58 protein-coding genes and 1 other RNA gene (2 of these 59 running past the window's edge) are annotated in these 56177 nt (G+C 58.7%); 27 read left to right on the forward strand and 32 right to left on the reverse strand.

Annotated elements, in window-relative coordinates:
• Both rfaD and waaF read left to right on the forward strand, forming a co-directional pair.
• Positions 1 to 489, forward strand: the 3' portion of a protein-coding gene (rfaD, locus tag FVV99_RS02305) for an ADP-glyceromanno-heptose 6-epimerase (protein ID WP_148252401.1). It extends 468 nt beyond the left edge of the window; 489 of the gene's 957 nt are visible here — the last part of the coding sequence; its start codon lies beyond the left edge, outside the window; the stop codon is at positions 487 to 489.
• The gene (gene waaF / locus FVV99_RS02310; RefSeq protein ID WP_148252402.1) at positions 482 to 1525 is read left to right on the forward strand and encodes a lipopolysaccharide heptosyltransferase II; all 1044 of its coding nucleotides are present in this window, start codon (positions 482 to 484) and stop codon (positions 1523 to 1525) included. The genes rfaD and waaF overlap by 8 nt, the downstream gene beginning before the upstream one ends.
• Here the strand turns inward: waaF and FVV99_RS02315 are convergent.
• The 4 genes from FVV99_RS02315 to FVV99_RS02330 form a co-directional block, all read right to left on the reverse strand.
• The gene (locus FVV99_RS02315; RefSeq protein WP_330859328.1) at positions 1519 to 3132 is read right to left on the reverse strand and encodes a sulfatase-like hydrolase/transferase; all 1614 of its coding nucleotides are present in this window, start codon (positions 3130 to 3132) and stop codon (positions 1519 to 1521) included. The genes waaF and FVV99_RS02315 overlap by 7 nt on opposite strands.
• Before the next feature lie 84 nt (positions 3133 to 3216).
• Entirely contained in the window at positions 3217 to 4281 is a 1065-nt protein-coding gene (locus tag FVV99_RS02320) for a glycosyltransferase family 4 protein (RefSeq protein ID WP_148252403.1), read from the reverse strand.
• A 7-nt stretch (positions 4282 to 4288) separates the two neighbouring features.
• On the reverse strand, positions 4289 to 5074 hold the full coding sequence (locus FVV99_RS02325; RefSeq protein ID WP_201745010.1) for a glycosyltransferase family 2 protein: 786 nt from the start codon (positions 5072 to 5074) through the stop codon (positions 4289 to 4291).
• A gap of 10 nt (positions 5075 to 5084) precedes the next feature.
• Positions 5085 to 5795 (reverse strand): 3-deoxy-D-manno-octulosonic acid kinase, encoded by a 711-nt coding sequence (locus tag FVV99_RS02330; RefSeq protein ID WP_148252405.1) that lies wholly within the window; start codon positions 5793 to 5795, stop codon positions 5085 to 5087.
• On the opposite strand from FVV99_RS02330, the gene FVV99_RS02335 reads away from it, so the two are divergent.
• Genes FVV99_RS02335 through waaA form a run of 3 tightly spaced genes read left to right on the forward strand, consistent with a single transcriptional unit; the run spans position 5794 to position 9627 of the window.
• The gene (locus tag FVV99_RS02335; protein ID WP_148252406.1) at positions 5794 to 6891 is read left to right on the forward strand and encodes a glycosyltransferase family 9 protein; all 1098 of its coding nucleotides are present in this window, start codon (positions 5794 to 5796) and stop codon (positions 6889 to 6891) included. The genes FVV99_RS02330 and FVV99_RS02335 overlap by 2 nt on opposite strands.
• Positions 6881 to 8311, forward strand: a complete 1431-nt coding sequence (hldE, locus tag FVV99_RS02340) for a bifunctional D-glycero-beta-D-manno-heptose-7-phosphate kinase/D-glycero-beta-D-manno-heptose 1-phosphate adenylyltransferase HldE (protein WP_148252407.1) — start codon at positions 6881 to 6883, stop codon at positions 8309 to 8311. The genes FVV99_RS02335 and hldE overlap by 11 nt, the downstream gene beginning before the upstream one ends.
• A 5-nt stretch (positions 8312 to 8316) precedes the next feature.
• Positions 8317 to 9627 (forward strand): lipid IV(A) 3-deoxy-D-manno-octulosonic acid transferase, encoded by a 1311-nt coding sequence (waaA, locus tag FVV99_RS02345; protein WP_148252408.1) that lies wholly within the window; start codon positions 8317 to 8319, stop codon positions 9625 to 9627.
• A 49-nt stretch (positions 9628 to 9676) separates the two neighbouring features.
• On the opposite strand, the gene rpiA is transcribed toward waaA, so the two are convergent.
• Positions 9677 to 10351 (reverse strand): ribose-5-phosphate isomerase RpiA, encoded by a 675-nt coding sequence (gene rpiA / locus FVV99_RS02350; protein WP_148252409.1) that lies wholly within the window; start codon positions 10349 to 10351, stop codon positions 9677 to 9679.
• Between the two features lie 150 nt (positions 10352 to 10501).
• Here rpiA and ilvA point away from each other — a divergent pair, with 150 nt between their 5' ends.
• Positions 10502 to 12016 (forward strand): threonine ammonia-lyase, biosynthetic, encoded by a 1515-nt coding sequence (gene ilvA / locus FVV99_RS02355; protein ID WP_148252410.1) that lies wholly within the window; start codon positions 10502 to 10504, stop codon positions 12014 to 12016.
• A gap of 276 nt (positions 12017 to 12292) precedes the next feature.
• On the opposite strand, the gene FVV99_RS02360 is transcribed toward ilvA, so the two are convergent.
• From FVV99_RS02360 to FVV99_RS02370, 3 genes are all read right to left on the reverse strand, one after another.
• Positions 12293 to 12913: a 5-formyltetrahydrofolate cyclo-ligase gene (locus FVV99_RS02360; RefSeq protein WP_236645269.1), complete on the reverse strand. Its 621-nt coding sequence runs from the start codon at positions 12911 to 12913 to the stop codon at positions 12293 to 12295.
• Positions 12914 to 12950: 37 nt separating this feature from the next.
• Positions 12951 to 13135, reverse strand: a non-coding RNA gene (ssrS, locus tag FVV99_RS02365) — 6S RNA.
• Positions 13136 to 13181: 46 nt separating this feature from the next.
• Positions 13182 to 13478, reverse strand: a complete 297-nt coding sequence (locus tag FVV99_RS02370) for a cell division protein ZapA (protein ID WP_148252412.1) — start codon at positions 13476 to 13478, stop codon at positions 13182 to 13184.
• Positions 13479 to 13609: 131 nt separating this feature from the next.
• On the opposite strand from FVV99_RS02370, the gene FVV99_RS02375 reads away from it, so the two are divergent.
• The 4 genes from FVV99_RS02375 to FVV99_RS02390 are packed head-to-tail and all read left to right on the forward strand — an operon-like array spanning position 13610 to position 17993.
• Positions 13610 to 14203 (forward strand): UPF0149 family protein, encoded by a 594-nt coding sequence (locus tag FVV99_RS02375; RefSeq protein ID WP_148252413.1) that lies wholly within the window; start codon positions 13610 to 13612, stop codon positions 14201 to 14203.
• On the forward strand, positions 14203 to 15540 hold the full coding sequence (gene pepP / locus FVV99_RS02380) for a Xaa-Pro aminopeptidase (protein WP_148252414.1): 1338 nt from the start codon (positions 14203 to 14205) through the stop codon (positions 15538 to 15540). Before FVV99_RS02375 ends, pepP begins: the two co-directional genes overlap by 1 nt.
• Entirely contained in the window at positions 15533 to 16744 is a 1212-nt protein-coding gene (ubiH, locus tag FVV99_RS02385; protein ID WP_148252415.1) for a 2-octaprenyl-6-methoxyphenyl hydroxylase, read from the forward strand. Before pepP ends, ubiH begins: the two co-directional genes overlap by 8 nt.
• A 10-nt stretch (positions 16745 to 16754) precedes the next feature.
• Positions 16755 to 17993: a UbiH/UbiF/VisC/COQ6 family ubiquinone biosynthesis hydroxylase gene (locus tag FVV99_RS02390; RefSeq protein WP_148252416.1), complete on the forward strand. Its 1239-nt coding sequence runs from the start codon at positions 16755 to 16757 to the stop codon at positions 17991 to 17993.
• Here the strand turns inward: FVV99_RS02390 and FVV99_RS02395 are convergent.
• From FVV99_RS02395 to gpmI, 3 genes are all read right to left on the reverse strand, one after another.
• Positions 17990 to 19285 (reverse strand): S41 family peptidase, encoded by a 1296-nt coding sequence (locus FVV99_RS02395; RefSeq protein ID WP_148252417.1) that lies wholly within the window; start codon positions 19283 to 19285, stop codon positions 17990 to 17992. The two genes, FVV99_RS02390 and FVV99_RS02395, sit on opposite strands and share 4 nt — an antisense overlap.
• A 105-nt stretch (positions 19286 to 19390) precedes the next feature.
• Complete coding sequence (locus FVV99_RS02400; RefSeq protein WP_148252418.1) at positions 19391 to 20500, reverse strand: murein hydrolase activator EnvC family protein; 1110 nt, start codon at positions 20498 to 20500, stop codon at positions 19391 to 19393.
• Between the two features lie 51 nt (positions 20501 to 20551).
• On the reverse strand, positions 20552 to 22132 hold the full coding sequence (gene gpmI, locus FVV99_RS02405) for a 2,3-bisphosphoglycerate-independent phosphoglycerate mutase (protein ID WP_148252419.1): 1581 nt from the start codon (positions 22130 to 22132) through the stop codon (positions 20552 to 20554).
• Positions 22133 to 22350: 218 nt separating this feature from the next.
• Here gpmI and FVV99_RS02410 point away from each other — a divergent pair, with 218 nt between their 5' ends.
• From FVV99_RS02410 to FVV99_RS02420, 3 genes are all read left to right on the forward strand, one after another.
• Positions 22351 to 22773 carry a rhodanese-like domain-containing protein gene (locus FVV99_RS02410; RefSeq protein WP_148252420.1) on the forward strand — a complete coding sequence of 141 codons (423 nt, stop codon included), beginning with the start codon at positions 22351 to 22353 and terminating at the stop codon, positions 22771 to 22773.
• A 62-nt stretch (positions 22774 to 22835) separates the two neighbouring features.
• Positions 22836 to 23351, forward strand: coding sequence for a protein-export chaperone SecB (gene secB / locus FVV99_RS02415; protein WP_148252421.1), 516 nt, complete (start codon positions 22836 to 22838; stop codon positions 23349 to 23351).
• Positions 23352 to 23363: 12 nt separating this feature from the next.
• Entirely contained in the window at positions 23364 to 24092 is a 729-nt protein-coding gene (locus FVV99_RS02420) for a 16S rRNA (uracil(1498)-N(3))-methyltransferase (RefSeq protein ID WP_148252422.1), read from the forward strand.
• 38 nt (positions 24093 to 24130) lie between these two features.
• Here the strand turns inward: FVV99_RS02420 and FVV99_RS02425 are convergent, their stop codons facing one another.
• From FVV99_RS02425 to FVV99_RS02455, 7 genes are all read right to left on the reverse strand, one after another.
• Positions 24131 to 25171 (reverse strand): zinc-binding alcohol dehydrogenase family protein, encoded by a 1041-nt coding sequence (locus FVV99_RS02425; RefSeq protein WP_148252423.1) that lies wholly within the window; start codon positions 25169 to 25171, stop codon positions 24131 to 24133.
• A gap of 94 nt (positions 25172 to 25265) precedes the next feature.
• The gene (locus tag FVV99_RS02430) at positions 25266 to 26276 is read right to left on the reverse strand and encodes an ABC transporter substrate-binding protein (RefSeq protein WP_148252424.1); all 1011 of its coding nucleotides are present in this window, start codon (positions 26274 to 26276) and stop codon (positions 25266 to 25268) included.
• 35 nt (positions 26277 to 26311) lie between these two features.
• The gene (locus FVV99_RS02435; RefSeq protein WP_148252425.1) at positions 26312 to 27067 is read right to left on the reverse strand and encodes an ATP-binding cassette domain-containing protein; all 756 of its coding nucleotides are present in this window, start codon (positions 27065 to 27067) and stop codon (positions 26312 to 26314) included.
• Between the two features lie 14 nt (positions 27068 to 27081).
• Positions 27082 to 28095 (reverse strand): ABC transporter permease, encoded by a 1014-nt coding sequence (locus FVV99_RS02440; RefSeq protein ID WP_201745011.1) that lies wholly within the window; start codon positions 28093 to 28095, stop codon positions 27082 to 27084.
• Positions 28053 to 28391: an L-rhamnose mutarotase gene (locus FVV99_RS02445; protein ID WP_148252426.1), complete on the reverse strand. Its 339-nt coding sequence runs from the start codon at positions 28389 to 28391 to the stop codon at positions 28053 to 28055. Before FVV99_RS02445 ends, FVV99_RS02440 begins: the two co-directional genes overlap by 43 nt.
• 11 nt (positions 28392 to 28402) lie before the next feature.
• The gene (locus FVV99_RS02450; RefSeq protein ID WP_148252427.1) at positions 28403 to 29185 is read right to left on the reverse strand and encodes an SDR family oxidoreductase; all 783 of its coding nucleotides are present in this window, start codon (positions 29183 to 29185) and stop codon (positions 28403 to 28405) included.
• Complete coding sequence (locus FVV99_RS02455) at positions 29175 to 30047, reverse strand: amidohydrolase family protein (protein WP_148252428.1); 873 nt, start codon at positions 30045 to 30047, stop codon at positions 29175 to 29177. Before FVV99_RS02455 ends, FVV99_RS02450 begins: the two co-directional genes overlap by 11 nt.
• Before the next feature lie 211 nt (positions 30048 to 30258).
• On the opposite strand from FVV99_RS02455, the gene FVV99_RS02460 reads away from it, so the two are divergent.
• From FVV99_RS02460 to ruvX, 4 genes are all read left to right on the forward strand, one after another.
• Positions 30259 to 31014 carry a FadR/GntR family transcriptional regulator gene (locus FVV99_RS02460; protein WP_148252429.1) on the forward strand — a complete coding sequence of 252 codons (756 nt, stop codon included), beginning with the start codon at positions 30259 to 30261 and terminating at the stop codon, positions 31012 to 31014.
• An 87-nt stretch (positions 31015 to 31101) separates the two neighbouring features.
• Positions 31102 to 32079, forward strand: coding sequence for a glutathione synthase (gene gshB, locus FVV99_RS02465; RefSeq protein WP_148252430.1), 978 nt, complete (start codon positions 31102 to 31104; stop codon positions 32077 to 32079).
• A gap of 85 nt (positions 32080 to 32164) precedes the next feature.
• Complete coding sequence (locus FVV99_RS02470) at positions 32165 to 32722, forward strand: YqgE/AlgH family protein (RefSeq protein ID WP_148252431.1); 558 nt, start codon at positions 32165 to 32167, stop codon at positions 32720 to 32722.
• A 3-nt stretch (positions 32723 to 32725) separates the two neighbouring features.
• A complete protein-coding gene (ruvX, locus tag FVV99_RS02475; protein WP_148252432.1) occupies positions 32726 to 33181 on the forward strand; it encodes a Holliday junction resolvase RuvX in 456 nt (151 codons plus the stop codon).
• A gap of 13 nt (positions 33182 to 33194) precedes the next feature.
• On the opposite strand, the gene FVV99_RS02480 is transcribed toward ruvX, so the two are convergent.
• The 4 genes from FVV99_RS02480 to uraD form a co-directional block, all read right to left on the reverse strand.
• On the reverse strand, positions 33195 to 33839 hold the full coding sequence (locus tag FVV99_RS02480; RefSeq protein ID WP_148252433.1) for a sulfite exporter TauE/SafE family protein: 645 nt from the start codon (positions 33837 to 33839) through the stop codon (positions 33195 to 33197).
• A gap of 125 nt (positions 33840 to 33964) precedes the next feature.
• The gene (locus tag FVV99_RS02485) at positions 33965 to 34996 is read right to left on the reverse strand and encodes an aspartate carbamoyltransferase (protein WP_148252434.1); all 1032 of its coding nucleotides are present in this window, start codon (positions 34994 to 34996) and stop codon (positions 33965 to 33967) included.
• A 95-nt stretch (positions 34997 to 35091) separates the two neighbouring features.
• Positions 35092 to 35931 (reverse strand): IclR family transcriptional regulator, encoded by an 840-nt coding sequence (locus tag FVV99_RS02490; protein WP_148252435.1) that lies wholly within the window; start codon positions 35929 to 35931, stop codon positions 35092 to 35094.
• A gap of 93 nt (positions 35932 to 36024) precedes the next feature.
• Positions 36025 to 36552, reverse strand: coding sequence for a 2-oxo-4-hydroxy-4-carboxy-5-ureidoimidazoline decarboxylase (gene uraD / locus FVV99_RS02495; RefSeq protein ID WP_148252436.1), 528 nt, complete (start codon positions 36550 to 36552; stop codon positions 36025 to 36027).
• Positions 36553 to 36750: 198 nt separating this feature from the next.
• Between uraD and uraH the strand changes: the two genes are divergently transcribed.
• The 3 genes from uraH to FVV99_RS02510 all read left to right on the forward strand — a co-directional run bounded on the left by uraH (position 36751) and on the right by FVV99_RS02510 (position 39186).
• Complete coding sequence (gene uraH / locus FVV99_RS02500) at positions 36751 to 37104, forward strand: hydroxyisourate hydrolase (RefSeq protein ID WP_148252437.1); 354 nt, start codon at positions 36751 to 36753, stop codon at positions 37102 to 37104.
• 54 nt (positions 37105 to 37158) lie between these two features.
• Positions 37159 to 38361 carry a urate hydroxylase PuuD gene (locus tag FVV99_RS02505; RefSeq protein ID WP_148252438.1) on the forward strand — a complete coding sequence of 401 codons (1203 nt, stop codon included), beginning with the start codon at positions 37159 to 37161 and terminating at the stop codon, positions 38359 to 38361.
• Positions 38362 to 38445: 84 nt separating this feature from the next.
• Positions 38446 to 39186 carry a GntR family transcriptional regulator gene (locus FVV99_RS02510; RefSeq protein ID WP_148252439.1) on the forward strand — a complete coding sequence of 247 codons (741 nt, stop codon included), beginning with the start codon at positions 38446 to 38448 and terminating at the stop codon, positions 39184 to 39186.
• A 52-nt stretch (positions 39187 to 39238) separates the two neighbouring features.
• On the opposite strand, the gene FVV99_RS02515 is transcribed toward FVV99_RS02510, so the two are convergent.
• From FVV99_RS02515 to FVV99_RS02525, 3 genes are all read right to left on the reverse strand, one after another.
• Entirely contained in the window at positions 39239 to 40696 is a 1458-nt protein-coding gene (locus tag FVV99_RS02515) for an NCS1 family nucleobase:cation symporter-1 (RefSeq protein WP_148252440.1), read from the reverse strand.
• Positions 40697 to 40772: 76 nt separating this feature from the next.
• Positions 40773 to 42137, reverse strand: coding sequence for an NCS1 family transporter (locus FVV99_RS02520; protein ID WP_148252441.1), 1365 nt, complete (start codon positions 42135 to 42137; stop codon positions 40773 to 40775).
• A gap of 105 nt (positions 42138 to 42242) precedes the next feature.
• Positions 42243 to 42983: an aspartate/glutamate racemase family protein gene (locus FVV99_RS02525; protein ID WP_148252442.1), complete on the reverse strand. Its 741-nt coding sequence runs from the start codon at positions 42981 to 42983 to the stop codon at positions 42243 to 42245.
• A 273-nt stretch (positions 42984 to 43256) separates the two neighbouring features.
• On the opposite strand from FVV99_RS02525, the gene puuE reads away from it, so the two are divergent.
• The 6 genes from puuE to FVV99_RS02555 all read left to right on the forward strand — a co-directional run bounded on the left by puuE (position 43257) and on the right by FVV99_RS02555 (position 49437).
• The gene (gene puuE, locus FVV99_RS02530; protein ID WP_148252443.1) at positions 43257 to 44195 is read left to right on the forward strand and encodes an allantoinase PuuE; all 939 of its coding nucleotides are present in this window, start codon (positions 43257 to 43259) and stop codon (positions 44193 to 44195) included.
• A 47-nt stretch (positions 44196 to 44242) separates the two neighbouring features.
• Positions 44243 to 45076, forward strand: a complete 834-nt coding sequence (locus FVV99_RS02535) for a bifunctional allantoicase/(S)-ureidoglycine aminohydrolase (protein ID WP_148252444.1) — start codon at positions 44243 to 44245, stop codon at positions 45074 to 45076.
• Positions 45077 to 45090: 14 nt separating this feature from the next.
• On the forward strand, positions 45091 to 45576 hold the full coding sequence (locus FVV99_RS02540) for an ureidoglycolate lyase (RefSeq protein ID WP_148252445.1): 486 nt from the start codon (positions 45091 to 45093) through the stop codon (positions 45574 to 45576).
• A gap of 188 nt (positions 45577 to 45764) precedes the next feature.
• A complete protein-coding gene (gene gcl / locus FVV99_RS02545) occupies positions 45765 to 47540 on the forward strand; it encodes a glyoxylate carboligase (RefSeq protein ID WP_148252446.1) in 1776 nt (591 codons plus the stop codon).
• 56 nt (positions 47541 to 47596) lie between these two features.
• Entirely contained in the window at positions 47597 to 48367 is a 771-nt protein-coding gene (hyi, locus tag FVV99_RS02550) for a hydroxypyruvate isomerase (protein WP_148252447.1), read from the forward strand.
• 182 nt (positions 48368 to 48549) lie between these two features.
• Positions 48550 to 49437, forward strand: a complete 888-nt coding sequence (locus FVV99_RS02555) for a 2-hydroxy-3-oxopropionate reductase (RefSeq protein WP_148252448.1) — start codon at positions 48550 to 48552, stop codon at positions 49435 to 49437.
• Here FVV99_RS02555 and FVV99_RS02560 read toward each other — a convergent pair.
• The 7 genes from FVV99_RS02560 to FVV99_RS02590 all read right to left on the reverse strand — a co-directional run bounded on the left by FVV99_RS02560 (position 49419) and on the right by FVV99_RS02590 (position 55768).
• Positions 49419 to 49739 (reverse strand): hypothetical protein, encoded by a 321-nt coding sequence (locus FVV99_RS02560; protein ID WP_148252449.1) that lies wholly within the window; start codon positions 49737 to 49739, stop codon positions 49419 to 49421. The genes FVV99_RS02555 and FVV99_RS02560 overlap by 19 nt on opposite strands.
• Positions 49740 to 49825: 86 nt before the next feature.
• Positions 49826 to 50053: a hypothetical protein gene (locus FVV99_RS02565; protein ID WP_148252450.1), complete on the reverse strand. Its 228-nt coding sequence runs from the start codon at positions 50051 to 50053 to the stop codon at positions 49826 to 49828.
• A 127-nt stretch (positions 50054 to 50180) separates the two neighbouring features.
• The gene (gene trhO, locus FVV99_RS02570; RefSeq protein WP_148252451.1) at positions 50181 to 51137 is read right to left on the reverse strand and encodes an oxygen-dependent tRNA uridine(34) hydroxylase TrhO; all 957 of its coding nucleotides are present in this window, start codon (positions 51135 to 51137) and stop codon (positions 50181 to 50183) included.
• Between the two features lie 157 nt (positions 51138 to 51294).
• Positions 51295 to 52788 (reverse strand): sodium:solute symporter family protein, encoded by a 1494-nt coding sequence (locus FVV99_RS02575; RefSeq protein ID WP_148252452.1) that lies wholly within the window; start codon positions 52786 to 52788, stop codon positions 51295 to 51297.
• 155 nt (positions 52789 to 52943) lie between these two features.
• On the reverse strand, positions 52944 to 53336 hold the full coding sequence (locus FVV99_RS02580; RefSeq protein WP_148252453.1) for a RidA family protein: 393 nt from the start codon (positions 53334 to 53336) through the stop codon (positions 52944 to 52946).
• A gap of 45 nt (positions 53337 to 53381) precedes the next feature.
• A complete protein-coding gene (locus FVV99_RS02585) occupies positions 53382 to 54881 on the reverse strand; it encodes an N-acyl-D-amino-acid deacylase family protein (RefSeq protein WP_148252454.1) in 1500 nt (499 codons plus the stop codon).
• 23 nt (positions 54882 to 54904) lie between these two features.
• A complete protein-coding gene (locus FVV99_RS02590) occupies positions 54905 to 55768 on the reverse strand; it encodes a MurR/RpiR family transcriptional regulator (RefSeq protein ID WP_148252455.1) in 864 nt (287 codons plus the stop codon).
• Between the two features lie 103 nt (positions 55769 to 55871).
• Here FVV99_RS02590 and FVV99_RS02595 point away from each other — a divergent pair, with 103 nt between their 5' ends.
• Positions 55872 to 56177 carry the 5' end (the start) of an amino acid deaminase gene (locus FVV99_RS02595; RefSeq protein WP_148252456.1) on the forward strand. The gene runs 909 nt beyond the window's last position, so only the first 306 of its 1215 coding nucleotides appear in the window; it begins with the start codon at positions 55872 to 55874; its stop codon lies beyond the right edge, outside the window.

The following is a 56177-nucleotide window of genomic DNA, read 5'->3' on the forward strand; positions in this document are numbered from 1 at the left end:
GCGAGGTGGCATGAATTCACCAGCCAGGTGGTCGGTTTTCGGTATTTCAATGTCTATGGACCACGTGAGCAGCACAAGGGCAAGATGGCGAGCGTCGCCTATCATCACCACACCCAGGTGAACGCGGGTGAGAATCCTCAGTTGTTCGGGGCCTGGGAGGGTTACGAGGCCGGTATGCAGAGCCGGGATTTCATCTATGTCGGTGATGTCGTGGATGTGAATCTCTGGTTCCTCGACCATCCCGAGTGTTCGGGTGTCTTTAACCTGGGCACCGGGCGTGCTGAACCATTCAAGACGATTGCCGAAAGCGTGATCCATTTCTATGGCAAAGGGGAAATTCACTATATCCCGTTTCCCGATGAACTCAAGGGGCGCTATCAGAGCTATACTCGAGCGGATATGACACGACTGCGCGAGGCTGGTTACACGGCGGATTTTCGCACCGTGGCCGAAGGGGTGCAGGAGTATCTGGAGTGGTTGAATGGCTGATCGCCATACCGCTGTGGGCGAGCGGATTCTCGTCATAGGGCCGTCATGGGTCGGTGACATGGTCATGGCGCAGAGCGTTCTGATGACGCTCAAGGCGAGAGATCCTCGCTGTCGCCTTGCGATGGTTGCTCCTCCCTGGTCGCGCCCGATTCTCGAACGCATGGCTGAAATCGATGAAGTGGTGCCGCTGGATGTCGGCCATGGCGACGTGGGATGGCGAGAACGTTACCGAGTCGCGTCATTGCTGAAAGGACGTTTCGATCGTGCCGTTGTGTTGCCACGCTCTTGGAAAGCGGCCCTGGTTCCTTTCCTGGCAAGGATTCCCAAACGAGTGGGGTTCCTTGGTGAGCAGCGTTTCATACTGCTCAACGAGCGCCGGCATCTGGACAAGTCATCTCTTGATCAGACGGTCAAGCGGTTTGTCTCCCTGGCATTGCCCGAGACAGAGGGGCAACATGGGGATTTCGAGATTCCCAGTCCTCGTCTGGCTCTCGATGCTGACAATCTTATCCAGTTACGTCTTGCTCATGAGTTATCGTCGCGTCCTGCGATCGGCATGATGCCAGGGGCGGAGTACGGTCCGGCCAAGCAGTGGCCGCTAAAGTACTTTCGTGAATTGGCGTTTCGGTTAGTGAATGCGGGCCATGAAATTCGGGTACTTGGTGGCCCCAAGGATGTCGATGCAGGAGAAGACATATGTCGAAACATTCCGCATGCCCACAACCTGTGCGGCAAGACACGCCTGGCCGATGCCGTCGACCTGCTTGCGGACTGTCATCAGGTGGTGACCAATGATTCCGGCTTGATGCATGTGGCTGCTGCCGTGGGCAGTCGGATTCATGCCATTTACGGCTCGTCGTCACCGCTGTATACGCCACCATTGACGGAACACGCGACGATTCACTATCTAGGACTATCCTGTTCCCCCTGTTTCCAGAGGACGTGTCCGTTGGGACATACCAATTGCCTCAACAAGCTGGCACCTGATCGCCTGTTCGAGGCGATGACGGGACAACCACTCTCGCTGTCTCAGTGAGTGGGGCTGGTGCGGTCGACACCTTCCCACAATCGCTCCTGCAGGGCGCTTTCTTCGGTAAGGCGCTCATTGAGATAGCCAATACCATGGCGTTCAACCAGGTTCTGGGGGTCGGCCAGCAACGATACACCCAGACCTGCCCGATGGGACTCCGTGGCGTATCCCATCAATGCCAGAATGGTAGGTAAGATATCGAGCGTCGTGCTCTCACGTCGCATGCGAGCCGGCTCCACTCCGTTGCCAAGGAACATCAAAGTGTTCTCGCGATCACTACCGACCAGCTTATCCCAGGCCGATACCTTCATGCTCAGGTGGTCGCTGGCGATCACGACCAGCGTATTGTCGAGCAGACCAGCCTGCTCGAGTCGGTCGAGCAACCGGCGGGTCAGCCAACCGGTGCACTCTACCGAGTAGAGGATATCTTCACCGTCGAATTCGCCCTGTCGTTCCTTGCAACTGTCAGCAGGGAAACCGAAGGGAGGGTGCGCTCCCAGGGTGAGAGCGACCACTCCCCAAGGCGCGTCGCCGCTATCCAGATCACGGATTTCCTCGACCAGCATGTTGTAAAGAGAGTCATCATACAGTCCCCAACTGTTGACGTAATCGGGGTCCTCCAGACGTGGCTCCAGTTCATCGCGGCCGAGCACGTTATCGAAGCCATGATCGTTGTAGAAAAGCCCTTTCCCGGCAAAATCCTTGCTGGCGCCACCCATGTACGTCAATTGATAACCGCGCTTGTCGAGCAGGTCACCGAGACAGTCAACGCCAGGAACAACATGATCCAATGGCTCGAACTGCTTGTCATGAAGCAAGCCGGCGGGCATCAGTGGGGCGCCACATTGGCTGGCAATCATGCCGGCCATGGTCCAGCCGGTATTGTCGAGTTGTCGTACTCCTTCGAAAACAAGAGCGTCTTCGCCAATGGCGTTGAAATCATCGTATGCGTCACCGAAGCGCTCCTTGTCATCGTATGTCCGTTCGATACTTTCGAGATAGATGTACAAGAGGTTCGGCGGGTCATCGGGGGTCTGAACGATGTTGGGTTCGATATAGCGACGATCCAGCCAAGCGCCGTCTTCGGTCACCATGGTGGAGCTACGCTGAGTGATACCGAACAGTAGCGGATTGGTGGCGAGCAGAAAAAGTACCAGGATTCGCTCCCACAAACGCCAACGATGATCGTGGCGTACCAGCCAGACGAAGGCGACGAGACTGATGAAGGCCGCTAACGTATAGGTTATGGCAGTGAGGAAGCGTTTGCCGCCGCCATGACCCTCCATACCTGCCTGGAGATGGAAAAAGATGGCGGCGATATCCACATCGCCATAAGTGTCGGCCATGTAGACGTAGAACCACCACATGATCAAGGGAATCAGTGACCAGGGCCAGATCCGTTTAGGGGGTCGAGGATGACGGGGATTGCCCCAACGGAACAGCCACGCCATGGCAAGCCAACACAGTGTAACCACCAGCATCCAGAGGAACGACAATGTCAGAGGCGTGACGACAGCGTGGCCCAGGCACAAGCCGATAAAGCCCAGTGCCCACCAACGAGGCTGGTGCACAATGTGTCTGACCAGCGGTAGCTTCGACAACAGGTGTAACAAGGCCGGTCTCCCTCGACGCTGAATGGATAGCTTAGCAAGCACCAGCAAAAGCGGGAATCATCCTGAGCCGCTTATATTCGCGATTTACCGCGTATTGCGGTGGTCATGAGTGAGTATCCGATGATATAGGCTCAGATAGGCATCGGCCATCGCCTCCGGGGTGAATAGCGAAAGTCGTTGGCGTGCCGTTTCGGCCAACCGTGAACCGTATCCTGGTTGATCGAGCAAGCTGCCTATGGCGTTTGTCAGGGCCGTCACATCATTTGGCGGAATCAATATCCCGGTCTCGTCGTCAATGACGATATCCGGAATGCCATCGACGTGACTGGCAATGATCGGCACGTCGTAATCCATGACGTCAAGGAGTGTCGATCCGAGTCCTTCGTTACGCGAAGGAAAAACGAACAGATCCATGATGGCCAGGTAGTCGCCGATATTGTGACGGAATCCTTCCCATACGATATTGTCCAGGTCGGCGCTTTCACGTTTGAGCGCAACCTCATCATCACCCTGCCCCAGCAGTAGAAACACGACGTCGGGATAGTCTGCGCGTAATCGCCTGGCGGCTTCGATAAGTAGCCGTTGGCCCTTGTGCCGATCGACCAGTGCACCGATATGACCGATGACGCGTCTGCCGGCAAAACGCCCGCGTAGTGCGTCGATACCTTGTGGATCGTGGGGTAAGTGCGACAGGGCGCTTGGGATACGTTCGACATGGCTCCAGCGACGGGCACGCAAGTGCTGCTCGATGACCGATGAAATAGCCACCCCGCACGCTGCTCGGCGGTAGGTCCAACGATTGAATACGGTCTCTTTGACCGGCTGTGGTACGCGTCTCGTCAGTAGATAGGGTGCATCATGCAAGAGTGAATGCACGAATGCCCAGTGGACCGCCTTGGCTTCATGGGCATGAACCACGTTGGTACGCGGTCCAGAAAAATGGCCGGCGAGTTGATGGCCAGCATCGATAAAGTCGATGCCATCGTCGGATAATTCATCGCGCATGGGAGAATCACGGCGACAGACAAGACTTTGTGTCACATCGCTATGTTCTGCCAAGGCCTTCATCAGCAATACGGTCTGGCGTTCACCGCCACGAAATTGCCGGGCAAGATTGACATGGCGGATATGCAGAGAGGACGTCGCCATTGCTGACCTACCAGATTTGATCGAAATCTTCGTTATCTCTTATGCGGGCATCACGCTGAAACTCGAGGAGTTTGGCGTATTTGAGATAGGAATTGACCGCGGCGGATAGCGATATCGACAAGCCGTCGACACCGGCAGTGAAGCCTTTCTGAAAAAGGAACTTGCGTATGAATGCACTGGTGCCATGCAGGAACGGTGACCAGCTGGTGGCCCGCTTCCCTCGGCGGTACATGATTTTGGCGGCACGTTTGGAGAAGCGCCCGCCTGCCTTGGTGAACAATTCCCCCAGATCGGAAAACGAGTAATGTACCAGGTCGGCTTCGAGCCGGCCTGGTTGACGTGCTTGTACGGATGCATGTTGTTGAGAATCGGAAAAGCCGGTGCGGTCTCGATCAAACAGGCGGATACAGTAGTCGGGATACCAGCCGCATGCCTTGATCCAACGTGATCCGAGATGGTTGCGACGCCGGAGGGCGAAGCCGTCATGTCGTGTGTTGTCCAGGTCCAGCGTCTGGATAGCGGCGATGGCACTGTCAGTGAGGCGCTCATCGGCATCGAGGGACAGCACCCAGCGATTGGTGGCATGGTTCGGGCCGACATTCTTCTGCGGCCCATCGCCTAGATAGGGCTGGTGTATGACGCGTGCGTCGGCCTTCTCGGCCAATTCGCAGGTCGCGTCGCTGGAACCGGAGTCGACGACCACCAGTTCGTCACAAACCTTCGCGAGCGAATGCAAACAAGCGATGATATTGTCGGCTTCGTTGAGCGTGATAACCACACCGGTAATGTTCACAAGTCGATCCTCAATGCGAGTGATATCCGTTCTCTATCTTTTCCATGACCGATCTGACATCGTCATTCACGAAACGTGTCAATGATCGCTCCAGGCGCTTCAGGTTGGCTTGTTGCCAGCGGCCGGGCCGGCGCAAACGGCAGCGATCAAGATCGATGAGCCATACGCCACCGGTATCGTCGATCAACAGGTTGCGGGCATTCAAGTCGACATGGTCGAGGCCGGCAACATGGAAACGACGCAAGGTGACGCCGATGTTCTGCAGCATGGCATCGTCCAGAGCCGGCAGGGAGTCAGCGAGTGATCTGACGCCGTTCAGACGCTCGGTGATCAAGGTTGCCTCGTAGGTGAGACCGTGTCGCCATACGCAACCCGCTATCGGTCTAGGCACCGGTAAGCCGTGCCGATAGAGCCGCTCGGTGAGGCGTAACTCACGGAAAGCACGTGTTCGCTCTCGCCCCGTCCAGATATATCGACACTCACTGATACGAGCCACCATGCCGCCGCGACGATAAGGTCGAATGACCCACTCCTGCTGGCCGGCCAGTACGAACAGGCTGGTGCCGCGCCCGGTGGCCTGACCCAGGATAGCGCCAGCTTCCTGCCACTGATTCACGGTGAACCAGGATGGTGCGATTTGTGGCGTTAGGCCTGCGTCACATAAACTATCGGCATCGTATAAAATGAATGCCTTCTCCATCGGGAATGTTGCCAACCGCATGAAGCATCCTCTGCCTGCCCGTCCAGAACACCTCTGCGTGCTGCGGCTTTCCGCACTGGGCGATGTCTGCAATCTCGTGCCCACCATTCGCGCACTGCAACGTCAGTGGCCTGATGTCCGTATTACCTGGATCATCGGCAAGGGCGAATACAGTCTACTTTCCGGCCTTAGCGGGGTCGAGTTCCTTGTGTATGACAAAGCGACGGGACTGGCCGGAATGCGTGAGATCTGGCATACCTTGGCGGATACCCGCTTCGATGCCTTGTTACATATGCAACAAGCGCTACGCGCCAGTGCCTTATCGCTGGGACTCAAGGCGAATGTCCGTATTGGCTACGACAAGGCACGGACCAAGGATTGGCAACACTGGTTCACCCATCGCCAGCTGGCGCCTCATCCGCGCGCTCATGTGCTGGACTCCTTCATGGACTTCGCTCGCCTCATGGGCGTTGATGACACGCGGCTTGAATGGAACCTGCCGATTCCCGAGACGGCGATCGAGGAAGCTCAGCAACTCACTGGCGAACACCCGTATTTGCTGATGAGCCCCTGCGCCAATCCACGACTACGCAATTTCCGCAATTGGTCGGCAGAAGGATATGCTGCCGTGATCGAACATGCGTGGACTCAGCACGGGTTACGTACCGTGTTGAGTGGTGGGAACAGCCCCCAGGAGCGTGAAATGGGAACACGCATCCTATCCCTGGCGGCCTCGGGAGCGGTGGTCGATGCTATCGGGGCGACGTCGCTGAAAGGCTTGCTGGCGCTGATCGATCGCGCTCGTGCCGTAGTCGCTCCGGATTCGGGCCCGGTTCATATGGCCAATGCCCTGCATACGCCGACGGTGGGTTTGTTTGCGACAACCAACCCGGAACGCGCTGCTCCATACTGCTGGCGCGATTACGTGGTGAACCGCTATCCGCAGGCCGTCCGCTCGTATATGCATAAATCACTGGATGGCATTACCTGGGGCCAGCGTGTGCGTCATCCGGATGCGATGTCACTGATAGGTGCTGATGATGTCATCGAACGGCTCGATGCCCTATTGACCGATTATCCCGCCCCTTCTGCCATGGAGCCGAGCAATGAAGCTTGATCTGACCGCTCTGGAACAGGCCAGTCTGCTGGTTGTGGGTGACGTCATGCTGGACCGGTATTGGCAGGGCGGCACTTGGCGTATTTCCCCGGAAGCACCGGTCCCTGTCGTCAAAGTCAACGATGCTGAGGATCGCCCTGGTGGCGCTGCCAATGTGGCGTTGAACATCGCTTCGCTTGGCGCCCATGCCGCTCTGGCGGGTCTCGTCGGCGATGACAGCAATGCCGATTTGTTGGAAGCGTGCCTCAAGGATTCTGAAGTGAGTACTCACTTTCAACGGAGCGCCGAAATTCCGACGATTACCAAGCTACGGGTCATGAGTCGTAACCAACAACTGATCCGGCTCGATTTCGAACAAGGCTTGACTGATGTCGATACCTCACCCTTGTTGGCACAGGTCGATCGGGCGATGGCAACGGCGGATCTGGTGATTCTGTCGGATTATGGCAAGGGAACCCTGAATCGTGTCGAGACGCTGATCGATCGAGTCCGCCGTGCCGGCAAGCGAGTACTGGTCGACCCCAAGGGAGGGGATTTTCGCAAGTATCGCGGTGCCAGTGTCATTACGCCTAACCTTACCGAGTTCGAAGCCATTGCCGGCCCTTGTCCGGATGATGAGACTCTGGCCGCCAAGGGCGAAGCCATGCGTGCCGAACTAGCACTCGAAGCGCTACTGATCACGCGTAGCGAAAAAGGCATGACGTTGATTCGCCAGGATCATGCACCATTGCACCTGCCGACCCGGGCTCGCGAAGTGTTCGATGTCACCGGTGCCGGTGACACCGTGATCGGGGTCCTGGGTCTGGCGCTGGCGGCGGGTCACGGTTTCCCCGAGGCAATGATGCTGGCCAATCTGGCTGCTGGACTGGTGGTTGCCAAGCCGGGTACTGCCACCTTATCGATCGCTGAGCTCTATACGGCCCTGCATGGCGACAAGCTGGCCGAATTCGGGGTCATAGAAGAAGCCCCCTTGATTGACGCCGTACACGCCGCACAAGCGCGCGGTGAACGTGTGGTCATGACGAATGGATGCTTCGATATCCTCCATGCCGGCCATGTGGCCTATCTCGAACACGCCCATCAACTCGGGGATCGCCTGATCGTCGCCGTCAATGACGATGCGTCTATTGCGCGTCTCAAAGGGTCCTCGCGGCCGATCAATCCGTTGGCCAGGCGTATGCAGGTTCTCTCCGGACTGGGGTCGGTGGATTGGGTGGTTCCGTTTGCCGAGGATACGCCGCAACGATTGATTGAGGCCATTCTGCCCGATGTATTGGTCAAGGGCGGTGACTATCGAACTGACGAGATCGCCGGCGCTGACGCTGTTCTGGCCAATGGTGGCGATGTCCGCGTACTGGAGTTCGAGGACGGCGTTTCGACGACGGCCATGATCGCCACGATTCTTGACCGCGAGCGCTGATGGGGATGCATACCATTTTGCAAGCTGGTGCACGCCGCTTATATAGCCTGGCTTTGTACTGTCTATCCCCATGGATATGGCGACGGATATGGCGTGAGCACTCCCCTGGTGTATCTCGTCGTCAGCGCCTGGGGAGGTCGCCACTTCCGGCGACCGACAAGGCAACCCTGTGGCTGCATTGTGCATCCGTGGGGGAAATCCTGGCTGCCAGGCCGCTGATCGAAGCCCTCGTCGTACACTATCCTCACTATCGGCTGGTCGTGACTACCATGACAGCCACGGGAAGCGAGCGTGCACGCTCGTTGCTTGCCACACTCTCGGCACTTGATGAAACCCGGGATTTACACCACGCCTTTCTACCACTGGACTTTCCTGGTGCCGCCCGCCGATTCGTGTCGCACGTGAACCCCGCCCTGGCGATATTTTTCGAAACCGAGCTGTGGCCCAACCTGTTCCATGCATGCGCCTGCCGGAATGTTCCGGTGTCCGTGGTCAATGCGCGGTTGTCACCGCGTGCTTTCGGTCGCTATTGGCGCATTCGCCCGTTATTGAATGGTGCGCTGGCTCATGTCGATTGGTTGGCGGCCAAGTCCGAGGTCGATGCCGAGCGCTTTGCGCAACTTGGCATGCGCCGTGATCGCATCACCATAGTGGGAAGTCTCAAGTACGACATCTCCATCGATGACAGCATATGGGGTGAAAGTAAGCGCTTACGTACCGAGCTGGGGGATCGTCCGGTATGGCTGGCTGGCTCGACGCACCCGGGCGAAGAGGCGCAACTGCTCGACGCCCATCGTCGGTTATTGATACATCGGCCTGATGCGTTGTTGGTACTCGTGCCTCGTCATCCACAGCGTTTCGATGATGTCGCAGCGCTTTGTCGTGACCAGGGTACGTCGATGGTGCGACGCTCATTGGGTGAATGGCCGAGCAGCGACACCCGTGTCTACCTTGCGGATACCATGGGGGAGCTGTCGACCTTGTATGCGGCTGCCGACATCGCCTTCGTTGGTGGTAGCCTGGTACCGATCGGGGGGCATAACCTGCTCGAACCTGCGGCGCTGGGCGTACCGGTAATTACTGGGCCTTATCTGGATAATTTCAGTGACGTGGCGTCGGCATTGCGTGACGCGGGTGCCCTGATCGATGTCGACAATACCGAGTCACTGTCCAGCAGCCTGTTACGTCTATTCGACGATACTGCGGAATGCGATCGCCGTCGCACTGCCGGACGCCGGGTCGTCAAGGCCAACCGCGGTGCGCTCAAACGCATCCTGGCAGGATTGGAACCACTACTGAAAGAGCCGCCGCCTTGAGCATTCGTCAGATGCGTGGAGCCGAGGAATATGGCTTGGCAGTTAATAATTAGTTTGGCATGATTCTTTCAACACCGGTTTCGGTTCCCAATAGCAAGCGATCCGCACCGCGGGCCGCGAACAGTCCGTTGGTGACGATACCGACAATGGCGTTGAGGCGGGCTTCCATGGCTATCGGGTCATCGATCATGAAGTCGTAACAATCGATGATCTGGTTACCGTTGTCGGTAACGACGCCCTGTCGGTACACCGGATCGGCGCCCAGTTTGACCAGCTCGCGTGCAACGTAGGAACGTGCCATCGGGATGACTTCTACAGGCAGCGGGAAGGTTCCCAATTGCGTGACCCACTTGGAGCTGTCGGCAATACAGAAGAACCGCTCGGCACAGGCAGCAACGATCTTTTCTCGCGTCAGGGCAGCCCCTCCACCCTTGATCATTTCCAGGCGTGAATTGATTTCGTCGGCACCGTCGATATAGACAGGCAACGTACCGGCTTCATTGAGTTCGAACACTTCGATCCCGTGATCACGCAGGCGTTTGGCCGTGACATCGGAGCTGGCAACGGCCCCCTTGAAGTTATCACGCAAAGCCGCCAGGCGGTCGATGAAGCGGTTAGCGGTCGAGCCGGTGCCGACACCGATGATGGCATCGTGCCCCAATAGTGGTTTGATATCGTCGATGGCCGCCGTGGCTACGGCATCCTTGAGTTCGTCCTGGGTCATGGCAATCTCGTTTTCATTGCGGGAGGAGAAACGCGTGCACAGTATAAGTCAGTTGGTCCGGCCTGTAGATGGGCATAATGGCCGCAATGCTGGACTCTTAGGGTTGGCTTCTGTTAACAATTGGGGTTTTTCCCCGTTTGGGACATCAGGATGCTAGAAGACACCGTCAAGAGAATTCTCAATGCCCGGGTTTACGATGCGGCTCGTGAAACACCGATTTCGCCGGCATCCTTTCTGTCTCGCCGCCTGCACAACCAGATTCTCATCAAACGAGAAGACTTGCAGCCGGTTCACTCGTTCAAGTTACGCGGCGCCTACAACAAGATGGCGCAACTCAGCGATGAACAAAAAGCCAAGGGGGTGATTGCGGCTTCGGCAGGTAACCATGCCCAAGGGCTCGCCTTGTCGGCGAAATTGATGGGCGTCAAGGCAGTCATCGTGATGCCACGGATCACCCCGGATATCAAGGTACAGGCGGTGCGGGCCTGGGGGGCCAGGGTCGTGCTCAAGGGCGATGCCTTTTCGGCGGCGGCCGAGCATGCTAACGAGTTGATCGCTGAACATGGCTATACCTACATCCCGCCTTTTGACGATATCGATGTGATCGCTGGTCAAGGGACCATCGGTGTGGAGATACTTCGGCAGCACAGTGGCCGCCTCGATGCAGTCTTCGTGCCCGTCGGGGGCGGCGGTCTGATCGCTGGTGTGGCGGCCTACATCAAGTACTTGAGGCCCGACATCAAGGTGATCGGTGTCGAGTCCGAAGATAGTGCCTGCTTCAAGGCGGCGCTTGCTGCCAACAAGCGTGTCACTCTCGATCAGGTCGGTGTGTTTGCCGAAGGGGTCGCCGTGGCTCAGATCGGTGAAGTGCCTTTTGCTCTGGCACAGCATCTGGTAGACGATGTCATTACCGTTAACGCTGACGAGATGTGCGCCGCGGTCAAGGATATCTTCGAGGATACACGTGCCGTTTCCGAAACGTCAGGTGCTCTGTCACTGGCTGGACTCAAGAAGTACATACAGCAGACGGGGGCCAAGGACGAGACCCTGCTCTGTATCAATTCCGGTGCCAATACCAATTTCGATCGGTTACAGCACATTGCCGAGCGTACCGAATTGGGTGAGCAGCGTGAAGCCATACTGGCGGTTACCATTCCCGAGCGTCCGGGTAGTTTCAAGAAATTCTGCAAGACGATCGGCAAGCGAATGGTGACCGAATTCAATTACCGGTATGCCGATCCCGAGCAGGCGCATATTTTCGTCGGTGTGAAGGTAAAGCCAGGAGGCGAGGATCGCCAGGCGGTCATCGACAAGCTCGAGACATCCGGCTATCCCGTCGTGGATCTTACCGATGACGAGTTGGCCAAGCTGCATATTCGCCATCTGGGGGGCGGGCGTCCCAAGGAAGTCTTTGAAGAAGAGGTCTATCGCTTCGAGTTTCCTGAGCGTCCCGGAGCTCTCATGAATTTCCTGACGCATTTGCCGGCCGACTGGAATATTTCATTATTCCATTATCGTAACCATGGTGCGGCTTATGGTCGCGTGTTGGTAGGTATGCAAGTGCCCAATGGCGACCGAAGTCATGTCGAAGAATACTTCGATAAAATTGGCTATCGTTACTGGAAAGAGTCCGATAATCCAGCCTATCGGTTATTCATGGCTTGAAGTGAGTAAAAGCTAACGCGGAGGAGACTGTATTCTCTGCATTTTGTTACAAATAATCTGGCGGTCAAGCGTTGTCATACCTTGGCATTAGACTCTATAGTTCATGCAGCTGTCATATGCAGTAATGGTTGAGGTCCAATAAAAAAACTCCATGGAGTCGTTAATGAAACGCAAGCCAGACTTGGTAATGGCACTGGCATTATTCTTTTTCATCGGTGTCGTTGCTACCGGTTATGCACAAGCTTTAGGCGGTAGCTAAGCGCCGTTCGAATACTGTCAGCGCTCTGGGTAGAGTGTCTGCTGGTCGCTGACAATAGCGTCCAGTGGCACATCCCAGTCGGCCGAAGGTAAATGGTCAACTTCCTGGCATGCATGAGCAGCACCGATCAATACCGGTCGCGGACGGCGGTGTCGCGTAAAGGCTAGACTGCGATCATAAAACCCTCCTCCCATTCCGAGGCGCTGACCTCGAGAATCGAAGCCCACCAGCGGTAGCAATACCAGATCCAAAGCCCATACAGGTCGACGACGGGCTCGGTGAGCGCCATGTCGTGTATCCGGCTCGTGAATCCCGAAACGATTGCGGCGCATGGGTGTATGTCGATCGTAGCGAATGAACCATAAACGGTTGTGTGCGAGCGGCCGCAAAACGGGTAAATACACTTCAGCATTGCGTCGTTGCAGCCAGTCGATCAATGGCGTTGGATCGATTTCACCATCATTGGGTAAATACAGGGCGACACGTCGAGCACGGCGCACTTCCGGCAGTTGGCGTAAACGCTGGCATAGTGACCCGCTGGCGCGGCGCTGTTGCCGTGTCGATAGTGAGCGTCGTCGCTGACGAAGATCTCGTCGTAGCTGACGGCGCGTCGAGAAAACGGTTCGTTCAGTGCTCACGGTAGGTGATGAAGACATGGATGACGTTGTGATGGTTGAGTTCCCCGGAATGCCGCTGTCGTTCTGGCCCTTGAACCCATTGGTTCAAGGTGGGTGGCCGCAGGCGAGCCGTCAGGCTTTCCGTCGCGCGGACATGCACACGGGCCCGCCTAGCAATTGGCCCCCTAGGTACTGCGCATAGGCTCGAGGGACGATAACGACTGGCGTACATTCCAGGGAACGCTTTCCATCCTAGCAGAGCGTAGCGACGTGCCAAAGTGAGGATTACTCAACGCGATGTATCGTTGAGTGCTTTATCAAGCCGTTCACCCAGTTGGTTGAGCGTTTCTTCGCTCGCCTTGCGCTCTTCCAGCACTTGTAGCAGTTCATGGGTAATATTGAGGGCTGCCATGATGGCAATCTTTTCGTTCCCCAGTATCTTGCCACGTGAGTGAATGCCATGCATGGCACGGTCGAGATAACGTGCCGCACGCTCGAGATCCTCCTGCTCCTCGGGTGGGCAGGCGATCACGTAACTACGTCCAAGCAGAGTGATTTCCGAGGTAGGGCGCGCATCGTCGGTCATGGATGACTCCGGCACGGGCCAAGTGCTGGCCCGATACGTTACTATGGAAGGCGTGAATTCACTATAAGAGAGCGGCTCGTCGGTGGTCAACGCGTGTTGACAGCCATTCGGCGAGGCTCGGGAAGTCCGCAATGTCGCTGATTAACGAACACCTTGATTTCTCAACTATCGCTGATTTGTTCCTACTGCATGGTAGTTTGCAATCGCCGGCATTCTTGGATGGCCGGTTGGCTGCTGGCTTGGGCTTGCACGATATCTCTGCTGAGGCATGGCTGACCGAAGTGTGTGAAGCATTGGGGGTCGAGCAACCCAAGGACCCAGCCAGTGCCGAGGGATTCCTGGGATGGCGTCGTCAGGCACTGGATGCGTTGTCTGCCGCGGAACTGAACTATGAGCCGTTACTGCCCGATGAACTGTTTTCGTTGACTGAGCAGGCCCGTGGTCTGCAAGAGTGGAGCCAGGGATTCTTGGAAGTGGTCAACGAAGTGGGGGTGGATACGCGCAATGCCTGGTCGGCCAACCTGCGCGAAGCGCTGGACGATCTAGAAGCCGTAGCGGTCATGGAAGTGGAGCTCGACGACGATAGTGAGAATGAAAACGACCTGTTTGCCTTGGCTGAGCATGCTCGTATGGTGGCTATGTTGCTCTACACGGAACAACATCCTGGTCAGCCCCAGGTCGATCAAGTCGAATCCCCTTCCGGATCCGCCAACGAGGAGCACTGATGTCCAACGATAGATTGCCCCGTCCGGCGCCGATCTCATTGGCCGAGTACCGACAGCGACGCGACAGGCTGATGACTGCTTTACCCGCCGATAGTGCCGTGCTGGTGTCGTCGGCTTCGCTGGTAACACGTAGTCGTGACAGCGATTATCCATTTCGTCAGAACAGTGACTTTCACTACCTTACCGGCTTTCCCGAGCCAGAGGCGCTGCTAGTGTTATTGCCGGGACGCGAGGGCGGCGAGACGGTGCTGTTCTGTCAGGATCGTGATCCTGCCCAGGAAGCCTGGACAGGTCGTCGCTATGGTGCTGATGGCGCCCTTGCCTCGTTTGGCATCGATGAAGCCTTTGAGAATGCCGAGCGCGATACCCGACTTCCTGAGCTGCTCGATGGACGTCACACCATCTATCTGCCCCTTGACGATAGCCAGACACGTGCCTGGGTGGATCTATGCCGCACCAGGTTGCTGGCCGCACAGCGGCGTGGTGCGATCGCTCCTGACGGCTATCATGATGTCTGCGGGTTGATTCATGAGCAACGCATGATCAAGAGCGAGGCAGAGCTGGCATTGATGCGTCATGCTGCCGCGGTTTCGGCGCGTGCGCATTGCCGCGCCATGCGCACGGCCCGGCCTGGCCTGCATGAGTATCACCTTCAGGCAGAGCTGGAGCATGAATTTCTCTGGCAGGGCGCGTCCGGCCCGGCCTATGACACCATCGTGGGCAGTGGTGCCAATGCGTGTGTGCTGCACTATATCGAGAATGCCGACTGCCTCGGCGAAGGCGACTTGATCCTGATCGATGCCGGCGCGGAGTTCGACCTTTATGCGGGTGACATTACGCGAACCTTTCCTGCCGGTGGTCATTTCAGTGATGCCCAGCGAACGCTCTATGATGTCGTCTTGCATGCTCAGCAGCGTGCCGTTGACGCTGTCAGGCCGGATGTCACGCTAGCCGATATTCATGCAGGCGTGGTTCGTGACCTGACGGCCGGTCTGATCGAGTTGGGGCTGTTGTCGGGCGATCTTCAGACATGCATCGATGACGAGAGTTACCGGCGCTTTTATCTCCACTCGACGTCACATTGGCTGGGCCTGGATGTCCATGATGTCGGTCGCTATCGCATCGCCGGTGAGTCGCGTCGGCTCGCGCCCGGCATGGTGCTTACGGTTGAACCGGGGCTCTACGTGCCGGATGCAGAGGATATCCCCGAGCCGTATCGCGGTATCGGCATTCGCATCGAGGATGATGTGGCTGTCACCGCCGATGGCCGGGAGGTCTTGACCGATGGCGTTCCCAAACGGACAGCCGAGATCGAGGCACTGATGAACGATGGCTGAGTCGGTGCCGCAATCCGTCGATATCGCCATTGTCGGTGGTGGGCTGGTTGGTGCCAGCCTGGCATGTGCTCTGGCACCTCTCATTGCCCAGCGTGACCTCAAGGTGGCGATCATCGAGGCCGCACCATTACCGAAGCTGGCAGCAACGTCTTACCAGCCCAGCTTTGATGCGCGTGCCAGTGCCATTGCCCTGGGCTCGCAACAGCGCTTCCACTCGATGGGCGTATGGGCGGCCTTGGCCGAGCAGGCCGAACCGATCCAGACGATCCATGTGAGCGAACGCGGTCGTTGGGGGGCGACGCGGTTACGCGCCGACGAATTGGGGGTCGAGGCGCTGGGGCACGTGATTCCCAATGCCTGGATTGGACGTGCGTTGCACCAACGCTTGGAAGACCTGCCAGTCCAATGGCACTGTCCGGCCCGTGTCGAATCGATCACCCCCTGCGCCGGAGGGCACCGTATATCGCTCTCTGATGGCAGTGTCTTGATGGCGGCACTGACGGTACTGGCTGATGGTGGGCGCTCGGGGCTCAAGGAAGCGTTGGGCATCGCCAGTCAGGAGGCACCTTACGATCAGGTTGCCGTGATTGCCTCGGTGGAGGTCAGCCAGCCTCACGCTGGTGTGGCTTACGAACGTTTCACATCCGAAGGCCCCTTGGCGTTGCTACCGCTGAAAGGGCAATGCATGGAGCTGGTATGGACGCATCCACAGGGGACCGAAAAGGCGCGTCTTGCGCTCGGCGATGGGGATTTCCTGGCCGCGTTGCAGCGGACATTCGGTGATCGCGTCGGTCGCTTCCGGCGTGTCGGTAAGCGCCATGCCTACCCGTTGTCTCTGGTCACTGCCGATGAGCCGGTTCGTCCCGGTCTTGCGGTGTTGGGCAATGCAGCCCATGCCCTTCATCCAGTGGCTGGTCAGGGCTTCAATCTGGCGTTGCGTGGTGTCACGGATCTGGTTGCGGCACTCGAGCAAGGGGTTGCTGCGGGACAATCTCCCGGGGCCATGGCACTGTTGCAGGATTTCGAGCGGCGCCGGAACGTGGACCGGCATAATGTTATCCGGTTTAGCGATGGTTTGATCCGTTTGTTCGGTATTGAGCATCCGCTGCTATCCCATGCTAGAGCGGCAGGGCTTGTCGGTGTCAACATGATCGGCCCGCTACGCCGTACCCTGGCCAGACGGGCCATGGGGCTGGAACGCTAAGGACGTCATCATGAGTCAGGAAACGGCACAGCAGTCCGACGTGATCATTGTGGGTGGTGGCATGGTCGGCACGACGATCGCTCTTCTGCTGGGAGAAGCGGGTGTCTCGGTCAGTCTGATCGATGCGCGTGAGCACCCCTTGGCGCTGAATGCTGTGGGAGTGGGGATGCCTGGGCAGCGCGTGAGTGCCTTGACTCCGGTATCGCAGCGGCTGCTGGAGCATCTCGGTGCCTGGTCGGTCATGGCCTCTCGTCGGGTCACACCCTATCGGTACATGCGGGTGTGGGATGGTGAAGGCAGTGGCAGCATTCATTTCAGTGCGGAGGATGCCGGCGTGTCATGTCTGGGTCATATCGTCGAGAACGACGTGACCCTGGCTGCGCTGGAGATGCGAGCAGCGGCATTGCCGAGTATCCAGTCATGGTTCGGGTGTCGAGTCACTGCGCTTGCGAGACAATCGGACCAGACCTGCTTGACGCTGGATGATGGTCGTACCCTGAGTGCACCGTTGGTAGTCGCCGCCGACGGTGGCAACTCCCCAGTGCGTGAAATGGCCCATGTCTCGACCCGCAAGCATGAGACCGGTCACCATGCATTGGTCATGACGGTGCGTACTGAGCAGCCACACGGAAACATGGCAAGACAGGTCTTCCTCGCCGGTGGTCCACTGGCCTTTCTGCCCTTGACGGTGAATGATTCGCCTCACTATTGCTCGATCGTCTGGTCCACGACGCCCGGGGAAGCGGAACGTTTACTGGCATTGTCATCGGATGATTTGGGTGACGCGTTGACGGCGGCAATCGAGTTGCAGCTGGGCCAAGTGGAAGTGATGGATCGACCAGTCGGTTTTCCGCTGATCCAACGTCATGCCGATACCTACGTCCAGCCTGGCTTGGCATTGATAGGAGATGCGGCCCATAGCCTGCATCCGCTGGCCGGCCAAGGGGTCAATCTGGGCTTGATGGACGCTGCGGTGCTGGCTGAAGAACTCCTGGAAGCGCGACGTCGCGGTGCCGCCTTGAGTGATCTTCGCATTCTGTCACGTTACGAACGCCGCCGGCGCACCGACAATGCCGCGATGCTGACACTGATGGATGGTTTCCGTGTGCTGTTTGGTACGCGCCAGCCCGCCTTGCGGTTGGCGCGCAACCTGGGTCTGTCCGGTGTCGATCGTCTGACTCCCATCAAACGCTTGTTGATGCACCAGGCGATCGGTGAGCGTGGCCGGTTGCCGGGGACATGCCGCTAGTCCCCGCTGGCTGCTGGACGGCGCTCGAGAACATTGAGTGCCTTGAGCAGGTTGAGAGCCTCACCGAGTTGATAATCCTCTCGGGTTCGCGCACCTTCACTGCGCGGTTGACGCTCTCCGTTGCCGTTGCTCAGATGGCCCTCGAGATCGGATTCGCGAAGCTGCAGACCACTGTCTTCGGCGACTTCCAGGCGCCCGCGAACGACTTCCACATCCGGCTCGATACCACGGGCCTGAATGGAACGCCCACCCGGGGTATAGTACAGCGCGGTCGTCAGCTTGAGGCCATCGCCATTACCCAATGGCATGACTTGTTGTACGGAACCCTTGCCAAAGCTGTCGGTTCCCATGACGACAGCACGACGTTGATCTTGTAGTGCGCCGGCCACGATTTCCGCTGCCGATGCACTGCCGCCGTTGATCAACACGACCAGCGGGACATCCGGGGCAATGGTCTCGGCGGAAGCGGAAAAGCGTCGATCGCTATCTTGTAGACGGCCTTCCGTGTAAACGATCAGACCGTTGTCGATGAAGGCATCGGCGACATCCACGGCGGATTGGAGAACGCCCCCGGGATTGTTACGCAGATCGAGAACCAGTCCCTCAAGAGGCGCTTCCCGCTGCATGTCGGCGATGGCGTCGTGGACTTGCTCGCCGGTGCGATTCTGAAATTGGCTAACGCGCAGATATCCATAGCCTGCTTCGAGCATGTCGTGCCTGACGCTCTCGACGCGGATATTCTCACGGGTCAGTGTGATCGATCGGGGAGAATCCTCACCACGCCGCATGATGGTGATCTCGACCTCTTCACCGGGGTCGCCTCGCATCAGTTCCACGGCTTCCTGCAAGGAGAGGCTATCGGTGGCGGTGTCACCGATTCTCAGGATGACGTCGCGAGCCTCGAGACCGGCGCGCGAGGCCGGTGTGTCATCGATCGGTGTAATGATGGTCAGTTGGCCGTCCTCCATACCCACTTCGATACCAATGCCGCCGAACTCCCCCTCGGTGGATTCACGTAGACTGTCGAACTCTTCCTCATCCAGATAGGCCGAGTGTGGGTCAAGCTCCCCGAGCATGCCTCGCATGGCATTACGCAGCAGCTTGCTATCGTCGACTTCTTCGACGTAAGCACGCTTGATGCGTTCGAAAACCTCGGCAAGCGTTTGAACATCTTTCACCGGGAGGTCGCTCTCGACCTCGACGGATGACGTGGTCTGAGCCTGTACCGGTAGCGCCAACAGTGCTATCACGAACAGCCAGCGCCTCATGGGTTTGGTGGCATTGACGTGCATTCGAACTCCGCAAACGAACGAGGAAACAGGACTCAGCATAGCGCCTGAGCCCAGCGGTGATCTAGGTGCTATCTCGAAATGCTGCCTTGTCGGACAGCACCCAGGTCAACGGTGCGCGATCCATGTCTGGGGATCGATGGGCTGGCCATCGCGGCGCACCTCGAAATACAAGGCCGGCGTGTCACGACCGCCGCTCATGCCGACAACGCCCAGCGTATCGCCTCCCGATACGCTGTCGCCAAGGGCGACGGTAAAGTGCTGCAAATGTGCATGAAGGGTCATGAGACCGTCACCGTGATCCAGGATCAGCAGGTTGCCGAAGCCACGCATCCAGTCTGCGAACACGACACGACCGTCATGCACGGCGTGTACCTGCGTGCCTTCGGCGGCACGTATCACTAGTCCATCGCGGGCGATACCATCGCCCTTGCCGAAGCGGGAACTGACTTCCCCCTGGACCGGCCAGGGCAGATCGCCTTGCGTACGTTCGATGTCGGTGGACGGTGTAGGTTCCTCCAGTCGCGCCACGGCTTGCTGGATTTCGGTGAGCACGCGTTCGGCGTCGAGGCGATCTTGCTCTAACGCATCGAGGCGATCGCTCTCGCTGGCATAGCGGGCGTCCAGCTCAGCGACCAGGGCTTCACGTGTCTCCATGCGTTCGGCCAGCTCGGCGCTGCGAGTTTCCAGCTCAGCACGCAATTCGGCCAGTTCATCGCTACGCCGATCGAGGGACTCACGGTTGGCCACGAGTTGGTCATCAAGCTTGGCAATGTCTTCCAGACGAGCGTCGCGCGCCTGCGCAAGATGGTTGAGATAGGTTTGTAGGCGATCCAGGCGTGCCGGATCGTCCTGATTGAGCAACAACTTGAGCTGGGGCGAGGCCCCGAGCCGATACAGTGCGGCGAACTGTTTGGCCAAGGCGGCAACCTGAGCGTTACGCTCTGCCTCGAGGGCGTCGCGCTTGTCTTCCAATGCCTGAATGCGTGCTTCGAGGTCACGCCGTTCAGTATGTAGTTCATCCAGTCGACGATGAATATCGGCCAGCGCCGTCTCGACCTCGCGCAGCGCTTCATTCGCCTCATCACGGGCTTCATCGGTATCGGCAAGGCGCTCGCTAAGCACCTGCATTTCATCGCCTATGGCGTCGAGTCGTTCCCTGACTTCCTGTTCGCTGGGCTGGGCGTTCGCCACTGACCAGAGCACGGTCAGGGCCATGACGACGACAACGCTCCATGGCCATCTAACAACGTTCAAGACGTGATTCACTCAGTGGGATTGCCAGTCTATCAGCGTCTGGCCGGTCATCTCATCCGGTATGGCCTCCCCCATCATGGCCAGCAGTGTCGGTGCGATATCACAGAGGCGACCGTCATCCAGCAGTCGTGCGGAGCGCTCACCGACATAGACCAGAGGAACTTCGAAGGTTGTATGTGCGGTGTGCGGGGCGCCTGTCTCTGGGTTGATCATCTGCTCCGCATTGCCGTGGTCGGCGGTCACCAGACATTCACCGCCAGCGCGCTGTATGGCATCGATGACACGGCCCAGGCATTGGTCGACAGTTTCTATGGCCTTGACCGCAGCGTCGAAGTCACCGGTATGACCGACCATGTCGCCGTTGGCGTAATTGCAAACGATCAAGTCGTAGTGTCCGGCATCGATGGCGCCAACCAACGTATCCGTGAGTTCGAATGCACTCATCTCGGGCTTTTCGTCATAGGTTCTGACGTCCTTGGGCGATGGAATCAATTCACGGGTTTCGCCCTTGAATTCCGCTTCACGCCCACCTGAAAAGAAGAAGGTGACATGGGCATATTTCTCCGTTTCGGCAATCCGTAACTGAGTTCTGCCACACGTTTCCATGACTTCGCCCAGGGTATTGTGCAGGTCGATCGGTGGAAAGGCGGCCGGTGCCGGGATATCGGCTGCATACTGGGTCAGCATGACCAGACCCTTGGCGGCGAGTCGAGGTGTGCTCCGTCGGGGGAAACCACTGAACTCCGTTTCGACGAAGGCGCGCGTCAATTCGCGAGCCCGGTCGGCGCGGAAATTTGCGAAGATCGCAGCGTCACCATCTGCCATGGTCACGGCATTTCCTGCCGGGCGAATACTGGTCGCGGTCACGAACTCATCGGTTTCATCGCGTTCGTAAGCGGCTTTCAGGCCGGCTTCGGCTGATTCGGCGACATGTTCGCCCACCCCTTCCGTAGTCAGGCGGTAGGCCTGTTCGACACGATCCCAGCGATTATCACGATCCATGGCATAGTAGCGGCCGATCAGAGAAGCGACGAAGGCATTGTCGGCGCCGAATAGTTCTGCCAAGCGCGTATTGGCACGTTCGATGGAAGCCAGAGCACTTTTGGGAGCGGTATCACGGCCATCGAGGAAGGCGTGCAGGTAGAGATGCGTGGCGCCACGCTGGGCGGCCAGTTTGGCGAGGGCGAGGATATGATCCTCATGGCTGTGTACCCCCCCCGGCGACAGCAGACCGAGTAAGTGCACCGCCTTGCCGGCATCGACGGCGGTATCGATCGGGGTAGTCAACGTCGGGTTGTCGGCCAGTTCGTTGTCTTCGATGGCCTTGGTAATCCGGGTGAAATCCTGATAGACGATACGGCCGGCCCCCAGGTTCATGTGACCGACTTCGGAATTCCCCATCTGCCCATCGGGCAGGCCGACGTGGCGGCCGTCAGTATGAATCAACGTACTGGGGTAAGTTTGCTGCAACCGGTCCATGACCGGGGTGGCGGCGGCCGCTACGGCATTGGCGGTCGTCGTCGGGTTCTGGCCGTAGCCATCGAGAATGATCAGCGCAACCGGACGTGGCGCTGCCTTAGTGGCATCGGACATGCTATTGGCCTCACTGTTGGGCGTCGAACACTCCCGGAACCAGGGTGTTGGCTCCGGGGTCGCGACTCACGGCTCCTTCAGGCATCATATCGCACAGCGGCATGAGGCGTCAGCCCGGCCTCGGATGCGCGCCCATATCGGTGTATACTGGGGCGCGCTCGGCGACCCTGTCGCGACGACACGACATTAGCGTTCTTCAACAAGAGTTATCCGACCCCATGATCGATCAGTTGTTTGAATTCGTGCAGAACCATCCTCTTCTGGTGGGCGCGTTTCTGCTGGTACTGACTGCCTGGATCGCCTATGAAGTGAAGGGAAGCGCCAGCAGCGGTGTCTCCTCCGGTGAAGCGACCCAGCTGATCAATCGTGAGGATGCGGTAGTGATCGACATCCGTGATGCAGGCGATTTCAAGGCTGGACACATCGCGGGAGCCAAGAACATTCCGCAAAGTCAGTTGGACAATCGTCTCGACAAGCTGGAAAAGTTCAAGGAGACGCCGGTGATCGTGGTCTGCAAACATGGTCAGGCTTCCGGTGCCGCCCAGGCCAAGTTGACCAAGGCCGGTTTCAGCCGCGCCTTCAAGCTCAAGGGAGGCATGGCTCAGTGGCAGGCCGATAGCCTACCGGTGGTCAAGAAATAGCCACATTTCGCACGACGGCAACGTCAGTTTTCTCGATTTCAGACGCTTTCAAGGATTTCAGTATGGCGGAAGACAACAATCAGGCCGCAGACGGCAATCAGCAGGCTGCTGGTGGTCAACAGGACAAGCCACAATTGCAATTCTCTCTGCAACGTATCTACGTCAAGGACATTTCCTTCGAGTCGCCGAGCGCACCGGAAGTGTTCAAGCAGCCGTTCAAGCCCAAGGTCGGACTCGACCTCAACACCACCAGCGAACAGATAAGTGACGATCAATATGAAGTAGTGATCAAGGTCACGGCACAGGTGTCGCACAGCGAGACGGGTAACACCTCGTTTCTCGCCGAGATCCAGCAAGCAGGACTGTTTCGTATCGCCGGTATCGAGGGCGACCAACTCGAACATACCCTGGAGGCGTTCTGCCCCAACCTGTTGTTCCCTTACGCACGGGAATGCATCGACAACCTGGTCAATCGAGGTGGATTCCCGCCGTTGATGCTGGCGCCGGTCAATTTCGAAGCGATGTACGCTCGCAAGAAGAAGCGTGCCGCTGGCGAGAGTGCCGAAACGACGCAGTAAGGTTCAGTTGCCGTGTCCCCACCGCGTATTCATGTCGCCGCCGAGCTGGTCGCCGGCGGCGAACTCGTTCTACCTTCCGGGGCGGCCCGTCATGTCGCGCTGGTGCTACGCATGCGTCGTGGCGACGTCCTGACACTGTTTGACGGCGCGGGTCACGAGGCGAAAGCTCGACTACTCGATGTCGACCGTAAGCATGTCGTGGTGCAAGTCGAGTCGGTGTTTGCCGGACAGGGTGAGTCGCCACTGGGCGTGCATCTCGGCCAGGCGATCTCCAAGGGGGATCGGATGGATTACGCCATACAGAAAGCCGTCGAGCTTGGTGTGGCGGCTATCACTCCGCTTTATACCGATCATGGCGATGTTCGGCTCAAGGCGGAACGTCAAGCCAAGAAACTGGCTCATTGGCAAGCCGTTGCCGCCAGTGCTTGCGAGCAGTGTGGTCGTGCTACCCTGCCTCCCGTCCATTCTCCGATGTCTCTGGATGCTTGGTTGACTGACCGTGACGAACCCCTGCGTCTCATGCTGCATCCTGCTGCCGGAAATCACGGCTTTGATGGGGAAGTCCCCGCTTCTTCCGCCCTGTTGATCGGTCCTGAAGGGGGACTCTCCTCCGCAGAAGTCGATGCCGCTCGGGGTGCCGACTTCTCGGTTCTCTCGTTAGGGCCACGCATCCTGCGTACCGAAACCGCGCCGGTCGTTGCGCTCACCTTGTTACAGTACTGGTACGGTGATTTGGCGTAACCGGTTGGCCATGACTCTCTGAAAGCAAGGCATGTGGCTCAGTGGGGTTGTTGGGGATCCCGGTCGAAGTCGATCATGGCCTTGATGACGCCATTGGCGGGATCGCACCACTGCGGCATCAGAGTGGGCATCTCCGCGAGCGTGCCACGATGCGTGATCATGGCCGTAGGTTGCATTGCCCCCGTTTCGATGAGTCGGGTCACCGTTTCGAAATCTTCGCGTGTCGCATTGCGGCTACCCAGCAACGTGAGCTCCTTCCTGTGAAAATCGGGGTCGTTGAACGTAATATCGGCTTTGACGATGCTGACAAGCACATAACGCCCGCCATGGCCTGCCAGATCGAAACCGCGTTGCATGGCGCCAGGGTTGCCGGTAGCGTCGAAGACGATGTCCGCCAGGGCGCCGTCGTTGTGCGTGGCAATGGTCGCGGCCAGGTCGTCGTCGCCAGCATGCAGGATGCCATCGGCGCCCAGCACATCGCGGCAGAACGCTAGACGGTCGTGATTGGTATCCACGACCAGCGTGCGAGCACCCCGGCTCTTGGCAATCTGCAGTGTGCCCATGCCGATGGGACCGGCTCCGACGATGACGGTAAGCTCCCCGGGTTCCAGGGCGCTGCGGCGTACCGCATGGGCACCGATGGCCAGGCACTCGACCAGGGCGAGTTGCTCGGGTGCCAGTGTCCGGGATGTCACCAAGTGATCGGCCGGTACGCAGAGGTATTCGGCCATGCCGCCGTCGCGATGCACGCCAATGACTTGCATGTGCTGACAGCAGTTGGTTTTCCCTCGTTGGCAGGCACGACATTCTCCGCAATGCAGGTAGGGGATCACATAGGCGCTTTGACCGATGAGGTCGGCAGACACGTTGTCTCCCACGGCGACGATGTCGCCGGACAATTCATGCCCCAGTACGCGCGGATAGTCGAAGTAGGGCTGATTGCCGCCATAGGCATGGATATCGGTGCCGCAGATGCCGACACGTCGAACCCGGATCATCGCTTCCTGCGCCTTGCATGACGGGGAAGGAAGATCCTTCAGTTCCATGTGCTGGGGCTGGGTACAGACAAGTACTTGCATGGGGACGTGGCTCCGAAGAGGGCAAGAGGCCTTGATCAGCGGGAAGTTGGTCCGGGTAACAGGCGCCTTGCCCATGTTGAGGTGTCGGGTAACGTTACTCCTGCAGGTCGGCTGACGTTCCCAGATAGGGAGTGAGCTTACGCTGATCGGGATCGAGGAGGCCGGAAAATTCAGGCTGGTCGACCGTTTCAGTATCGGCCACGTGAACGCCGGTATCCACGCTGCGCGGCAAGGCCACGCCTTCCTGTGCCGCATGGGCGAACCAGATGCCAGCATACCCCATCATGTAAGGATCCTGGACTACAAGCGAGTCGATGACGCCCTGGCGCAGGAAATCCACCTCCAACTCACTGGAATCGAAGGCTACCAGACAGACATCGTCGCCCACTCCCTGCTCGGCAAAGGCAGTGCCGGCTCCGTCACCCATCAACTGATTGTCGGCGAAGACTCCGTTCAGATCGGGGTAACGGTTGAGCAGGTCCAGCGTGTCGTTCATTGCCTTGGCGGTATCGTTGTTGGCAACGCGATTGTCGACGACCTCGATATCCGGATATTGGGAAATGGCATCCAGAAAGCCCTCATCGCGGGAGACGAGCGATTCGCCATTCGGGTTGGCGCGTAGGTAGGCCACCTGACCGGCTGCCTCGCCTTGGGTCCTTTCCATGCATGTGGCCAGAGCATGGCCGGCCCGTTGACCGGCAGCGAAATTGTCGGTGGCGATCAACGATGCATACTGGTCGGTATCGACGCCGGAGTCGATGATGATGACAGGGATGCCTGCGGCGGTAGCGGATTCCACGGGGCCCGCCAGGGCATCGTTGGACACTGGCGCCAGCACGATGGCCGGGGGGGTGCGGCTGGTCAAATTTTCCATGATGCCGATCTGCTCGGCGACTTGCGTCTCATTGGCGGGGCCCAGCTCTTCGATCTGAATGCCGAGCTTGTCGGCGGCGTGCTGGGCACCATCGAACACGGCTTGCCAGTAGGATGCCGTGGTGGCCTTGATTACGACCGGAATCGTCGTACTGTCCTGAGCCATCGCCGGTGTGAAGCTGCATGCTGTGGTAGCGGCGACAATGGCCAGGGTATGTTTGGCGAAATGCATGTCGTACTCCTTGTGCTTGTTATGGTGTGGTCGAGTCAGGCGATCTGGCGATCGGTATAACCTGTCATGTACTTGATGAGTTCCTCCTGGCTGGTGTCTTCGGCACGTGTGACGTGCACGATTCGTCCTCGATACATCACCGCGATGCGGTCGGCGACCTCAAGAATCTCGACCAGGTTATGGCCAATGTAAATCACGCCTACGTCCTTGCTGGCGAGCATGCGCGAGAGTTTGATGACATTCTCTCGTTCCATCACGGCCAGGGCCGCCGTAGGTTCGTCGAGAATCACTACCTTGGCATCCCAGTACAGGGCTCGGGCGATAGCGACGGCTTGGCGTTGACCGCCGGAAAGACCGGCAACGGTACTGGTGCCATCGGGGATATGGCTTTCGATACTGTCGATCAGGCGCTGGGTCTCGCGTTGAATGGTGCGCTTGTCGACGACCGGTAGCATGCCGAGCCAACGACGCGTAGGCTCGCGACCCAGGAAGATGTTCGCTCCGACGGACAATTCGTCAGCCAGGGCCAGGTCCTGATAAACGGTTTCGATGCCGGCATGGCGTGCCTGTTTGGGCGACGTGAATGTTACCGGCTGACCGTCCAGCCATATCTCGCCGTCGTCGCGTGGGTAGACACCGGAAATGTGCTTGATCAGCGTCGATTTGCCGGCGCCGTTATCGCCGATGACGGCGAGCACTTCACCTGCCTCGAGCGAGAGGTCGACACCACATAGGACTTCCACGGCGCCGAAGCGCTTTTTCAGTGACCGGACTTCCAACAGTGAACTCATCGTTGTCTCCCCTCTTACTTCAGGCCGCTCTGGCGACGCTTGTGCAAGTTGTCGACGTACACGACCACGGCAATCAGCACTCCGGTTGCGACCATCTGCCAAAAGGAGTCGATGCCCAGGAGGTTGGCGCTATTGGCGATGGTGGCGAACAGTAATGCACCGATGAAGGTACCCAGCACGCTGCCGCGACCGCCGAACAGGCTGGCGCCTCCCACTACAGCGGCTGCGATGGCATTGAGTTCATAGGCAACGGCGGCGGTAGGCGAGCCGATGCTCATGCGTGACATCAGCAGAATGCCGGCGATGCAGGCGGTCACTGAACTAATGATGTAAGCGAAGAAGACGATGCGTTTGATATTGATGCCGGCACGGCGAGCCGACTCATAATTGCTGCCCATCGCCACCATGTAGCGCCCGGTACGGGTACGGCTGAGGATGAAGTGAAGTATCAGGCCGATGACCAGCATGGTCCAGAACAGCGATGGAATGCCGAGCCATTCGGCGCGGGCAAAGCTGGCCAGTTCCTGGGGTAGACCGAAGACGCTGGTTCCGCCACTGACCAGGAAGGCACCTCCCCGATACGCCTGCAGGCCGGCCAGCGTGATGATGAAGGCCGGGATACCCAAGCGGTGGACCGAGAAGGCGTTGAGCGAGCCAATGGCGATACCGAGTAGCAAAGTGAGCCCGATGGCGATGGGGATCGGCATGCCCATGGTCAGCAATGTCGCGCAGACTACGCCTGACAGGGCGACGACCGAGCCCACCGACAGATCGATACCGCGGATCAGTATGGGGAACAGCACCCCGAAGGCGATGATGCTGTCGATCGATACCTGACGCAGGATATTGATGATGTTGTTGGCAGTGAGGAAGTTAGGTGTCGAGAAGGCCATGACCACCCAAAGCGATAATGTCAGTGCGAGAACCAGCGTTTCCACCGGCAGATGCCGCCTGTTCAGGGATAGCCAGGTGCTGGCGGATTGGCTCATTGCTCGGCCAGTCGAAAGATCGGAGTCATGGGTTGCCATTTGTTGTTCTCCTCTGTCCATGGGGTCGAACGCTGATAGCGCCACATTTCGTCTTCCCATTGCCGGATGAGTGGGGACTGCCGTTCAGCGTCGGCCATGGCGGCGAAGCTGAAACGCTGCTCGTTGACCTCCATGACCATCGTCAGTCGTGTACCCAGTCGGAATATCTGCATGTCGATGATGCCGCAGCGGTACAGGTGGTCGCGGACTTCGGGCCAGATGTGGCGGTGACGCTGTTCGTACTCGGCGATCAAGGTGTCGTCGTCGACCAGATCCAGAGCCAGGCAATAGCGCATGACCATTTTCCTCACGATGCCGTCAATGCTCGATCGAGATGCACATAACCGCCATCCACGAACAACCACTGTCCGGTGGTGTGGGACGCGCGTGCCGATAGCAGGAACACGACGGTATCGGCGAGTTCGCTGGCCTCGGTCATGCGTTGCCCGAAGGGGATCGCGGCGGTGATGTCGGCCAGCTTGGCATCGGCATCGTCGAAGGTGCTGATCCAGCGCTGGTAGAGTGGTGTCATGACCTCGGCGGGAATCACCGCATTAACACGTATGCCATCCTTCGCCAGACTTGCCGCCCATTCACGGGTCAACGCCAACTGGGCGCCCTTGGAGGCGCTATAGCCGCTGGTATCACCTTGCCCGGTGAGGGCGGTCTTTGAACTGACGTTGACGATTGCGCCGTGCTGAGTGCGCAGGTGAGGCAGGCACAGGTGCGCCATGGTGTAATAATGAATGAGGTTGCGTGTCAGCGAGGCGGTAAAGGCCTCGACGCCTGCTTCCAGGCCGATCTTGTCATTGACGCCGGCGTTGTTGACCAGCCCGTCGATACGACCGAAGCGGTCGATGATTTGTGTCACTGCCTGCTGACATGCCATCTCATCGCTGAGTTCGGTCGCTATGAAGCAGGCCCGTGGTGCCAGATCTTGCAGCTCGACCATGAAGTCTGATGGGGGGTGGCTGTGGGCGAGAATGACAGGAATCCCGCCTTCCCGAGCCAGGGTGAGCGAGATGGCGGCTCCAATACCGGAGGCGCCGCCGGTGACGATGACGACCTTGTCGCCGAGTTCAAGATTCATGCTTCACCTCGTAGGAAGATAAAGGGCGGGGAGGATGATCGAGCCGGTAGAAACGCTCGGCGTTGCCGCCGAACAGTGCCGCCTTGTCGAGCCCTCGCTGGGTAGACCAGTCCTCGATGAGGCGATATACCGACAGATAACTGCCCGCCACCCGGCACACTGGCCAGTCGGAACCGAACAGCAACCGATGCTCGCCGAACACCTCGAGCGCCGTATCCAGGTAGGGCCATAGCGTTTCCGCTTGCCAGTGGTGCCAGTCGGCCTCGGTAATCAGGCCTGAGAGCTTGCAGGCGACATGCTCCAGATCGTGGAAGCGCTGAAACTCCCGGCGCCATGCTGCGAAGCCGCCATGACGAATGTCCGGCTTACCCAGGTGGTCGAGAATCAATACATGGTCGTCGCAGTCGGCACTCAACGCGTAGGCTGCCGCGAGATCGGCCGCCGTCACCAGCACGTCATAGCTCAGTGCGCGCCGCTGCAGCGTTCGAATGCCCCGGCGAACGCTCGGGGCTTCCATGTAGGCGGCGGGCTGTGGCTCATCCTGGATGAGGTGGCGGAAACCACATAGCCTGGGGCTCGGCCACTGGTCCAGGCGCGCCTCCAGGTCCGGGGCAGCGAGATCGACCCAGCCGACGACGCCAGCGATGGAGCTATCCTGGTGACTCAAGTCCAGTAACCACCGGGTTTCCGCTTCATCAGGTCTGGCCTGCACGGCGATACTGGCCTGGATGTCGCAGGTTGCACGTTCCGAAGCCAGTTCCCTGGGTAGGTAGTCACGCTTCAGTATGGCCATGGAAGCATCGATCCAGGGAAAGTCGGCCGCCTGGTAGTGCCAAAAGTGCTGATGAGCGTCGATACGCATTGGTCACTCCCTGGTGGCTGAGATCCTGGCGGTGCATGGCTTGGTCTTCATCGTGTGGCGAACCTCTGACGAACGTGGGAAGATACGAGGTCAGTGATCCAGACATCCAAAGGCCTGACCTTTGATCCACGTAATAATGGTCAGGCTTCACCGTGAACAGCAAGGTTTTTGCTTTGAACTTTGGTCGAAGCCTGAGTGAGGAGTCGACGACATGCCGATCCAGACGATCCATTCCCAACGTCTTTACCGCCAGATTGCCGATCAGTTGCAGCAACTGATCAGTGATGGCGAATTCCCCGCCGGTTCGCTCTTGCCACCGGAACGCGAGCTGGCTCAGTCATTGGGAGTGAGTCGGGCATCAGTACGTGAGGCGCTGATCGCGTTGGAAGTGGTCGGCCTGGTCGAGGTGCGGGTAGGCCATGGTGTGCTGGTGAAGGATCCTCATTCAGTGCCCAAAGAACCGGTCATGCGTGCCGCAGCACGTAAGGAATCCTGGGCCATGGATCCCGAATTCGCCAGTGAAATCGAGCTGAACCTCGACGAGGAAATTCCGCCGTTCTCTCTCTTGCAAGCGCGACGCTACCTGGAGCCGGAAAATGCTGCACTGGCTGCGCTCAATGCTAATGACGACGAGCTCGTCGCCATTCGTGCGGCGTTATCGCGCAATATCGATGATACGTACAGTTATGATGGCAAACTGGTGGGGGACCGGTTGCTGCATATACGTATCGCCGAAGCGTCGGGAAATGCCGCTTATTCCTTGCTGATCAAACACTTGCTTGGCCACCAGTATGGCGCCATGTTTCGACGCCTACAGGAGCACTACATGGAAACCGGCATGGCCTTGCACTCCCAAGGCGATCATGAGCGCATCGTCAAGGCGATCGAGGAGCGTGATCCGGAAGCCGCTAGGCGTGCCATGGAAGTCCATCTGGATCATGTGATCAACGTCTTTTTCAATGAGTGAACTCGTTCCCTCCCGGTCTCTCTTGGTCTACCTGCCGCGCTGGGTCATACTGCGCTCATTGTTGAGATACCTTGGACCCGGGCAACGATGAGCGAACACGCACTCAAGATCGGTGTGGTGATGGATCCCATCGCCGACATTGCTTACAAGAAGGATACGACGTTGGCCATGCTGTGGGCCATTCAGGCCCGCGGCTGGTCACTGTATTACATGGAACCGGATGAGCTTTTCCTGCAGGACGGACGAGCCTGGAGCCGTATGCGAGAGCTCAAGGCATATCACGATCCATTGCACTGGTATGACATGGGCGAATCTCATGTCCAACCGCTCGCCGCTCTCGATGTCGTGCTGATGCGTCAGGATCCGCCGGTGGACAGCCATTTCCTCAATGTCGTGCACCTGTTGGGATTCGCCGAACGTGAGGGTGTGCTGGTGGTCAATCCGACACGGGCGTTGCTGGAGTGCAATGAAAAGCTTTTTGCCCAGCAGTTTCCGCAGTGCTGCGCGCCGACCCAGGTGTCCTGCGATGAAAAGATCCTGCGCGCCTTTCATGCTGAACATGGCGACGTAATTTTCAAGCCGCTCGATGGTATGGGGGGAAGCGGAATCTTCCATGTCGGGCCGGAGGGGCGCAATCTGGGGGCCGTCATCGAGACGCTCACCGACCGTGGTCGCCATCAGATCATGGCGCAACGCTATATTCCCGACATCAGCGAGGGGGACACCCGGATCCTGCTGGTCGATGGAGAGCCGGTGTCTTATGGGCTGGCGCGCGTTCCCATGGCCGGCGAAACGCGTGGCAACCTGGCGGCTGGCGGTCGCGGCGTTACCCGTGAGCTCACCGACCGCGATCACTGGTTGATCGCCCAGGTTCAGCCCGCCATTCGCGACAGGGGGCTGATGTTCGTCGGCCTTGATGTGATCGGTGACTATATCACCGAGATCAATGTTACCAGCCCTACCTGTGTGCGCGAGATCGATGATCAGCGAGGGACCGATATTGCTGGTGACTTGATGGAGGCGATCGCGCGGCACTTGACTGCCGCTCCACGGCAGCCAGCCTAGAGATGATACAATCGGCAGATAGTGCAAATGGTAATAATGACGGCGCGCAAGCGGATCCCGAGACCCGCTGCCGCCCGGGAGGCCCATGCAAACGTTGAAACACCATTTCCTGTTGGCGATGCCGCATCTCGAAGATCCCAATTTCGCCGGCAGCTTGAGTTATCTTTGTGACCACGATGAAAACGGCACGATGGGTGTGATCGTCAACCGTCCGCTGGATTTGACGCTTGACGCGCTGTTCGAGCAATTGGATATCGACGGCGAGGAAAGTCCATATTGCGAGGCGCCCGTCTACTATGGAGGCCCAGTCCACAAGGATCGTGGTTTCATTCTTCATCGCGGTAGCAGCGAACCCTGGGATTCCAGTATTCAGGTAGCCGACGATATTGCACTGACCACGTCGATGGATATGCTGCATGCACTGGGTGCGGGACAAGGCCCACGAGATTTCCTGGTATGCCTGGGCTGCTCAGGCTGGGAGGCGGGCCAGCTGGAAACCGAGATCAAGGACAATGCCTGGCTGACGGTCGAGGGAAGCGCCGACATTCTGTTCGATGCGCCTCCCGAGCAGCGTCTGAATGCTGCCGCCGGCATCCTCGGCATTGACTTGAACCTGATGAGCCGCGAGGCCGGTCACAGCTAACCCATGTCGAGCGTACAAGGGCAACGTCTGATCCTGGCCTTCGATTTCGGGACACGCCGTATCGGCGTTGCGATCGGAAACGAAATGATTCGGCGCGCTACCGCCCTGGACCCATTGCCGGCTCGGGACGGTATTCCCGATTGGCAGCAAGTCGCCCGTTTGGTCGAGGAGTGGCAGCCGGACATGTTCGTGGTCGGGCTGCCACTTAACATGGATGGTTCGGAATCCGAGATGAGTGTACGCGCGCGCAAGTTCGGCAAGCGTTTGTCAGGTCGCTACGGTAAGCCCTGTGAAATGGCCGATGAGCGCGGCTCCACGCGCGAGGCAAAGTCGATCGCTCGGCAAGCCGGCCACCGGGGAAACTATCGAGATGAGGGCGTCGATGGCCTTTCCGCCCAACTGATTCTCGAAGGGTTCTTCGCCGTTCAGGAGGGGTTGCCGCCACGTTCACCGTCGTGACGGCATCGCATCGTTATGCCTGATTGTCGGCATTGGCGTACTTGACGGCGATGTCATCCACGGTGATGCAGGTATATTTCTCGATGAAGAAGGCCAGTGTGGACGGGCACGAGAAGCGTTCCTCGAACTGTTCGCGGTTGCCGTCGCGCTGGCGTATGACATTGGCGCGATACTGGTCGCCGATCCGGGAAACATGAACAGTGGCCTGCCTGTCCTCTTCCTCCTTATCGATGTCGAGCTCGCCGTGTCGTGCCAACAACTCGTCCAGACGTTCGCCACCTTCGATCTCTTCCTGCGTGGCCCAGAGATCCTGGTCCCTGTTGCCGTATTGATAGAGGATGGAAATCAACAAGGCCGAGAAAACGATGCCTATCAACAGTTGGGTTATCTGTGTGTGAGACGGCGAAGTCACGAACAGCAGTATGGCCTGGACGACAGCGCCCGCCGCGAGAAACAGGGCCAAGGGACGCCATACGCGAGGATTCATGACGCCCTTGTTGAGGACGTATCCCCACAGCCCGCTAACGGCTAACACACCGACGGCGATTTGAATGACCACCATGGCAGAACCGCCGCCCATCAGCATGGCAATGACTCCCAGCAGGAGCAGCAAGCTGTATAAGGCGCCCAGCATCATATAGGCTCGTTCGAGATTCATTGGCGCTACGCCTCCCTTGTCGTTCGCTATTGTATTGGCATTGGTTCGCCAGCCTGATGATAGCTTCGCATATTCGCCGGCAGTGATCAGCACCTGCGATGGTCTATGGAGCCACCATCGCATGTTCAGCAATCGGCATCATCCACACCGATCTTCTCCGGCACGAACCAACGGACGTCACGGCGGTCCCTCTCGATCAGTTCTTCGACTCCCAGCAAGGTGGCAAAGATCGCCATGCGAATCGGTATCCCGTTGTCCGTCTGGCGAAAGATGGCCAAGCGTGGATCGCCGTTGAGATCGGGGTCGAGGTCATTGGCTTCCGGTCGACTGTCACGCGGTAATGGATGCATGACGATCGTATCCTGAGCGCAATGGCGATTCATGAAGGCCCGATCGACGATGAACTCACGCGATACGCCGGTGAAATTCTCGCTCATTTCCTCGGTAAAGCGTTCTTTCTGGATGCGTGTAGTGTAGATGACATCCAGATCGCGAAAATCGCTGGCAAGGCTCTGGCGCTGCTCAATTCGGTGGCCACGGGAGACGACCAGGTCGATCAAATGATCGGGCATCTCCAGTCCCGGCGGCGATACCAATGTGATGTGCATGGGATCGAAGAGCGAGAGCAGCTTGATCAATGAATGCACGGTACGACCGAATTTCAGGTCACCGGTCAGTAACAGGTGCGCCCCCGCCAGTGATTTTCCGAGACGGGAGAACTCCTTGTCGATAGTGTAGAGGTCCAGCAATGCCTGGCTGGGATGTTCGCCGGGGCCGTCGCCGCCATTGATGACCGGGACATTGGTCGCCTGGGCAAATTCGGACACCGAACCTTGCTCGGGGTGGCGCATGACGATGGCATCGACATAGCCGCTCATCACGCGGCTCGTGTCATAGAGCGACTCGCCCTTGGCCATCGAAGAGAAGGTAAAGCCCGTCGTGTCACAGACACTCCCCCCCAGGCGGCAGAAGGCGGCATTGAAACTGACGCGTGTGCGGGTACTGGCTTCGAAGAACAGGTTGCCAAGCACGGCACCTTCAAGCACTCGCGTGATCTGACGGCGCTGGGCAATGGGCTCAACCCGGCGAGCTACCCGCAGGAGATGTTCGACGCGCTCGCGCGATAGGGAGTCGACAGACAGAAGATGGGACGTCATCGAGCAGGGCCTCATAGTACGATGGGACGGACGACGGATAGTGTAACCGCTCTAGGGCTATCGTCACGAGGCGGGTTCGGGATGCGTGCGCAGACTCAGGAAGCGTATTCCTCGGCCTCGGGTAGTCGGCCCCCCAGTTGCGAGGTAATGTCACGCGCGGCACGGCTGACCAGGCCCCCCAGCTCCGCCAGACGCGATTCGGAAATCCTCGCCACGGGCCCGGATACCGAAATGGCAGCCAGCGGACTGCCCTGCTCGTCGTGGATCGAAGCGGCAACGCAGTGTAGACCGATGGCATGTTCCTCGCGGTCACAGGCATAGCCTCGGCGCCGGATCTCGGCCAAGCCCTGGCGGAGACGAGCCGGGGTGTCGATGGTGTTGTCGGTAACGCGGGGCAAGCCACGAGCCTGGAGTATGCGCTCGATATCCTTATCGGGTAGCCAGGCCAGAAGCGCCTTGCCAATGCCGGAGGCATGCATGGGCGCTCGCGATCCCAGGGGAGTGATCATGCGCATCATCTGAGGGGACTCGCTCTGGGCCAGAAAGACGGCCATGCCGTCATCGCGAATGCCGAGGTTGGCGGATTCCCCCGTTTCTTCGGTCAACCGGCGCAGGAAAGGCCGCGCGGTCGCGACGAAATCCCTGGCTTCCAGGAAGGTATTGCCGATCTGGAAGGTCTTGACGCCAATTTTCCACAAACCGAGCTCGGTATCCTGCGTGATGAATCCTTGCTTATGTAGCGCTTGCAACAACCGGTGCGTGGTCGAGGGCGCCAAACCGACGATCTGGGCGATGTCCGACAAGGCCAGGCCCAAAGGTGCAGCGGCTAGCCCCTCGAGGATATTCAGTCCGCGAACCAGTGATTGGCTATGCCCACCGCTACCCTTGCCAGTGCCTGCGGGGCGCCCCACCGTCTTGCGTTTGGTCTCCGTCACGCCTGATATCTCCGTCACCCGTTCTATGTTCAGTGCCGCGCCATAGCATACACCTTCATCGCAGGTCTGTCGTGGTGACGGAAATCAATTCCACTATTGTTGAATGCGGGTCTCCAGCCTGAAGCGCGCAATACGATTGATCTGTTCAATGGCCGTACGCCGCTCCTCGTCCGGGGAGTTGCCTAGCCGCGACTCGAAGGCGGCCAGGATCTTGTGGCGGTCATTCCCCTTGACGGCCATGACGAACGGAAAATCGAAACGGGCCTTGTATGCTTCATTCAAGCGCTCGAACCGGGCCAACTCCTCCGGCGTACATTGGTCGAGCCCTGCACCGGCCTGTTCGCGCGTCGAATCATCGGTCAACGCTCCCGCGACGGCGGCTTTACCGGCCAGGTCCGGGTGGGCACGAATCACCGCGAGTTGTCGCTCGGCGCTGGCGGCCGTCAATACTCCGGCCATGATATCGGCTAGCCCGTCCGGAGTGTCCTGGGTCTCCGTCAACCCTTGATACCAGGCCTCTTCGGCAATCCAGGGGGAGTGTTCGTAGATATCACCATAATGTGTCACGAAGGAGGCAAGATCGAGCTGGCTTGGGCGAGGAGTCAGAAGCGAAATCGTCATTATCGGTTATCTCCTGATAAGTGAGTTGGCGTACTCGATACAATAAATGTATACAAAAAAACTTTGAAATGTACTCTTTTAAGCGCTAAAAATGTTCTCATGAGATAAGAGATCAGCCTAGTCGCTGTGACCTGGCATGTCAGCGTCGTGAACGTAATGCCGCTTATCACCATTTCATGATTCGTCGAGGAGCTATCCATGGGCTATCTGACAACGCATGTACTGGATACCTCCCGAGGCCGCCCCGGCCAAGGGATTCGTGTCGAGATCTTTCGCATTCAGGGAGAGTATCGCGAGCGCTTGGGAGACGTCGTCACCAACGATGACGGTCGCTGTGATGCGCCGTTGCTGGAAGGCAATGCCTTCACGGCAGGCGAGTACGAGTTGGTGTTCCATGCTGGCGAGTATCTCGACCGTCAGCAGGCACCGGGCGCATCGCCGCGGTTCCTGAACCGTATTCCACTACGCTTCGGCGTCGCCGATCCCAGTGAGCACTACCATGTGCCGCTGTTGCTGTCGCCATTCGGCTATTCCACCTATCGCGGCAGTTGAATGGCCATGCTGTGCCGTCCATGAACAACAACGACACATGCTGAGGAACCCGACATGCCCTCGTATTTGCTGGATTTCGTTAACTTCATGCTCAGATGGCTGCATGTCATTGCCGCCATTGCCTGGATCGGTGAATCGATCTATTTCGTGATGCTGGATAACAGCCTGAAGACGCCCGAGGATGAGAGCAGCCGTCGTAAAGGCGTTTTCGGCGAGATGTGGGCCGTGCATGGTGGCGGTTTCTACCACAATCAGAAATACGCTACGAGCCCCGAACAACTTCCCCACGACCTGCACTGGTCGTATTGGAAATCCTATACGACCTGGCTGTCGGGTTTTGCCTTGTTCGTCATGCTGTACATGGCGAACCCGGGGTTTTATCTGGTTGACTCCAATAGCGATTGGGCTTGGGCCGCCAACCTCAACGGCGTGGAAGCCAACATCCTGGCACTGGCTTTTCTGTTCGGCGGCTGGGTGATCTACAACCAGATGTGCAAGCGCATTAGTCCGAACATGGAACGTGACGGCCTGCTGAGTCTGGCGGTGGCCGTCTTGATGGTCCTCGTGGCTTATCTGAGTACCCAGCTATTTGCCGGGCGTGCCGCGTTTCTGCTGACCGGTGCGGTGATGGCAACTGCGATGTCGGCCAATGTGTTCTACTGGATCATTCCCGGACAGCGTCGCATGGTCGAGGCGATGAAGACCGGTGAGGAGCCGAACCCACTCGATGGCAAGCGAGGCAAGCAACGTTCGGTACACAATACCTATTTCACCCTGCCCGTCGTGCTGCTGATGATCAGCAACCATTACTCGTTCGTGTATTCACACGATTATGCCTGGGTCATCATGTCGCTGTTCATCTTTGCCGGTGCCTTGATTCGTCAGTTCTTCGTGTTGATGCATGCGGGCAGCATTCGTCCGGCCTACCCTGCCGTTGGGGTGGCGCTGATTCTGATGGCCTTCTGGGTGGCAGCACCGAGCGGAGGTACATCTTCCGATACCGACTCGGCGACGTCGACGTCCCTGGCGGAAGTGCACACTATCGTCGAGAATCGGTGTGTCCAGTGTCACTCTGCGGAGCCGACTCAGTCCGGATACTCATCGGCGCCGGCCGGTATCGAATACGATACCAAGGAGCAGCTACGCAATCTGATGTCGGATACCAAGCAAGTGGTGGCCAGCGAATACATGCCTCTCGGCAATATCACCGAGATGACCGAGGAGGAACGCCAGGCTGTTGCAGATTGGCGTGAGTAGCAGGGATGACGGGTCGCTTCGTCGTCGAAAGCATATACAATGGGGCCAGACGCGACTCGTAGCTGATGCGGAGCATTGTTGACCATGACGGAGCAGCAACCACAACCAGCACCGGATCGACCTCCCTCGAAACGTCGGCGAGGCAAGAATGGCGATGGTGACCAGCGTCATGACGCGATCTATCGGTCGATCAGTGATGCCATCATCGAACATCGCCTCAAGCCCGGTGCGCGTCTGCGTGAAGACGCCCTGTCCGAAGTGTTTGGCGTCAGTCGCACTGGGATTCGCAAGATTCTGCAGCGCTTGGCATTGGAACAGATGGTGACCCTGACACCACGTCGCGGTGCGAGTGTGACGCGCCCCACGGCCGATGAAGCCAAGGATGTGTTCGATGCCCGGCAGATGATCGAATGTGGGCTTATGGAAGCAGCGGCCTGCCGTATCACGGCGGCGGATATCGAGGAACTGCGTGACATGGCCAAACGCGAGCGCGAAGCCTTGCGGGCCGGTGAACAAAGTACGGCGATCAAGTTGTCAGCCGCTTTCCATGAACGCCTGGCCCAGCTCGCGGGTAATGCAACCCTGGCTGGTTTCGTCTCCCGGCTGTGCTCGCGTTCCTCCCTGATTCTTGCCGTGTACGGCAGCGCCGGCCACCTCGGCTGTGAATCCCACGATCACGATGAATTGATCCGGCACCTGGAAGACGGTAATGGCGAGCGGGCCAAGGCGTTCATGAGCCGCCACCTCAAGACCATCGAGTCGTCGCTGTCGATCGTTGAGGAAGAGGATCAGATGCCCGATCTTCACCGTATCTTCAGCGAGTGACCCGACGTCATGACGCCGGGTCGTATCTCAAGGGCGCTCCGTTGCGGAGTGCTCAATGCTTGGGCGCTGGCGTCTCGACTCTCTGGCGTGACATGAGCCCATAATAGAACAGTCCGCCCAGCCCGGCACCAATCAGCCAAGCATAACCACCTAATGCTTCGAGAGCGGGGACCCACACCGACGAGATAGAGAACAGCGCAGCGAGGCCAAAGGCGGCAAGTGCGTGCTGGTTCCAGCCCTTGGTGTAGTAATAGGCCGCATCGGGGTCGGACGAGAACATGGCTTGCAGATCCAGGCGTTGATGCTTCACCAGGTAGTAGTCGGCCACGATGATGCCGTAGAACGGCGCTACGACCGCCCCCAGAGCATTGACGAACCCAGGCACACCGATACGGCTGATTACGCTCACCCACAGCGCACCAATGAAGAAGGCCAGGATCGCGGTGATCAGTCCCCCCATGCGGAAGCTGATTCTGCTGGGGAAGAGGTTGGCCAGGTCGTAAGCCGGAGGGATGAAGTTGGCCACTAGGTTGATGCCGACGGTGGCGGCAAAGAACGTCAGGGCGGCAATGATCGTCAATGGCAGTGCGTCGACGCGTTCGACGATGTCCGAGGGGTTGGTCAATGTCTCACCGAATAGCACCAGTGTGCCGGCGGTGATGATCAGAGCGATGAACGAGAAAAAGGCGACGTTGAGCGGCAGGCCGAGCAGGTTGCCCAGTTTCATTTCGCGCTCGCTGCGCACGAAACGCGTGAAATCGCCGAAATTGATCACGACAGCGGCGAAGTAAGCGATCATGGTCCCGGTAATGGCCAGGAAGGCGGTCACAGGGTGTCCGCTACCTTCGCTGTCTCCGCCACTGAAGATGGTGCCGATGGCCGGTAACAGGTCGCTGCCTGCCTGGAACCACACGACACCCATCAATACGATCATGACGCAATAGACCAGCGGTCCCGCCCAATTCAGGAAGTGTCTGATACGCTCGATACCGGACCAGAAGATCGCGATCTGGAAGAGCCAGACGATGACAAACGATATCCAGTCGATCGTCGAGAGGCCCAGCAACGTCCCCCCGGGGTCTCCGAACAGGGCCGTCAGTAGCAGTGCCATGGCGGTCGAAGCGAAATAGGTCTGCACCCCGTACCAGAAGATGCCGATTACTGCACGTAGCATGGCCGGGAAGTTGGCCCCATGTACCCCCATGCTGGCACGGACCATGACGGGGAAGGGGATGCCGTATTTCACACTGGGCTTGCCGGTCAGGTTGACCAGAAACATCACCACGATGCCGGCCAGGATAATGGCGGCCATCACCGCCCAACCATTCAGCCCGTAGGAGAGAAACAGCGATGCGGCTAGCGTATAGCCGAACAGGCTCTGGATATCGTTCGACCAGACATTGAAAATCTCGAAGGCGCCCCAGCGGCGTTCAGTTTTCTTTATCGGGGCCAGATCCGCATTGTAAAGCGCCGGGTCACGGCGCGAAATATCGAGTTCATTGTCATTCATGGAAACAAGCGTCCTGAAAGCGTGTAGGGAAGCAAGCCGCCCATCGATTGGCCGGCTTGCCATGTTGACGCAACACTCAGTGAGTGAACCGCTGGCAGGGAGACCAGTAACGCATCAATACATAGTAGGTCAGTCCCGCAGGAATCAAACTGGCGTACCAGGAGATGGTCGAGATGGTGAAGGCGACCAGGACGCCGACGGCAGTCGCGATCAGGGCAGCGTAGTTGACGCCTCGATATGGTCCATGCGGGTCATAGAGCTTGTCGATATCCAGCCGACGACGGCGAATCAGGTAATAATCCACTACCAGGACGGCAAAGATGGGGCCGAGGAAAGCGGAGTAAGTCTGAACGAACAACTGCAGGCCGGCGGCTGAACCGTCCTTGACCAGTTCCCATGGGAAGGTGGCGAAGGCGAGGAAGCCGACGATGACGGTGGCTGTACGAAATTTCAGCTTGAACACGTCCATCAAGACATAGGTCGGAGGCACCACGTTGTTGAGCACATTGGTCGTTACCTGGGCGAAGGCAATGAACAACAGTGTGGTCATCAGCAGCGGGGTGTTGTCCACGGCATTGGCAAAGACGTCGATGGGGTCGGCGACGCCGGTTGCCTCGGACACCATGAAACCGATCAACCCCATGAAAATGGTGCAGGGCAGGATCGACATGGAGTAGATAGTGGTCAGCATGCCAGGGCCGCTACCCTGCTTGAGCTCGCGGGCATAGTCGCTGACATTGAGGATCATGGTGCTGTAGATCCCCAGAAACAGCATGGTCGCTCCCCAGAAAGGAAGTCCCCAGGAACCTTCCATGGTGATCAGGTTGGCAGAGAGGACATCGCCGTAGCGCTGGATGGTGCTGTAGAACATGTAGACCAGAGACGCCAGGATGAAAGCGCTGCCAATGTTCTCCAGCCATTTGATGCCTTGGAAGCCAAGCACCGATAGCAGGATCTGCAGTAACTGGAAAGCAATGAAGAAGAACACGATATTGCTGAAACCGAAGAGTGTTTCGGATACCGCGTTCAAGGCACCGGCCCCGATCCAGCTCTGAAAGCCGTACCAGACGATGGCGGGCAGCGCGCGCACCAGTCCTGGCAGCCGTGTGCCGGAAAAACCGAATGCGCTACGCGCCTGGACCATGAAGGGAATGCCGTACTTGTAACCGGCCGCTCCATTGAGTGCCAGGGCGATGCCGATGACGAAACAGCCGATAGCGATGGCCAGAGTCGCTTGGATCAGGTTCAGGGTACCGACGACGCTGGAGCCCATGGCAAAGGTGCCTATGGATACGCAGCCACCGAACCAGGCCAGGAAATAAGAGGAGCGACCCATGATGCGGGTGTCCTGTGGCGATAGGTTCTCATCGCCCGGTGCCTTGCCTTGAGTTGTTGCTTGTCGATGAATGGCGGTGTCGGGGTGGGGGGTGTCATTTTGCATGGTGCTGTCCTCGCAAGAGTGTCTCGGGATTGTTGTTGTTCAGCCAGCGTGCCAATGATGCGTCAGTGGCGTGAGTCTTGCGGCTTGTAATGGCGCCACCTCGTCTCAGGGCGTTTCGCGCGATAGATGTTCGAAGTGACCGGTAAAGGTCTTCGGGCGTGGAAAAGCGAGATCGCCATACTTGCTGGTACCGAGTCCGAGTCCCACGAGTGCCTCGGCCAGTTTGACGGCGGATGTGACACCTTCCACGACCGGTAACCCGACAGCGTTGCTGATGGTATCCGTCAACTCGGCCATGCCGCCGCATCCCAAGACGATGGCGCCGATGTTGTCCTCGTCCCGGGCACGTCGGCACTCGTCGATGATGCGGTCGAGAGCGGCGTCGCCATTCTCCTCCAGATCAAGTACCGGAATGTCTGCGGCGCGCACTCGCCGGCAGTGGTGACGGAAGCCATATTGCTCCAGCAGATGTTCGGCAATGATGGTGGTGCGTCCTAGCGTCGTCACGATGGAAAACCGCGTGCTGATCAGGGTCGCCATATGAAATGCCGCTTCGGCAATGCCGATTACCGGTGCCCGGGTCAGTTCGCGGGCCGCCAGCAACCCGGGATCACCGAAGCAGGCGATGATATAGGCATCGGTTGCCTCGCGTTCACCGGCTTGCACTTCTTCGGTCACGCCCACGGCACTGATGGTTTCATCGAAATGGCTCTCGATCGAGACTGGACCGCTGCTGGGCTGAGAGGCGGTGATTCGGGTACCGGGGGCGGCAATACCTCGAGCGGCTTCACCGATGGTGTCGGTCATGGCCGAGGTCGTATTGGGGTTGATGACTCGAATGTGCATGGGCATGCGTCCTGACCAATTGGGCAATTTTTGTGAACAAAATAATCACTATTTGTACACAAAATAGAAGTCGCTTTTACCGAACGCAAGAGCAACGTTAAAAAAACGCTGACTCGTCCACAGTAGGCGTCATTTTCCGTGAACCGCGAGAACGTCGTGCTTGCAGAGTCAGTCCGTGGTCAGGCATGGCTTGCATCTAATGTGGATACACTCTACATTTTTATTGTATACATAAATAGGTCGATGACTCCGAACAATCAAAGGAACGACATCATGAGTCCCACCTCGAATGCCGATTATCCCCGTGATCTGAAAGGTTACGGACGCACGCCGCCCCATGCCGATTGGCCGGGCAAGGCCCGGATCGCCGTCCAGTTCGTGCTCAACTACGAGGAAGGGGGGGAGAACTGCGTTCTGCATGGCGACAGCCACTCCGAAAAATTCCTGTCCGAGATCGTCGGTGCCGAGGCGTATCCCGAGCGCCACATGAGCATGGAGTCGATTTATGAATACGGTTCCCGCGTTGGCGTCTGGCGGGTACTCAATGAGTTTGAACGTCGTGGTTTGCCGCTGACGGTCTTCGGCGTGGCCATGGCCTTGGAACGTCATCCCGACGTGGCACAGGCATTCAAGGAACTGGGACACGAAGTCGCCTGTCATGGTTGGCGCTGGATTCATTACCAGGGGGTGCCGGAGAGCGTCGAGCGCGAACACATGCGTCGCGCCATCGAAATCTTCCAGGAACTCTATGGTGAAAGACCCTTGGGATGGTATACCGGACGGGACAGCCCCAATACCCGTCGCCTGGTCCTCGACGAGGGGTCATTCCTCTACGACAGCGATTACTATGGGGATGACTTGCCGTTCTGGACACAGGCCCAGGACAGCCAGGGAGAAACGCATGATCATCTGATCGTGCCCTATACGCTGGATTCCAACGACATGCGCTTTGCTGCCCCCCAGGGGTTCAATACCGCCGAGCATTTCTTCACCTATCTCCGCGACGCCTTCGATGTCCTGTACGCTGAAGGCGAGGAGACTCCCAAGATGCTGTCGGTCGGTCTGCACTGCCGCTTGATCGGTCGGCCCGGACGTTTCCGTGCTCTGCAGCGTTTTCTCGATCATATCGAGTCACATGATCGTGTCTGGGTCACGCGTCGGATCGACATTGCCAGGCACTGGGCCGAGCGACATCCCGCACGGAAGGGGTGAGTACCGGCTTTTTGAGACAATGGAAGATATTTCCATAAAGAGGTTCCATGACGAAACGTCAATACTACGCACCGACAGGCGGACTGCCGCCCCAGACCCAGTTGTTGACCGACCGGGCCGTCTTCACCGAAGCCTATGCGGTAATTCCCAAAGGTGTCCTGCGTGACATCGTGACCAGCTACCTCCCCTTCTGGGATAATACGCGACTGTGGATGCTGTCGCGTCCCCTGTCGGGATTCGCTGAGACATTTTCCCAGTACATCATGGAGGTCTCGCCCGGTGGCGGCAGCGACAAGCCGGAACTGGATACCGCTGCCGAGGCGGTGCTGTTCGTCGTCGAGGGTGAATTGACGCTGACGATCGGTGGGGACAGTCATGTCATGGGGCCTGGCGGTTATGCCTATCTGCCGCCGGCATACCCCTGGCAGGTGCGCAATCATGGCTCGTCGGCGGTGCGGTTTCATTGGATTCGCAAGGCGTATGACTACGTCGAAGGATTGGAGGTGCCACCCCCCTTCGTGACCAACGAGAACGATATCGAACCGACGCCGATGCCGGACACCGACGGCAAATGGGCCACCACACGCTTCGTCGATCCGGAAGATCTGCGCCACGACATGCACGTGACGATCGTGACCTTCCAGCCGGGTGGCATGATTCCTTTCGACGAGACGCACGTGATGGAGCACGGACTTTACGTGCTGGAAGGCAAGGGTGTGTATCATCTCAACCAGGACTGGGTCGAAGTGGAAGCCGGCGATTTCATGTGGTTACGTGCCTTTTGCCCCCAGGCTTGCTATGCCGGAGGTCCCGGCCCATTCCGATATTTGCTGTATAAAGACGTGAACCGTCACGCGTCGTTGCGACCCGGTCCCCGTTAGCCAGGAGAAGTCCTATGCTGGAATTGACAGCCGAGCCGTTGACCCCGGAGGCGTTCGCCCCATTCGGTGACGTCATCGACACACGAACGGCCGATTACTTCCCCATCAATGCCGGACGCACGCGCCGTTACCATGATCTGGCTTCGGTCGATCTCCTGGGAGACGAGGCGCGTCCCCTGATCAGCATCTTCGTCAGCCAACCGGTGGCGGTGCCCCTGACACTGGATTTCCTCGAGCGTCATCCACTCGGTAGTCAGGCCTTCATGCCCCTCCATGGAGAGAAATTCCTGATTGTCGTGGCGCCTCCGGGGGAGTCGATCGATCCGGTCACGGTGCGTGCTTTCGTCACCGATGGTCGCCAGGGAGTAAACTATCGGGCGGGAACCTGGCATGCGATTCAATCGGTGTTGGACCACGAGGGCGAATTCCTGGTCGTCGACCGGGGCGGGTCGGGCGACAACTGTGATGAATATCCGCTGGCGCTGCGGGTTGGGCTATAGCGTCCGGTTTTTCCATGCTTCGGCTATTGTTTCCATGATGATGGCTATTTGGTCGACAATTCCTTTGTCGGCTTTTTTTATGTCTTTTTCTATTTATGGAAAATATTTCCATAAATATTGACAAGCTGGTGAGTCACGCCTAGTTTTGTACACAACAACAATGCATACGCCAGCGAGGAGGAGTCGTCGTGGCTAAAATGACTGCAGCAGAAGCCGCCGTTCATGTTCTCAACAAGGAAGGTATCGAGGTCGCTTTCGGGTTGCCCGGTGCCGCCATCAATCCATTCTATGCCGCTCTGCGGAAGGTCGGGGGTGTCGACCACGTGCTGGCCCGCCACGTCGAGGGTGCCTCGCACATGGCGGAGGGGTATACCCGCACCCGGCCCGGCAATATCGGCGTTTGCATCGGCACTTCCGGGCCGGCGGGCACCGACATGATCACGGGGCTGTATTCGGCCAGTGCCGACTCCATCCCGATCCTGTGCATCACCGGACAGGCGCCCAGTGCCAAGCTCCATAAAGAGGATTTTCAGGCGGTGGATATCCGTGAGATTGCCGAACCGGTTACCAAGTGGGCGGTCACGGTCCTGGAGCCGGCCCAGGTGCCCCGGGCGTTTCAGCAGGCCTTCCAGTTGATGCGCTCCTCGCGTCCCGGTCCGGTATTGATCGATCTGCCGATCGATGTACAGATGAGCGAGATCGAATTCGATCCCGACACCTATGAGCCATTACCGGCGTACAAGCCGAGCGCGACACGCGCTCAGGTCGAGAAGGCCATGGCCATGCTCAATGACGCGGAACGTCCCTTGCTGGTGGCGGGGGGCGGCATCATCAATGCCGATGCCAGCGACACGCTCGTCGAATTCGCCGAGATCACCGGCGTACCGGTCATCCCCACCTTGATGGGTTGGGGTACGATCCCTGACGATCACCCCTTGATGGCAGGGATGGCCGGATTGCAGACGGCACATCGCTACGGCAATGCCACGCTGCTGGCAGCCGATTTCGTGATGGGTATCGGCAATCGCTGGGCCAACCGACACACCGGCAGCCTCGATACGTATACCCAGGGACGCACGTTCGTCCATGTCGATATCGAACCGACCCAGATCGGTCGTATCTTCGGGCCGGATTACGGGATCGTCTCCGATGCCGGCGCCGCGCTCGAGTTGTTCGTCGACGTCGCCCGGCAGTGGCAAGCCGAAGGCCGACTCAAGGATCGTCATGACTGGGCCGAGTCATGCCGGGAGCGCAAACGGACCCTGCTGCGCAAGACGCATTTCGACGAGGTGCCGGTCAAGCCGCAGCGCGTCTACGAAGAGATGAACAAGGCCTTCGGCCGGAACACGCGGTATGTCAGCACCATTGGCTTGTCCCAGATAGCCGGTGCCCAGTTCCTGCATGTCTATCAACCGCGTCACTGGATCAACTGCGGTCAGGCCGGCCCATTGGGCTGGACGATTCCGGCGGCTCTGGGAGTTTGCCGGGCCGATCCGGATGCCGAGGTCGTGGCCTTGTCAGGCGATTATGACTTCCAGTTCATGATCGAGGAGTTGGCTGTTGGCGCCCAATTCAACTTGCCCTATATCCATGTTCTGGTGAATAACTCCTATCTGGGGTTGATCCGTCAGGCACAACGCGGGTTCGACATGGACTACTGTGTACAACTGGCGTTCGAGAATATTAACTGTCCCGAGATCAATGGGTACGGTGTGGACCACGTATCAGTCGTCGAGGGCCTGGGCTGTAAAGCATTGCGCGTCACCCGCCCCGAGGCGATCGCTCCGGCTTTTGCCGACGCGCGGGAGTTGATGAAGCAGTACCGGGTGCCAGTGGTGGTCGAGATCATTCTCGAGCGAGTGACGAATATTTCCATGGGAACCGATCTCGATGGCGTCAACGAGTTCGAGGCACTGGCCGAAAACGCAACCGAAGCGCCGACATCCATTGCCGCGTTGACCTGATAACCGAATGTCGGTCGCATCTGCGAGACACCGATAACAAGCAAGAGGAGACCGTTATGCCCAAATTTGCCGCCAATCTCAGTATGCTGTTTACCGAGATGGATTTCCTGGATCGTTTCCAGGCCGCCGCAGATGCCGGCTTCAATGGCGTCGAGTATCTCTTTCCCTATGACTATCCGGCTGAGGAACTCAAGCAGCGTCTCGACGCCCATGGCCTGACTCAGGTGTTGCACAATCTGCCGGCGGGTAACTGGAGTGCGGGGGAGCGCGGGATCGCCTGCCACCCCGATCGGATCGACGAGTTCCGTGACAGTGTCGATACGGCGATCGAGTACGCGACGACACTTGGCTGCAAGCAGGTCAATTGCCTGGCTGGCATACAGCCGCAAGGGGTCAGTCATGATGAGGCGCGCAAGACGTTGATCGATAACCTGCGCTACGCCGCCGACAAGCTCGAGGATGCGGGCATCCTGCTGATCGCCGAGCCGATCAACACCCGAGATATTCCCGGTTTCTTCCTCAATCGAACCGAACAGGCGCTCGGCATCTTCGACGAGGTCGGCAGTGGCAACCTCAAGTTGCAGTACGATATTTATCACATGCAGATCATGGAGGGCGATCTGGCACCGACCCTGGAGAGGCACCAGTCGCGCATCGCCCACATCCAGATTGCCGATACGCCCGGGCGCCATGAGCCGGGGACGGGGGAAATCAATTACCCGTTCCTGTTTACCCATCTCGATCGTCTCGGCTACGACGGCTGGGTGGGGTGCGAGTACAAGCCGATGACGACAACGCGTGAAGGGCTCGGCTGGCTGGATCGGTGAAACGCTGTTGCGCTCGGCATCTCGGCCGCCGGCGGTGTCGAGGCGTCGAACCGTCGCAATCCTCATTGAGCACCCAGACAACTCTGGTTGCTGCGCGCCGGCGGCGGCCGACCTGCCCTCGCTCACGACGCGTTTCAGAAGTTTGCCAACGATCATAAAGACAAGCGGAAAGGAGAATCATCATGAGTAAGATCGGGTTCATTGGATTGGGCATCATGGGACGCCCCATGGCAGGGCACTTGCTGGATGCCGGCCACGAAGTCACGACCGTTGAGCGCCGCAAGCCCCTTTCCCAGGAACTGGCCGACAAGGGGGCCAGGGTGGTGGCAAGCCCCAAGGCAGTGGCCGAGGTATCCGATATCGTCATTACCATAGTGCCGGATACACCGGATGTGGAAGCGGTCCTGTTCGGTGAGAACGGTGTCGTCGAGGGGCTCAAACCGGGCACGTTGGTGATCGACATGAGTTCCATCGCACCACTTGCGACTCAGGAGTTTGCCAAGCGCATTCAGGATGCCGGCGGTGAATACGTCGATGCACCGGTATCCGGTGGTGAAGGTGGAGCGATCAATGCAGCGTTGACCATCATGGTCGGTGGAACCAAGGAGGGCTTCGAGCGTGCCCTGCCCTTGTTCGAGCTCATGGGCAAGACCATTACGCATATCGGCGGTCATGGCGACGGCCAGACCTGCAAGGTGGCCAATCAGATCGTCGTGGCCTTGACCATCGAGGCCGTTTCCGAGGGGCTGCTGTTTGCCTCCAAGGCGGGAGCCGACGTGTCCAAGGTACGTGAGTCGCTGCTCGGCGGGTTGGCGCAGTCGAAGATTCTCGAGGTACACGGTGAGCGCATGATCAACCGTACCTTCGACCCCGGTTTCAAGGTGCAGCTACACCAGAAGGATCTCAATCTGGCCCTGGAGGGCGCACGCAGTCTCGACCTGTCCTTGCCCGGTACCGCCAATGCGCAGCAACTGTTCCAAGCCTGTGCGGCTCATGGGGGTGAAGAGTGGGATCACTCCGGCATGTTGAAAGCGTTGGAGGCTCTCGCCAATCACGAGGTCAGCCGCTGAACCGAGGCGGTTGCAGCCCCCCTCGCCGGTGATGGGAAGCGTTGACCATCACCGGCGTTTTCGTGGTGATAGCCTTTGCTTGTTGCGTACGCACGCCATTGAACCTCGATCTCGGTGTCCGGCATCGGCAGTGATAAAATGCCTTGCTGGCTGACATGGATCTCACCAGGCAGCACAATGAGTGAGTCTGTTGGTGGGAGAGCGTAGGCATGCACATGCAGAGAGTGGCGCACATCGACAAGGGCCGGTGCGAGATCGGCGAAGCCAATATGGCAATCATTGCCGCTCTTGACGTTCGACAAGTGGCGTCATGTTTGCCTGGTCGATCAACAGTTGAATATGATTGAGGAGATGGCAACCTACTTTTGACGTTGCCATCACTGTGACGTTACCAGGCGATACCATTGTCCTTGAGCTGTTTGGCCAGTTGATTCGCGATATGGTTGAGTTGCGTATCGTCGACGCCTGGCAATAGTTTGCGGGCTTCCGCCAGCAGCGGCTCGGCATGAGTATGCCGTCCCGAATAGATCAATAACACCAGCATGCCCTCGATGTCCTTGTCACTATAGATTTTCTCAGGCTTCGGAGAGCGCTGTCGGCTTCGCGAAATGCGCACGGTATCAGTTCTCCAGGATAGCTAGTCGATAATGGGATAGGGATATGGGATGTCGACAATATTATCGGCCAGCCCGACGAAAACTTGAGGGGCATGTGCATGCATTGCTGCGCCTATCAGCTCCCGATCAGGCCTCCGATCTCTCCTTGCGGGGGTCATGACCGATCGGATGCGGTTCGCCCCGGGCCCTGGCCAGTTCGATCTGACGTTGACGTTCACGGGCGGCGGCACGCGTTTTCTCGGGTAATGAATCGTAGCAGTGGGGACAGCTGACCCCAGGTTCGTAAAATTCGGAACGCTGGTCCTCGGCAGAGATCGGCATACGGCAGGCGTGGCATTGGTCATATTCCCCTTCGCTGAGGTCGTGACGCACCGTGACACGATTATCGAACACGAAACATTGACCGCGCCAAAGCGATTCATTTTCGGGGACATGCTTCAGATAATTGAGGATGCCTCCCTTGAGGTGATAAACCTCCTCGAATCCCTGCTCCTGCATGAAGCTGGAGGCTTTCTCGCAGCGGATTCCGCCTGTGCAGAACATGGCGACCTTCTTGTGCCGGGATGGGTCGTAGCGCTGTTTGACGTAATCCGGAAATTCGCGGAAAGACTTGGTTCTGGGATCGATGGCGCCTTCGAAGGAGCCGATGGCGACTTCATAGTCATTGCGTGTGTCGATCACCAGTACTTCCGGGTCGGCGATCACGTCGTTCCAATCTTCCGGCTCGACATAGGTGCCGGCTTGCTCGTTGGGATCGATACCTTCCACGCCCATGGTCACGATCTCGCGTTTGAGCTTGACCTTGCTGCGGTGGAATGGCGGCTCCTCACAATAGGATTCCTTGCAATCGATGTCGGCAAGACGTGAATCGGCGTGCAACCATGTGAGCAACGTATCGATCGCGTCACGTGTACCGGCCACGGTGCCGTTGATGCCCTCACGGGCAAGCAACAACGTGCCTTTGACGCCATGGTCGAGCATGACTTGCCGAAGCGGCTCGCGCAGGGCCTCATAATCTTCGAGTGTGACGAATTTGTACAACGCCACGACGACGATTCGCGGAGAATCGCTGGAATGATTCATGCCTTGTCTCCTGGTTGTCGTCCTCGCAAAGGGCGGACCGGGATAATGTGATGGTGTCGCTAAAAGCGGGTATTTTACGCAATGCCTCACGGTGATGCACCTGCGTCATGATGCCGCCCCACCTGCTGGATAGGGCGGCCAGGGACTAACGGGAAGCTCAGGTCGCTGAATCGGCCTGAGGTGTCAGTGCAGGGTTGATATCGCTTTCCATGCGTTGGCGTTCCTCGTTGATACGTTGCAGGGCTTGTTCTGGCGACACCTTGGAGGCGGGTGTGATCAGGCTGACCACAACGCCCACGACGAGTGCGACCAGAACGGCAGGGATGCTCGGGTTGCCCCAGAAAGTGCTCCAACTGTCGACGTTGATCACGGTGAGTGAGGTGGCCGAGGCGGAGACTAGGGTAGCAACGGCGCCCTGCCAGTTGTAATGAGGCCAGAAACGCCCCAGCAAGCCACACACGAACATGCCGGCCATGACCGTGGCGATCATGCTGGTGATGTAATCGATGACATTGTCGGAGATCAGCGCGAACAACAGCGCCAAGCCGATGGTGGCGACCAGAGCCAGGCGCGAGAGGATGACTACCTTGTGCCCAGCGGGCGTGTGTCCGGTGAATAGCACGTAGACATCGCGCAGCAGGATCGAGACGCCGGCGATGGCATCCGAACTGGCGCTCGACATAGTCGCCGAGAGTCCGGCAACGAGTAACAGCAGGCCGAGCCATAGCGGCAGGATTTCGGTCGCCAGGAACGGGAAGGCGAAGTTGCTGTTGTCGAGGTCGGGGTTCAGCGCATGGGTCGCCATGCCGATGATTGCCGGAATGATCGAGAAGAACAGGTAGAGAATACCGGTGATCACGAACGACCTGCGTACGGAATGAACCGAGTTGCCAGAGTAGATGCGCTGTCGGTAGGAGGGCGTTGCCAGCACGCCGACGGCGATGACCGCTGCCAGAGACAACGCTGGCACCACGCCGATCTTGTCGATGCCGAGGAAGCTGGTGGTTGCGACATCCATGTTAGCGCCCAGGCCTGAGAATCCGCCGACCTCGAACAATGCGATGATGGCCATCACGATGAAGCCGACAAACAGCACTACTGCCTGGATGGTGTCAATCCATACCACGGCCATATAGCCGCCGATCACGCAGTAGACGCCGAAGCCCAGCGCCACCAGGATGCGCGCGGTAGTCAGGTCGATGTCGGCCATCCATGACAGATAGAGCCCACCACCGAGGATGTGCGCGCCGAGCCAGCCGATACAGGCGATGTAGATCAGCACAGCGACGATGTTGCGCACCAGGCGACTGGCGCCAACGTAGTAGGAAAGCTCCTCGCTCATGGTCATGAAACGCAGCTTGCGTACCGGTGCGAACCACGCTGCCAGCAGCAGCACACCGATGGAGCCGCCGATACCGTAGAGGGCCCCGGCCCAGCCGTTGGCGTAACCGAAGCCAACCGCGCCCATGCTGGAGCCGGTGCCGACCATGGTGGCGACGGTGGTGCCGATTGTCAGGAAGATCGGAATACTGCGGCCGCCCAACAGGAAATCGTCGCCGCTGCTGCGGCTATGGCGGGATACCCACCAGCCGAATGCGATCATGGCGACCACATAAGCGATGAATGACCCGAGGAAAACGTGACTGTTCATAATAACCTCTTATAATTGTTGTCCCGGCCGTTGCCGCGGCCGGGGCAGTGTGGAATGTCATAGCCAATGGGGTTTTACGCTGTCGGTCGCGCCCTTGCCGGGGCGCGACCTCCTTCTCTTGCCCGAACGGCACCATGCGCCTTATCGGTGTGGGTTCAGGCCTTGTCCGCGCGATAGCACTTCACATCGACCTCCACCTTGCAGTCGACCACCAGGTCCTGAACGCTGCAGATGCGCGCCGGGGGATGCTCGCCGAACACCTCCTTGAATACCTTGTTGAATGAGCTGAAGTAGCGTGCGTCGGTCAGCACTGCAGTGACATGCACGACGTGCTCCACGCCATAGCCGGCGTCTTCCATGATCTTCAGGCAGTTGGCGAAGGCCAGTCGGGATTGTTCGACGATGCTGCCTTCGACGACTTCACCGTCCGTCATGGGGGTCTGCCCCGAGACGAACAGCCAGCCGCCCGCTTCGGTGGCGCGAGCGAAAGGGAGTTTCTGGCCGCCGGTGCCGATGCCCCCTTCGACGCCATAACGTTTGATGCTCATGATTTGCCCTCCTGTATTGCTGGTTGCTGACTTTTCGGATGCGACTTAGTGGGATAAGGCGTTGTCACGCCCGTTGGAAATGTCCGCGGAGGCCGGGGCTGGAGAAAGCCGGACGTCACGGCGCAATAGCCGTCCGGCTCGCATTCCACTTGGCTCGCCGTGGCGATAACTGATCATGCCGTTGACGACGACCAGCTCAATGCCGCTGGCGAGTGAAACCGGGACGCTGTAGGTGGCGGTATCCTGAAGTCGTGCAAGCCCGAACAGCACCAGATCGGCGAAGGCGCCGACGCGGATGACGCCACGGTCCGTGAGCCCGAAGTTGGTCGCCGAGAGTCCGGTCATCTTGCGCACGGCCGCGCTCAGCGACAGCAGCTTCAGGTCGCGGCTGTAGTGGGCGAGCACGCGCGGGAAGGTGCCCCACAGACGGGGATGCGGATGCGGGTCGTTGGGCAGGCCATCGGAGCCGACCATCGACAGAGGATGCGATAGCACCAGGCGCATGTCCGCCTCGCTCATGTTGTGATAGACCGCGCCGGCTGGTTGCAGGCGTTTGGCGGCGTCCATCAGCGATAGATCCCAGGCCTCGGCAATCGCCTGCAGCGGCTGGCGAGCCATCTCCGGGTGCGGGTCGGACCAGGTGATGAAGATGTCTATCTCGTCGGTGACCTGGCCCAGATCCAGCGTCGAGGAGCCAGCGGTATACGGGTAGCAGTCGCAATGCACACCATGGGAGCGTGCGGCATCGTCGAGCTTTACTAACGCCTTGGGCGCGTTGCCCCAGTTGCCGGCGCCGGCGCACTTGAGATGCGAGATCACCAAGGGCGCCTGACCGTGCCGCGCGGTGGCGACGGCTTCGTCCATGGCCTCGATCAGCCCGGCGAATTCGTCGCGCAGATGTGTGGTATAGACGCCGCCGGCGCGGCCTACTGCCTCGACCAGAGCGTTCATCTCGGTGGTTGGTGCATGGAAGGCATTGCGGTAGGCCAAGCCCGAACTCATGCCCACGGCGCCCTCACCCAATGCTGTTTCCAGCTGCTCGCGCATGGCGGCGATCTCGTCGTCGCTGGCGGGGCGGTCGAAGCGATCCATCACCTGGCTACGAAGACTCGTGTGCCCGATCAGGGCCGCCACGTTGACACTGGGCACCGCCGCGTCGATTGCCTGGGCGTACGCGGCAAAGGTGGGGTAACGAAAGTCTTCCGCGCGGCCGAGCAAATTCATGGGATCGGGTACGTCGTCTGTGAGCGTGACCGGGCTGGCGCTGATGCCACAGTTGCCGACCACCACCGTGGTCACGCCCTGAGAGAGCTTGGGCAGCATCTCCGGGGTGCGGATGACGTTGGTATCGTCGTGGGTATGCACGTCGATGAAGCCTGGGGTGAGTATCAGGCCCTTGGCTTCGATCACGTCGTGGGCACTGGTGTTTTCCAGTTCGCCCATGGCGACGATTCGTTCCCCCTGGATGGCGACATCGGCGGTGAAGGCATCACGCCCGCTGCCGTCGATGATTGTGGCGTGCTGTATCAGTAAATCGACGTACATGTCGACTCCTTGCGCAATATGGTTCAATCGCCCAGCGGCTGGCGATTATCGCCGCCGCGATGGGCATCGAGGGTAATCTTGAGTCGTCGCAGCTTGTCGCGGGTACGGTCGCGGTGCCGCAGCGCCAGGCCCAGCGCCAGCATGTCAATGGCGGCCATCATGGCGTAGCGCGATGATGACGGGAAATAGATGTAGTCGGTCTCGCGGGCCGCCAGCGGCAGCGTGATATGGGCGACCTTGGCCAGTGGCGAACCGGTGGCGGTAATCGCCAGTACGCGCGCGCCGTACTGGCGCGCCAGCTCGGCCGCTTCGACGATCTCCGGGGTGTAGCCGGTGACCGAGAGCGCGACGACGACATCGTCAGGCTCCAGGGTCGAGGCGACCATGCGAGGCAGGAGTGCTTGCGGATAGGCACTGATGGCGTAACCGAGCCGCACGAGCCGGAATTGCATCTCCTGTGCCATTACCGTGGAGCCACCGCCGGCACCGAAGACCAGGATCTGGCGGGCATCGTCGAGCATCGCCACCGCTCCCTCGACGTCGGCCTGTTCCATCAGTTCGCGGTTGAGCGAGAGCGTCTGCGCGGCGGTATCGTAGATGACGCTGAGGCCGTCTTCTTCGCTGGCCTCATGAATGAAACGGCGGCCGGCAGCCAGAGCCCGTGTGAGGCGCGTTTTCAAGTCGCGTACATTGCGGCAGCCCACCGCTCGCGCGAAACGCGTCACTGTGGCGTCACTTACCTCGGCGCGTTTAGCGATCTCGCCGATGCTTGCCTCGGTGACGAAGTCGATGTCGTCATGAATCAGCGTGGCAACCTTTTTTTCCGACTCGCGAAGGCTCGGCAAGCAGGCGGTGATATGTGACAGGATGTCGAATTCTTGACTCACGAGAGGTCCGTATCCGATGGCTGATGTGTGTGTTAATAACTAACATATTTTTATTTTATGTGTTAGTAAATACACTAGAAGTAGAAAACGTGAGGAAAATACGATGTCCGAACCCGCTCAATGGGAAATCGAAAAAGGTGTGCCGATCGTGCAGCCGGCGCATCTGCTGCATGACGTTCCGCTGCCGGCGGCGGCGATCTTCGAGGCACCGCTGGCCTATAACCTGGCCTGGATGCAGCGTTTCGCGGACGCTCACGGCGCCAAGTTGGCCCCGCATGGCAAGACCACCATGGCACCGGCTCTGTTCAAGCGGCAGATCGAGGCGGGGGCCTGGGGCATAACGTTGGCGACGGCGGTGCAGAGTGTGGCGGCGCATGCTCACGGCATCGCGCGCGTGTTGATGGCCAAT

The sequence above is a fragment of the Aidingimonas lacisalsi genome, assembly GCF_008079445.1.
GTDB lineage: Bacteria > Pseudomonadota > Gammaproteobacteria > Pseudomonadales > Halomonadaceae > Aidingimonas > Aidingimonas lacisalsi.

What these genes read in the sequence shown, in the direction of transcription:
- waaF (WP_148252402.1), top strand. Translation starts at nt 482, where the DNA reads ATGGCTGATCGCCATACCGCTGTGGGCGAGCGGATTCTCGTCATAGGG.
- FVV99_RS02525 (WP_148252442.1), bottom strand. Translation starts at nt 42,983, where the DNA reads ATGCACATTCGAGTCATCAACCCCAATACGACCTCGGCCATGACCGAC.
- hyi (WP_148252447.1), top strand. Translation starts at nt 47,597, where the DNA reads ATGCCCAAATTTGCCGCCAATCTCAGTATGCTGTTTACCGAGATGGAT.
- FVV99_RS02535 (WP_148252444.1), top strand. Translation starts at nt 44,243, where the DNA reads ATGACGAAACGTCAATACTACGCACCGACAGGCGGACTGCCGCCCCAG.
- gpmI (WP_148252419.1), bottom strand. Translation starts at nt 22,132, where the DNA reads ATGTCCGATGCCACTAAGGCAGCGCCACGTCCGGTTGCGCTGATCATT.
- FVV99_RS02485 (WP_148252434.1), bottom strand. Translation starts at nt 34,996, where the DNA reads ATGACGTCCCATCTTCTGTCTGTCGACTCCCTATCGCGCGAGCGCGTC.
- FVV99_RS02505 (WP_148252438.1), top strand. Translation starts at nt 37,159, where the DNA reads ATGCCCTCGTATTTGCTGGATTTCGTTAACTTCATGCTCAGATGGCTG.
- secB (WP_148252421.1), top strand. Translation starts at nt 22,836, where the DNA reads ATGGCGGAAGACAACAATCAGGCCGCAGACGGCAATCAGCAGGCTGCT.
- FVV99_RS02540 (WP_148252445.1), top strand. Translation starts at nt 45,091, where the DNA reads ATGCTGGAATTGACAGCCGAGCCGTTGACCCCGGAGGCGTTCGCCCCA.
- FVV99_RS02375 (WP_148252413.1), top strand. Translation starts at nt 13,610, where the DNA reads ATGTCGCTGATTAACGAACACCTTGATTTCTCAACTATCGCTGATTTG.
- FVV99_RS02400 (WP_148252418.1), bottom strand. Translation starts at nt 20,500, where the DNA reads ATGGCCCTGACCGTGCTCTGGTCAGTGGCGAACGCCCAGCCCAGCGAA.
- ruvX (WP_148252432.1), top strand. Translation starts at nt 32,726, where the DNA reads ATGTCGAGCGTACAAGGGCAACGTCTGATCCTGGCCTTCGATTTCGGG.
- FVV99_RS02580 (WP_148252453.1), bottom strand. Translation starts at nt 53,336, where the DNA reads ATGAGCATCAAACGTTATGGCGTCGAAGGGGGCATCGGCACCGGCGGC.
- FVV99_RS02335 (WP_148252406.1), top strand. Translation starts at nt 5,794, where the DNA reads ATGAAGCATCCTCTGCCTGCCCGTCCAGAACACCTCTGCGTGCTGCGG.
- FVV99_RS02390 (WP_148252416.1), top strand. Translation starts at nt 16,755, where the DNA reads ATGAGTCAGGAAACGGCACAGCAGTCCGACGTGATCATTGTGGGTGGT.
- FVV99_RS02425 (WP_148252423.1), bottom strand. Translation starts at nt 25,171, where the DNA reads ATGCAAGTACTTGTCTGTACCCAGCCCCAGCACATGGAACTGAAGGAT.
- FVV99_RS02395 (WP_148252417.1), bottom strand. Translation starts at nt 19,285, where the DNA reads ATGCACGTCAATGCCACCAAACCCATGAGGCGCTGGCTGTTCGTGATA.
- FVV99_RS02470 (WP_148252431.1), top strand. Translation starts at nt 32,165, where the DNA reads ATGCAAACGTTGAAACACCATTTCCTGTTGGCGATGCCGCATCTCGAA.
- FVV99_RS02555 (WP_148252448.1), top strand. Translation starts at nt 48,550, where the DNA reads ATGAGTAAGATCGGGTTCATTGGATTGGGCATCATGGGACGCCCCATG.
- FVV99_RS02520 (WP_148252441.1), bottom strand. Translation starts at nt 42,137, where the DNA reads ATGCAAAATGACACCCCCCACCCCGACACCGCCATTCATCGACAAGCA.
- FVV99_RS02435 (WP_148252425.1), bottom strand. Translation starts at nt 27,067, where the DNA reads ATGAGTTCACTGTTGGAAGTCCGGTCACTGAAAAAGCGCTTCGGCGCC.
- uraH (WP_148252437.1), top strand. Translation starts at nt 36,751, where the DNA reads ATGGGCTATCTGACAACGCATGTACTGGATACCTCCCGAGGCCGCCCC.
- pepP (WP_148252414.1), top strand. Translation starts at nt 14,203, where the DNA reads ATGTCCAACGATAGATTGCCCCGTCCGGCGCCGATCTCATTGGCCGAG.
- gshB (WP_148252430.1), top strand. Translation starts at nt 31,102, where the DNA reads ATGAGCGAACACGCACTCAAGATCGGTGTGGTGATGGATCCCATCGCC.
- FVV99_RS02585 (WP_148252454.1), bottom strand. Translation starts at nt 54,881, where the DNA reads ATGTACGTCGATTTACTGATACAGCACGCCACAATCATCGACGGCAGC.
- FVV99_RS02370 (WP_148252412.1), bottom strand. Translation starts at nt 13,478, where the DNA reads ATGACCGACGATGCGCGCCCTACCTCGGAAATCACTCTGCTTGGACGT.
- trhO (WP_148252451.1), bottom strand. Translation starts at nt 51,137, where the DNA reads ATGAATCATTCCAGCGATTCTCCGCGAATCGTCGTCGTGGCGTTGTAC.
- FVV99_RS02320 (WP_148252403.1), bottom strand. Translation starts at nt 4,281, where the DNA reads ATGGCGACGTCCTCTCTGCATATCCGCCATGTCAATCTTGCCCGGCAA.
- FVV99_RS02460 (WP_148252429.1), top strand. Translation starts at nt 30,259, where the DNA reads ATGCCGATCCAGACGATCCATTCCCAACGTCTTTACCGCCAGATTGCC.
- FVV99_RS02510 (WP_148252439.1), top strand. Translation starts at nt 38,446, where the DNA reads ATGACGGAGCAGCAACCACAACCAGCACCGGATCGACCTCCCTCGAAA.
- FVV99_RS02450 (WP_148252427.1), bottom strand. Translation starts at nt 29,185, where the DNA reads ATGAATCTTGAACTCGGCGACAAGGTCGTCATCGTCACCGGCGGCGCC.
- FVV99_RS02430 (WP_148252424.1), bottom strand. Translation starts at nt 26,276, where the DNA reads ATGCATTTCGCCAAACATACCCTGGCCATTGTCGCCGCTACCACAGCA.
- FVV99_RS02410 (WP_148252420.1), top strand. Translation starts at nt 22,351, where the DNA reads ATGATCGATCAGTTGTTTGAATTCGTGCAGAACCATCCTCTTCTGGTG.
- FVV99_RS02455 (WP_148252428.1), bottom strand. Translation starts at nt 30,047, where the DNA reads ATGCGTATCGACGCTCATCAGCACTTTTGGCACTACCAGGCGGCCGAC.
- uraD (WP_148252436.1), bottom strand. Translation starts at nt 36,552, where the DNA reads ATGACGATTTCGCTTCTGACTCCTCGCCCAAGCCAGCTCGATCTTGCC.
- ubiH (WP_148252415.1), top strand. Translation starts at nt 15,533, where the DNA reads ATGGCTGAGTCGGTGCCGCAATCCGTCGATATCGCCATTGTCGGTGGT.
- FVV99_RS02440 (WP_201745011.1), bottom strand. Translation starts at nt 28,095, where the DNA reads ATGGCAACCCATGACTCCGATCTTTCGACTGGCCGAGCAATGAGCCAA.
- waaA (WP_148252408.1), top strand. Translation starts at nt 8,317, where the DNA reads ATGCATACCATTTTGCAAGCTGGTGCACGCCGCTTATATAGCCTGGCT.
- FVV99_RS02445 (WP_148252426.1), bottom strand. Translation starts at nt 28,391, where the DNA reads ATGCGCTATTGCCTGGCTCTGGATCTGGTCGACGACGACACCTTGATC.
- FVV99_RS02515 (WP_148252440.1), bottom strand. Translation starts at nt 40,696, where the DNA reads ATGAATGACAATGAACTCGATATTTCGCGCCGTGACCCGGCGCTTTAC.
- ilvA (WP_148252410.1), top strand. Translation starts at nt 10,502, where the DNA reads ATGCTAGAAGACACCGTCAAGAGAATTCTCAATGCCCGGGTTTACGAT.
- rpiA (WP_148252409.1), bottom strand. Translation starts at nt 10,351, where the DNA reads ATGACCCAGGACGAACTCAAGGATGCCGTAGCCACGGCGGCCATCGAC.
- FVV99_RS02575 (WP_148252452.1), bottom strand. Translation starts at nt 52,788, where the DNA reads ATGAACAGTCACGTTTTCCTCGGGTCATTCATCGCTTATGTGGTCGCC.
- hldE (WP_148252407.1), top strand. Translation starts at nt 6,881, where the DNA reads ATGAAGCTTGATCTGACCGCTCTGGAACAGGCCAGTCTGCTGGTTGTG.
- FVV99_RS02330 (WP_148252405.1), bottom strand. Translation starts at nt 5,795, where the DNA reads ATGCGGTTGGCAACATTCCCGATGGAGAAGGCATTCATTTTATACGAT.
- FVV99_RS02480 (WP_148252433.1), bottom strand. Translation starts at nt 33,839, where the DNA reads ATGAATCTCGAACGAGCCTATATGATGCTGGGCGCCTTATACAGCTTG.
- puuE (WP_148252443.1), top strand. Translation starts at nt 43,257, where the DNA reads ATGAGTCCCACCTCGAATGCCGATTATCCCCGTGATCTGAAAGGTTAC.